This window comes from Bradyrhizobium sp. CER78 (assembly GCF_029846235.1).
Lineage (GTDB): Bacteria > Pseudomonadota > Alphaproteobacteria > Rhizobiales > Xanthobacteraceae > Bradyrhizobium.
The window spans coordinates 1-54,498 of sequence record NZ_JARVWP010000007.1; the positions used below are offsets into that span (position 1 = coordinate 1).

Annotated in this window: 58 protein-coding genes, 1 other RNA gene and 1 pseudogene (1 of these 60 only partly in view); 21 read left to right on the plus strand and 39 right to left on the minus strand. The window is 65.4% G+C overall.

All coding sequences use genetic code 11. The annotated features are described in order from the left end of the window. Positions 1-850: haloacid dehalogenase type II (locus QDT69_RS16470; protein WP_347952044.1), on the plus strand; the 850-nt coding region annotated here is incomplete at its 5' end. Between the two features lie 278 nt (positions 851-1,128). Here QDT69_RS16470 and QDT69_RS16475 read toward each other — a convergent pair. From QDT69_RS16475 to QDT69_RS16520, 10 genes are all read right to left on the minus strand, one after another. After that, positions 1,129-1,896 (minus strand): serine acetyltransferase, encoded by a 768-nt coding sequence (locus QDT69_RS16475; protein ID WP_279707540.1) that lies wholly within the window; start codon positions 1,894-1,896, stop codon positions 1,129-1,131. Positions 1,897-2,046: 150 nt separating this feature from the next. After that, a complete protein-coding gene (locus QDT69_RS16480; RefSeq protein WP_279707541.1) occupies positions 2,047-2,538 on the minus strand; it encodes a DUF2852 domain-containing protein in 492 nt (163 codons plus the stop codon). 130 nt (positions 2,539-2,668) lie between these two features. Continuing rightward, positions 2,669-3,382, minus strand: coding sequence for a TetR/AcrR family transcriptional regulator (locus QDT69_RS16485; protein ID WP_074131438.1), 714 nt, complete (start codon positions 3,380-3,382; stop codon positions 2,669-2,671). A 91-nt stretch (positions 3,383-3,473) separates the two neighbouring features. Further along, positions 3,474-4,007 carry a dihydrofolate reductase family protein gene (locus QDT69_RS16490; RefSeq protein WP_279707542.1) on the minus strand — a complete coding sequence of 178 codons (534 nt, stop codon included), beginning with the start codon at positions 4,005-4,007 and terminating at the stop codon, positions 3,474-3,476. Positions 4,008-4,240: 233 nt separating this feature from the next. Continuing rightward, entirely contained in the window at positions 4,241-4,603 is a 363-nt protein-coding gene (locus QDT69_RS16495) for a hypothetical protein (protein ID WP_279707543.1), read from the minus strand. 144 nt (positions 4,604-4,747) lie between these two features. After that, on the minus strand, positions 4,748-5,173 hold the full coding sequence (locus QDT69_RS16500) for a YciI family protein (protein WP_050629712.1): 426 nt from the start codon (positions 5,171-5,173) through the stop codon (positions 4,748-4,750). A gap of 155 nt (positions 5,174-5,328) precedes the next feature. Further along, entirely contained in the window at positions 5,329-5,745 is a 417-nt protein-coding gene (locus tag QDT69_RS16505) for a YciI family protein (protein WP_279707544.1), read from the minus strand. 118 nt (positions 5,746-5,863) lie between these two features. After that, positions 5,864-7,069 (minus strand): serine hydrolase, encoded by a 1,206-nt coding sequence (locus QDT69_RS16510; protein ID WP_279707545.1) that lies wholly within the window; start codon positions 7,067-7,069, stop codon positions 5,864-5,866. 77 nt (positions 7,070-7,146) lie between these two features. Next, positions 7,147-7,518 (minus strand): nuclear transport factor 2 family protein, encoded by a 372-nt coding sequence (locus QDT69_RS16515; RefSeq protein ID WP_279707546.1) that lies wholly within the window; start codon positions 7,516-7,518, stop codon positions 7,147-7,149. A 142-nt stretch (positions 7,519-7,660) separates the two neighbouring features. Next, positions 7,661-8,314, minus strand: coding sequence for a glutathione S-transferase family protein (locus tag QDT69_RS16520; RefSeq protein WP_279707547.1), 654 nt, complete (start codon positions 8,312-8,314; stop codon positions 7,661-7,663). A gap of 12 nt (positions 8,315-8,326) precedes the next feature. On the opposite strand from QDT69_RS16520, the gene QDT69_RS16525 reads away from it, so the two are divergent. From QDT69_RS16525 to QDT69_RS16535, 3 genes and pseudogenes are all read left to right on the plus strand, one after another. After that, positions 8,327-8,566, plus strand: coding sequence for a hypothetical protein (locus tag QDT69_RS16525; RefSeq protein WP_279707914.1), 240 nt, complete (start codon positions 8,327-8,329; stop codon positions 8,564-8,566). A gap of 168 nt (positions 8,567-8,734) precedes the next feature. Further along, a pseudogene (locus tag QDT69_RS16530) lies at positions 8,735-9,057 on the plus strand (GIY-YIG nuclease family protein). A 176-nt stretch (positions 9,058-9,233) separates the two neighbouring features. Then, complete coding sequence (locus tag QDT69_RS16535) at positions 9,234-10,022, plus strand: SDR family NAD(P)-dependent oxidoreductase (protein ID WP_279707548.1); 789 nt, start codon at positions 9,234-9,236, stop codon at positions 10,020-10,022. Between the two features lie 177 nt (positions 10,023-10,199). Here the strand turns inward: QDT69_RS16535 and QDT69_RS16540 are convergent, their stop codons facing one another. Together QDT69_RS16540 and cobS are read right to left on the minus strand one after the other, a co-directional pair. Next, on the minus strand, positions 10,200-10,769 hold the full coding sequence (locus QDT69_RS16540) for a histidine phosphatase family protein (protein WP_279707549.1): 570 nt from the start codon (positions 10,767-10,769) through the stop codon (positions 10,200-10,202). A gap of 7 nt (positions 10,770-10,776) precedes the next feature. Further along, positions 10,777-11,529 carry an adenosylcobinamide-GDP ribazoletransferase gene (gene cobS / locus QDT69_RS16545; protein WP_279707550.1) on the minus strand — a complete coding sequence of 251 codons (753 nt, stop codon included), beginning with the start codon at positions 11,527-11,529 and terminating at the stop codon, positions 10,777-10,779. A gap of 179 nt (positions 11,530-11,708) precedes the next feature. On the opposite strand from cobS, the gene cobT reads away from it, so the two are divergent. Together cobT and QDT69_RS16555 are read left to right on the plus strand one after the other, a co-directional pair. Continuing rightward, a complete protein-coding gene (gene cobT / locus QDT69_RS16550; RefSeq protein ID WP_279707551.1) occupies positions 11,709-12,722 on the plus strand; it encodes a nicotinate-nucleotide--dimethylbenzimidazole phosphoribosyltransferase in 1,014 nt (337 codons plus the stop codon). Between the two features lie 132 nt (positions 12,723-12,854). After that, the gene (locus tag QDT69_RS16555) at positions 12,855-13,298 is read left to right on the plus strand and encodes a hypothetical protein (protein ID WP_279707552.1); all 444 of its coding nucleotides are present in this window, start codon (positions 12,855-12,857) and stop codon (positions 13,296-13,298) included. A 133-nt stretch (positions 13,299-13,431) separates the two neighbouring features. On the opposite strand, the gene QDT69_RS16560 is transcribed toward QDT69_RS16555, so the two are convergent. From QDT69_RS16560 to QDT69_RS16585, 6 genes are all read right to left on the minus strand, one after another. Next, positions 13,432-13,842 carry a VOC family protein gene (locus tag QDT69_RS16560; RefSeq protein ID WP_279707553.1) on the minus strand — a complete coding sequence of 137 codons (411 nt, stop codon included), beginning with the start codon at positions 13,840-13,842 and terminating at the stop codon, positions 13,432-13,434. 79 nt (positions 13,843-13,921) lie between these two features. After that, entirely contained in the window at positions 13,922-14,458 is a 537-nt protein-coding gene (locus QDT69_RS16565) for an SRPBCC family protein (protein ID WP_279707554.1), read from the minus strand. 88 nt (positions 14,459-14,546) lie between these two features. Next, positions 14,547-14,957: a DoxX family protein gene (locus QDT69_RS16570; RefSeq protein ID WP_279707555.1), complete on the minus strand. Its 411-nt coding sequence runs from the start codon at positions 14,955-14,957 to the stop codon at positions 14,547-14,549. Between the two features lie 438 nt (positions 14,958-15,395). Beyond that, entirely contained in the window at positions 15,396-16,673 is a 1,278-nt protein-coding gene (locus QDT69_RS16575; RefSeq protein ID WP_279707556.1) for an RNA polymerase sigma factor, read from the minus strand. Beyond that, positions 16,670-17,038, minus strand: coding sequence for a YciI family protein (locus tag QDT69_RS16580; protein WP_050419610.1), 369 nt, complete (start codon positions 17,036-17,038; stop codon positions 16,670-16,672). Before QDT69_RS16580 ends, QDT69_RS16575 begins: the two co-directional genes overlap by 4 nt. Positions 17,039-17,228: 190 nt before the next feature. Then, a complete protein-coding gene (locus QDT69_RS16585; RefSeq protein WP_279707557.1) occupies positions 17,229-17,516 on the minus strand; it encodes a hypothetical protein in 288 nt (95 codons plus the stop codon). Positions 17,517-17,605: 89 nt separating this feature from the next. Here QDT69_RS16585 and QDT69_RS16590 point away from each other — a divergent pair, with 89 nt between their 5' ends. Beyond that, entirely contained in the window at positions 17,606-18,571 is a 966-nt protein-coding gene (locus QDT69_RS16590; RefSeq protein ID WP_279707558.1) for a glyoxylate/hydroxypyruvate reductase A, read from the plus strand. A gap of 113 nt (positions 18,572-18,684) precedes the next feature. On the opposite strand, the gene QDT69_RS16595 is transcribed toward QDT69_RS16590, so the two are convergent. From QDT69_RS16595 to QDT69_RS16610, 4 genes are all read right to left on the minus strand, one after another. Further along, entirely contained in the window at positions 18,685-19,164 is a 480-nt protein-coding gene (locus tag QDT69_RS16595) for an SRPBCC domain-containing protein (RefSeq protein ID WP_279707559.1), read from the minus strand. Then, a complete protein-coding gene (locus tag QDT69_RS16600; RefSeq protein ID WP_279707892.1) occupies positions 19,157-19,555 on the minus strand; it encodes a metalloregulator ArsR/SmtB family transcription factor in 399 nt (132 codons plus the stop codon). Before QDT69_RS16600 ends, QDT69_RS16595 begins: the two co-directional genes overlap by 8 nt. A gap of 276 nt (positions 19,556-19,831) precedes the next feature. Next, complete coding sequence (locus QDT69_RS16605; RefSeq protein ID WP_279707560.1) at positions 19,832-20,479, minus strand: dihydrofolate reductase family protein; 648 nt, start codon at positions 20,477-20,479, stop codon at positions 19,832-19,834. Between the two features lie 90 nt (positions 20,480-20,569). After that, on the minus strand, positions 20,570-21,229 hold the full coding sequence (locus tag QDT69_RS16610; protein WP_279707561.1) for a TetR/AcrR family transcriptional regulator: 660 nt from the start codon (positions 21,227-21,229) through the stop codon (positions 20,570-20,572). Between the two features lie 92 nt (positions 21,230-21,321). Here QDT69_RS16610 and QDT69_RS16615 point away from each other — a divergent pair, with 92 nt between their 5' ends. Then, complete coding sequence (locus QDT69_RS16615) at positions 21,322-21,966, plus strand: glutathione binding-like protein (protein WP_279707562.1); 645 nt, start codon at positions 21,322-21,324, stop codon at positions 21,964-21,966. An 87-nt stretch (positions 21,967-22,053) separates the two neighbouring features. Here QDT69_RS16615 and QDT69_RS16620 read toward each other — a convergent pair whose 3' ends face one another. The 8 genes from QDT69_RS16620 to QDT69_RS16655 all read right to left on the minus strand — a co-directional run bounded on the left by QDT69_RS16620 (position 22,054) and on the right by QDT69_RS16655 (position 28,500). Then, positions 22,054-22,536, minus strand: coding sequence for a hypothetical protein (locus QDT69_RS16620; protein WP_279707563.1), 483 nt, complete (start codon positions 22,534-22,536; stop codon positions 22,054-22,056). 198 nt (positions 22,537-22,734) lie between these two features. Beyond that, on the minus strand, positions 22,735-23,202 hold the full coding sequence (locus QDT69_RS16625; protein WP_279707564.1) for a nuclear transport factor 2 family protein: 468 nt from the start codon (positions 23,200-23,202) through the stop codon (positions 22,735-22,737). A 170-nt stretch (positions 23,203-23,372) separates the two neighbouring features. After that, entirely contained in the window at positions 23,373-23,822 is a 450-nt protein-coding gene (ybgC, locus tag QDT69_RS16630; RefSeq protein ID WP_021076499.1) for a tol-pal system-associated acyl-CoA thioesterase, read from the minus strand. 167 nt (positions 23,823-23,989) lie between these two features. Beyond that, positions 23,990-24,907: a metallophosphoesterase gene (locus QDT69_RS16635; protein WP_279707565.1), complete on the minus strand. Its 918-nt coding sequence runs from the start codon at positions 24,905-24,907 to the stop codon at positions 23,990-23,992. 169 nt (positions 24,908-25,076) lie between these two features. Then, positions 25,077-26,126, minus strand: a complete 1,050-nt coding sequence (ruvB, locus tag QDT69_RS16640) for a Holliday junction branch migration DNA helicase RuvB (RefSeq protein WP_279707566.1) — start codon at positions 26,124-26,126, stop codon at positions 25,077-25,079. Continuing rightward, the gene (gene ruvA, locus QDT69_RS16645) at positions 26,123-26,740 is read right to left on the minus strand and encodes a Holliday junction branch migration protein RuvA (RefSeq protein WP_279707567.1); all 618 of its coding nucleotides are present in this window, start codon (positions 26,738-26,740) and stop codon (positions 26,123-26,125) included. Before ruvA ends, ruvB begins: the two co-directional genes overlap by 4 nt. Before the next feature lie 271 nt (positions 26,741-27,011). Next, entirely contained in the window at positions 27,012-27,539 is a 528-nt protein-coding gene (ruvC, locus tag QDT69_RS16650) for a crossover junction endodeoxyribonuclease RuvC (RefSeq protein WP_279707568.1), read from the minus strand. 214 nt (positions 27,540-27,753) lie between these two features. Continuing rightward, positions 27,754-28,500, minus strand: coding sequence for a YebC/PmpR family DNA-binding transcriptional regulator (locus QDT69_RS16655; RefSeq protein WP_146989384.1), 747 nt, complete (start codon positions 28,498-28,500; stop codon positions 27,754-27,756). Between the two features lie 202 nt (positions 28,501-28,702). Here QDT69_RS16655 and QDT69_RS16660 point away from each other — a divergent pair, with 202 nt between their 5' ends. Together QDT69_RS16660 and QDT69_RS16665 are read left to right on the plus strand one after the other, a co-directional pair. Continuing rightward, entirely contained in the window at positions 28,703-30,481 is a 1,779-nt protein-coding gene (locus QDT69_RS16660; protein WP_279707569.1) for a methyl-accepting chemotaxis protein, read from the plus strand. A 145-nt stretch (positions 30,482-30,626) separates the two neighbouring features. Further along, positions 30,627-32,051: a methyl-accepting chemotaxis protein gene (locus QDT69_RS16665; protein ID WP_279707570.1), complete on the plus strand. Its 1,425-nt coding sequence runs from the start codon at positions 30,627-30,629 to the stop codon at positions 32,049-32,051. Between the two features lie 308 nt (positions 32,052-32,359). Here QDT69_RS16665 and QDT69_RS16670 read toward each other — a convergent pair whose 3' ends face one another. The 5 genes from QDT69_RS16670 to QDT69_RS16690 all read right to left on the minus strand — a co-directional run bounded on the left by QDT69_RS16670 (position 32,360) and on the right by QDT69_RS16690 (position 35,046). Beyond that, positions 32,360-33,184, minus strand: coding sequence for a TIGR00282 family metallophosphoesterase (locus QDT69_RS16670; RefSeq protein WP_279707571.1), 825 nt, complete (start codon positions 33,182-33,184; stop codon positions 32,360-32,362). A 2-nt stretch (positions 33,185-33,186) separates the two neighbouring features. Beyond that, entirely contained in the window at positions 33,187-33,765 is a 579-nt protein-coding gene (locus tag QDT69_RS16675; RefSeq protein ID WP_146989375.1) for a 5-formyltetrahydrofolate cyclo-ligase, read from the minus strand. A 169-nt stretch (positions 33,766-33,934) separates the two neighbouring features. Next, a non-coding RNA gene (gene ssrS / locus QDT69_RS16680) (6S RNA) lies at positions 33,935-34,095 on the minus strand. 250 nt (positions 34,096-34,345) lie between these two features. Then, a complete protein-coding gene (locus QDT69_RS16685) occupies positions 34,346-34,729 on the minus strand; it encodes a cell division protein ZapA (protein ID WP_021076488.1) in 384 nt (127 codons plus the stop codon). Further along, positions 34,726-35,046 carry a DUF4164 domain-containing protein gene (locus QDT69_RS16690; protein WP_050419552.1) on the minus strand — a complete coding sequence of 107 codons (321 nt, stop codon included), beginning with the start codon at positions 35,044-35,046 and terminating at the stop codon, positions 34,726-34,728. Before QDT69_RS16690 ends, QDT69_RS16685 begins: the two co-directional genes overlap by 4 nt. 319 nt (positions 35,047-35,365) lie before the next feature. Here QDT69_RS16690 and tkt point away from each other — a divergent pair, with 319 nt between their 5' ends. The 8 genes from tkt (at position 35,366) to QDT69_RS16730 (ending at position 45,098) form a co-directional block, all read left to right on the plus strand. Then, positions 35,366-37,348, plus strand: a complete 1,983-nt coding sequence (gene tkt, locus QDT69_RS16695) for a transketolase (protein ID WP_279707572.1) — start codon at positions 35,366-35,368, stop codon at positions 37,346-37,348. Between the two features lie 160 nt (positions 37,349-37,508). Continuing rightward, complete coding sequence (gap, locus tag QDT69_RS16700) at positions 37,509-38,516, plus strand: type I glyceraldehyde-3-phosphate dehydrogenase (protein ID WP_050419550.1); 1,008 nt, start codon at positions 37,509-37,511, stop codon at positions 38,514-38,516. 159 nt (positions 38,517-38,675) lie between these two features. Further along, positions 38,676-39,872: a phosphoglycerate kinase gene (locus QDT69_RS16705; RefSeq protein ID WP_279707574.1), complete on the plus strand. Its 1,197-nt coding sequence runs from the start codon at positions 38,676-38,678 to the stop codon at positions 39,870-39,872. Between the two features lie 141 nt (positions 39,873-40,013). Next, positions 40,014-41,081, plus strand: coding sequence for a class II fructose-bisphosphate aldolase (gene fba, locus QDT69_RS16710; RefSeq protein ID WP_279707575.1), 1,068 nt, complete (start codon positions 40,014-40,016; stop codon positions 41,079-41,081). 202 nt (positions 41,082-41,283) lie between these two features. Further along, positions 41,284-42,309, plus strand: a complete 1,026-nt coding sequence (locus QDT69_RS16715) for a class I fructose-bisphosphate aldolase (RefSeq protein WP_074129454.1) — start codon at positions 41,284-41,286, stop codon at positions 42,307-42,309. Continuing rightward, positions 42,310-42,999 (plus strand): thiamine phosphate synthase, encoded by a 690-nt coding sequence (locus QDT69_RS16720; RefSeq protein WP_279707576.1) that lies wholly within the window; start codon positions 42,310-42,312, stop codon positions 42,997-42,999. A gap of 7 nt (positions 43,000-43,006) precedes the next feature. Then, on the plus strand, positions 43,007-44,080 hold the full coding sequence (locus QDT69_RS16725; protein WP_279707577.1) for a tetratricopeptide repeat protein: 1,074 nt from the start codon (positions 43,007-43,009) through the stop codon (positions 44,078-44,080). A 223-nt stretch (positions 44,081-44,303) separates the two neighbouring features. Next, positions 44,304-45,098, plus strand: coding sequence for an inositol monophosphatase family protein (locus tag QDT69_RS16730; RefSeq protein ID WP_146989364.1), 795 nt, complete (start codon positions 44,304-44,306; stop codon positions 45,096-45,098). A 14-nt stretch (positions 45,099-45,112) separates the two neighbouring features. Here QDT69_RS16730 and QDT69_RS16735 read toward each other — a convergent pair whose 3' ends face one another. The 3 genes from QDT69_RS16735 to QDT69_RS16745 all read right to left on the minus strand — a co-directional run bounded on the left by QDT69_RS16735 (position 45,113) and on the right by QDT69_RS16745 (position 50,724). Next, entirely contained in the window at positions 45,113-46,246 is a 1,134-nt protein-coding gene (locus QDT69_RS16735; RefSeq protein WP_279707578.1) for an AAA family ATPase, read from the minus strand. Positions 46,247-46,362: 116 nt separating this feature from the next. Further along, complete coding sequence (locus tag QDT69_RS16740) at positions 46,363-49,515, minus strand: multidrug efflux RND transporter permease subunit (RefSeq protein WP_279707580.1); 3,153 nt, start codon at positions 49,513-49,515, stop codon at positions 46,363-46,365. Between the two features lie 6 nt (positions 49,516-49,521). After that, complete coding sequence (locus QDT69_RS16745) at positions 49,522-50,724, minus strand: efflux RND transporter periplasmic adaptor subunit (protein WP_128970427.1); 1,203 nt, start codon at positions 50,722-50,724, stop codon at positions 49,522-49,524. A 519-nt stretch (positions 50,725-51,243) separates the two neighbouring features. On the opposite strand from QDT69_RS16745, the gene QDT69_RS16750 reads away from it, so the two are divergent. Genes QDT69_RS16750 through QDT69_RS16760 form a run of 3 tightly spaced genes read left to right on the plus strand, consistent with a single transcriptional unit; the run spans position 51,244 to position 53,679 of the window. Then, on the plus strand, positions 51,244-52,242 hold the full coding sequence (locus QDT69_RS16750) for a flagellar motor protein MotA (protein WP_146989357.1): 999 nt from the start codon (positions 51,244-51,246) through the stop codon (positions 52,240-52,242). A gap of 15 nt (positions 52,243-52,257) precedes the next feature. Next, on the plus strand, positions 52,258-52,626 hold the full coding sequence (locus QDT69_RS16755; RefSeq protein WP_279707581.1) for a VOC family protein: 369 nt from the start codon (positions 52,258-52,260) through the stop codon (positions 52,624-52,626). A gap of 21 nt (positions 52,627-52,647) precedes the next feature. Next, complete coding sequence (locus tag QDT69_RS16760; protein ID WP_279707582.1) at positions 52,648-53,679, plus strand: peptidoglycan -binding protein; 1,032 nt, start codon at positions 52,648-52,650, stop codon at positions 53,677-53,679. A 244-nt stretch (positions 53,680-53,923) separates the two neighbouring features. Here QDT69_RS16760 and QDT69_RS16765 read toward each other — a convergent pair whose 3' ends face one another. Further along, positions 53,924-54,498, minus strand: the 3' portion of a protein-coding gene (locus QDT69_RS16765) for an aldo/keto reductase (protein WP_279707583.1). It continues 418 nt past the right edge of the window; only the last 575 of its 993 coding nucleotides appear in the window; its start codon lies beyond the right edge, outside the window — the gene reads right to left on this strand; the stop codon is at positions 53,924-53,926.

Genomic DNA, 54,498 nt, shown 5'->3' on the forward strand with positions numbered 1-54,498 from the left:
TGCGCCCGCTTCCAATACCGCAACCGGGGACAGAACCGTGCTACCCGATCTGACCAGACGACACTTCATGACCGCAGGAGGACTTTCGATCATGGCCGCGATGACGGGGATGCAGCCGGCAGGGGCCGCGACGTGGCGCGATGAGATTCGCGCGATCGCGTTCGACGTCCAGGGGACGTGCGTCGACTTCTATCAGCCGATCCTGCGCGCGGGAGAAGCCATCAACACGGCGAAGGGGCTCGCGCTCGACTGGGCCAAGCTCTCGAGCGAATGGCGCGATCTCTATCGTGCCGCGCTCGACGACGTGATCGCCGGCAAACGGCCGTGGATCCGGGTCGACCGCATCTATCGCGAGGCGCTGGATGTGCTGCTCGATCGGCACGGCCTGTCGAAGGCCTTCTCCAAAGACGAGCGCGACGAACTGAATACGGTGTGGAGCAAGCTCGACGCCTGGCCCGACAGCGTCGAAGGGCTTGCGCGCCTGCGCAGCCGTTTCGTGACCTCGACATTGTCGAATGCCGGCATGGCCGCCGTGGTGGCGGTGGTCAAGCATGCCAAGCTGCCGTTCGATGCCGTGCTGACTGCGGAGCTTGCGCGCAGCTACAAGCCGTCACCGGCGGTGTATCAGCTCGCCGTCGACTATCTCGGATATCCTGCCGACAAGATCCTGATGGTCGCCTGCCACAAATACGATCTGAAGGCCGCCCGCGCCTTCGGCATGCGCACCGCGTTCGTTGCCCGTCCGCTGGAGTTCGGTCCGGCGGCAAAGGTCGACGTCGCGCCGGAGCCCTGGTTCGACCTTCACGTGGACAGCTTTACGCAGCTGGCCGACGCGCTTGTGCCGGTGTGACGATGCGCGGGCCCGATCCATGGGTCGAATGTGTCAGATGAACAACTGCGATCGCCGGAAGCGGTGAGGTAAGCACGCTGGTAGGGCTCCCTCCCCCCTTGCGGGGGAGGGTTGGGGAGAGGGGTGCTGCTTGCTCCGCTCTCTGTAAGAACCAGCTCGCGACGCGCATTGACAGACGATCATCCTTTCGCGCGCATTGCGCCCAGGGCCACCCCTCACCCCACCCTCCCCCACAAGGGGAGAGGGAGCCTGAGAGGCGTGCTCACCCGACGATCTCGCTAGAGCACCGGCGCGCCCGCTTCCGTGCAATTGGTCAGCCGCGCCGGCACGCCGACGGCGGTGCAGCCGGCGGGCACGTCCGACGTCACCAGTGCGCCAGCGCCGATCTTAGCGAAATCTCCAATGCTGAGATTGCCGATGACAGTGGCGCCGGCGCTGAGCAGCACGCCGTGACCGATCTTTGGCGCGTGGCGCGGGTCATCCTGATGCCGCGCGATGGTGACGTTCTGCAGGATCGTGACCTCGTCGCCGACCGACGCCAGCGCGCCGATGATGATGCCGGTGCCGTGATCGAGGAACACAGCGGTTCCGATTTGGGCCGAGGGATGAATGCTGATCTGCAACTGGACCGCCGCCGCGCTCTGCATCAGCAGCGCAAGGTCGGGATGATCCTGGCGCCACAGCCAGTTCGTGACACGCCAGGCTTGCAATGCGACGTAGCCTTTGAAGTTGCGGAACGGCGGCAGCAACCCTTTGATCGCCGGATCGCGGCGCACGATGGCGGTGAGATCAACGGCTGCGGCGTCGACCAGCGCGGGCTCGGCCGCGAACGCCTCGCGGGCCGCTCGCATGAACTGCGCGCGATCGGCATCGGTGCGGCAGATGGCCCGGCCAATCAGGAAGGCGAGCGCGCCAGCGAGGTCGCCCTGATCGAGGATGAAGGCGGCTGAGGCTTCGAGAAAGGGATCGGCCGCGATTGCAGTTTCAGCCTCGCGCCGGATCGCAAGCCAGAGATCATCAGAACTCACCGTCGCAGATCCCGCCATCGTCTTCGCCTCGTCACGCGTGCTCACACGATAGTGGGCGTGACTACCCCAAAATGCAAACCGCCCGCTTGCTTGTCGCAAACGGGCGGCTCAGGGCCATCAGGTTCTATGGGGGCACATCGCCTGAAGGCTAGCTACTGCCTCGCGTCATCAGCTCTGCGGCGGCTGGTCGTTCGGCGGGGTCGGACGGGTCTTGTGCTGCGCCATGAAGGCATCGAACTCTTCCTTGTCCTTGGCGTGACGCAGGCGATCGAGGAAGTTCTTGAACTCGACCTGCTCTTCCTCGAGCCGGCGCAGCGTATCCTGGCGGTACTCGTCGAAGGCGCGGTTGCCGCTCGAGGGCGGGCCGAAGCCGCCGAACGGGAAGCCGCGGCGCTCCATGCGGCTCTTCATCCGCTCCATCTTGTCCTGCATGCGCTCCATCTTGTTCTGCCAGCGATCCATGTCGTTGTGACTCCAACAGGCCATTTTTCTGCTCCCGAGTGTGAAAAAGAGAAGGGCGAGGCCGATCGGCCACCAGATCATGAAGCCGAGGATGATCCCGGCGATCTTCAGGGGATGCCACGGCGTCGCGTAGAAGTAGGGACGGTAGGGCTCTTCAGCGGGGCCGCGCCAGCGATTGACATCAGCGGTGTAGGCCATTTCCTTCTCCATCACGGCATCACGCCGTTGTGAATGTAAATAACATTTACATAGGTAGCCCATCCCCCGGGAAAGTCAAGCAGCGCGGATGACGCACCCCTCGGATTATTTTTGGCCTGGCCGTTGAACCTTATTTCGGCTTGCCCCACGGACCAGCCTTCTCGCCGGCCGGCTTGTCGTCGGCTGCCGCGGTTCCAGGCCGCTGGTCGGTCCGGAAGCCGAGACCGCGCAGGTAGATCAGCACTTCGGCCTCGAGCAGATCCTCCGGCGACATCGGCAGCTTGCGCCGCGCGGCATCGCCACGGCCGAACAGCGACGCGACGCCATGCGACATCGACCAGATGTGCAGCGCCATCATCATCGCCGGCGGCCGCGGCATACCCGGCGGCGCCAGCGCCGCGAGCCGTTCGGCAGCGGCACGGATGATCGCGAACGCCCGCTCGCTTGCAGCCATCAGCGTTGGATTCGCGTCGGGCGGCAGGCCGGATTCGAACATCGCGGAATAGAATGCGGGCTCCTCACGCGCGAAGGCGAGATAGGCCTTGCCGACCCGCTCGAACGCCGTGACGGTATCCGGGCGGCCGTCGTCCCAGGCTTGCGTCAGCAAAGACTCGAACTGCTCGAAGCCGCGCTGCGCGATGCTGGCGATCAGCTCGTCGCGGTCGCGAAAGTGCCGGTACGGTGCGGCGGGGCTGACGCCGGCCATGCGCGCGGCATCGGCGAAGGTGAAGCCGGCCGGCCCCTTCTTCGAGATCAGGTCGAGGGCGGCCTGCAGCAACGCCTCTTTGAGATTGCCGTGATGATAGCCGCGCTCGGCGCGGCCTTGGTCCTTGCGCCAGCTCATGTGAACGGCTTTTACATGAGCCGGCGGTAAAGGTCACTAGCGGCGGGACCGCGCGTCAATCAAGATTAACGGACTAGCCCAAGCCGTATGACTAGGCGGGGACGTAGGTCAACCGGATCGTGTTGTCGCCCAGCCGGTCGCTAGCCACGAGGCGGAGCGGCGCGCGCGGGCCGGTGAAGAATGGCTTGCCGCGACCGAGCACGACGGGCCGGAGGTAGATTTGATACTCATCGATCAGGCCGAGCTCGGTCAGGCATCCCGCGAGCTCCGGTCCGGCGACTTCGATCTCACCGTCGAGCCGGGCCTTCAACTCGCGCACCGCCACCGCGAGATCGCCCGCGACCAGGATCGCGTTGGGCCCGACCGACGTCAGCGAACGCGACACGACCCATTTTGGCCGGCTCCGCCACGCGGCCGCGTACTCGCGCTCCTCCGCGCCCCAATCGGGGAGGTCGTCGTCCCAGTAGCGCATCACCTCGTACATGCGGCGGCCGTACAACATACCGGTCACGCCACGCACCTGCTCGATGAAATGACGAAACAGCCCAGGTTCTGGCGGCATCGGCTGGTCGTGATCGACATAGCCGTCGAGCGGCTGGTTCAATCCAAAGACGAGCTTCGCCATCGCGCAAATCTCCACCTAGAGTTCAGATTGGATTGAGCCGGCGTGACGTGAGAACGACGTCGCTCCCGGGGGATGGGGCTGTCTCCGCATGTCGCATCGTGGAGAAAGCCCCCACCCGCATCGCATCGATGATGCGATGCGACCTAAGAGCGAGCTTCGCTCGTCTCGACCCCGCAAGCGGGAGAGGTTCAGGGAACTGGTGGCCTAACGCCCCGGGGCCTAACGCCCGGGGACTAGCGTCCCGGGATCGGCAGCACCGGCATGATCTCCACGGCTTCGCCCGGGAAGATCGAAAAGTGCGGGTGGTTCTCGAACAGCTTTGCCGCCGCCTCATGCGAGGGCGCGCGCACCACGGTGAAGCCGGTCAGATGATTGGTGATGTCGGCGGTGCCGCCCTCGCCGACCTTCTTGGTCTTGCCCAGCGGACCGCCCATCTCGACGATCACGTCGTGGTGCTTCTCGACCCAGGCGCCCCACGCGGCCATGCCCTGCTGCTCCTTGGCGCGCCGCTCGGCCTCCGGCATCGCGTTCCAGGCCGCCATCCGCGCGCCGGTCTTGCTGCCGAGATAGACGGCGAGGAAGGTGTTGCTGCTCATCGTGCTTCTCCGTTGTGGTGGTTGGTGGTGTGACGATCGGTTGGTGGCGCGGTGACGCCGTGCGGCGGCATCGCTTCTTGTTCGACTCCTTCGTTTTGCGCATGGTCTTCCGGAAAACCGCTGCGCACTTTTCCGGATCATGCGCTAACGCAGCGCCTTGCCCCAGCCGCCCTGCGGATGCTCGAAGGTGGCGGCCGCCTGCTGCACCTCCTCGGAGAAATCGGCCATCTCCTGCACCTGGCGGATCTCGATCATCTCGTTCGCGGTGGCCGGACACTGCTTTGCCCATTCGATCGCTTCCGCGCGCGAGGCGACCTCGATCATCCAGAAGCCGCCGATCACTTCCTTGGCCTCGGTGAACGGACCGTCGATCACGACGGGCTCGCCGGCGTCGAACTTGACGCGCGCGCCGGCGGCCGGCGGATGCAACCCCTCCAGCGTGATCAGCACGCCGGCGTCCTTCAGCGCCTGATTGTACCGCATCATCGCGGCGACGCGTTCGGGGTCGAGCTCGAGCTTGGCGGGGGCGGATTCGTAGCCGAGCGGGATCATCAGCATCATGAAGCGCATTGGTCGGGTTTCCCTATCTGTTGAATCTCTCGCAATCTTCACTTTCGTCATTCCGGGAAGCCCGACGCGACGGCGGCCCGGAATCCACGACCTGCGATCGTGATCATGTATTCCAGGCGCATCGCCTGCGCGATATCGCGGAACGACGACGGGCGTCATTTCTTTCCAGCCTGCGCGCGCAGGCGCTCGCCGCGTTCACGCAGCTCGGGCGTCAGCGCCTCGCCGAAATCGTCTGCCGAGAACACCTGGCGGATTTCGATCTCGGAGCCGCCGTCGAACGGTGCGCGCTTCATCCAGCCGATCGCTTCATCGAGCGATTTGGTCTCGATCAGCCAGAAGCCGCAGACCAGATCGCCGCTCAGGCTGAACGGGCCGTGCGACACCGTGCTCTGTCCGCCGGCATATTTGACCCGCGCGCCCTTGTTGGTCGGATGCAGGCCCTCGCCGGCCTGCATCACGCCGGCCTTGACCATCTCCTCGTTGAACTTGCCCATTGCCGCGAGCAGCTCGGTGCTCGGCATCACCCCGGCCTCGGTATCCTTGTTCGCCTTCACGATCACCCTGAACTTCATCGTCGTGCTCCGTTGTCTCCGAGCCGATCTCAGCACCGGCGCTCGGTTGAAAGACGATGGAGGATTTGCGCGGCCGACACGGTCATTGAAATTATTTCCGAGGTCATTGACACGCGCGCTAGTCGTCGATGGCCTGATAGGCGAGCGTCCAGAAATCCGAATACACCGGCAGCGGCTGCGGCGAATCCATCATGCGCTGGGTCAGCAGGATTCCGGTCATCGCCTCGCGCGGGTCGGAATACCAGGAAGTGCCGTAACCGCCGTCCCAGCCATAGCGGCCTGGCACATCACAGAGATCGTCCCGCGTGGTCACGACCGACAGCCCGAAACCCCAGCCCCGCGCGCCGAGCAAAAACTCGGAGCCAAGTTTCTGCTCCGGCGTAATTTGGTTCGAGGTCATAAGCTCGACCGAGGGACGCGACAGGATCCGCTCGGTGCCGAGCCGCCCGCCATTCAGCATCATCTGGGCGAAGGCGTTGAAATCGTCCGCGGTCGACACCAGCCCGGCGCCGCCATTCTCGAATGCCGGCGGCGCGGCATATTTGCCGGTCGCGGGTTCGTCGAACACTTTCAGCGTGCCGGTCGCGTGATCGCTGGCATAGCAGGTCGCAAACCGCGTCAGCTTGTGTTGCGGCACGTGGAAAGCCGTATCCTTCATGCCGAGCGGTTCAAAGATCCGTTGCTGCAGGAAGCCCGCGAACGAGGTTCCGGCAACGCGCGCGATCAGGACGCCGAGGATCAGGCTTCCGGTGTTGTAGAGCCAGCGCTCGCCGGGCTGATAGGCCAGCGGCAGCGTGCCGTAGCGGCGCAGCAACTCGTCCGGCGGAAACGACGGAAATACCGGCCCGGGTGCGAAGCCGGCATCCGCGATCGCCATCTGGATCGGATAGCGCGCCGGATACATCGGGATCATGCCGAGCCCGAGGCGGAAGGTGAGCAGATCGCGCAGCGTGATCGCGCGCCTTGCCGGCACCGTGTCATCGACCTCGGATTCGATGGTGCGCAACACACGGCGATCGGCGAGCTCGGGCAGCCAGCGATCGAGGGGATCATCGAGCCTGAGCCGGCATTCCTCGACCAGGATCATCGCGGCGACCGCCGTCACCGGCTTGGTCATCGAGGAAATGCGGAAGATGGTGTCGCGCTGCATCGGCGGCCCGCCCACCGCCATGCGTCCGAGCACATCGGCATGGATCTCGCCGCGACGGCTGACCAGCGCCACGAGGCCGGGTACGTCGCCATCATCGATATGCCGCGCCAGCCCCTCGCGCATGCGTCCGAGCCGTGCCTGCGACAGACCACTGCCCTCACTTGCTATCGACATTGTCCGGTTTCCTTTGCAGAGTTCACGCTCGCCGACGACGACGCCCGGGCGAGCGCGCGATTGATCACGAGGCTGCCCTATCGCTCCTGCCTGACGAGTTCGCCGTCCTGATGCGACGGGCCGAAATAGACGTCGATCCGCGACACCTTGTCGCCGTCGAACACGAAGAACTCGGTGTTGCGGAAGCTCTTGCCGTCCTTGGCCACGCATCGATAGGTGACGAAGGCCTCGATGCCGTCGACCATGATGCGCTCGATCTCGTGACGGCCGATCCAGCCACTGTCGCGCCAGCACTCGGCGAAATAGCGTGGCTTGTCGATGTTCTCGCCATAGGGCGTCGAGAAGCGGAAATCCTCCGAAAACGCCGCCTCGACGCTTGCGCGGTCATTGGCGAGATAGGCGGCGAAGAGGGAGCGGATGATCTCCGCCCTGTTGCCAGCTGCAGCCATGTCGTCTCCACACAGATCGCCCGGGCCTCCGGAGCGCCAAGCGCTCCAGAACCCGGGCCTCAGGTACAAGACGAATGGAACGGCGCGAAAGCGACATCGCGCCGTCATTTATTTTCGGGACGGGACCGGACCAGGGTTCCCGTCAGGACTCCTGCGGGAACATGCCGAAATAAGGCTCGGCCTCGTCGAGGACGCGCGCGAAGGACGGCCGCGCCTTCAGCCGCTCGAGATAGGCAGCGAGATGCCGGTGGCCCTCTCCGATCGGCTCGACCTTGTTGCCATAGAACAGCGCCGGGGCGGCGGAGCAATCGGCCAGCGAGAAGCGTTCGCCCATCATCCAGCCGCCATGCGCGAGGTATTTATCCAGGATCGCATAGGAGGTACGGAGCTGCGCCCGCGCCTCGGCGACGCCATGCGGGTCCTTCTTGTCCGCCGGCCGCAGCCGGTCGCCGATGACCTTCTGCATCGGCAGATGGACATAGAGATCGAGGAAACGATCGCGCAGCCGGGTCTGCAGCGCGAGGTCCGGGTCGTCCGATATCAGCTTGGCGGTGCCGGGATAATGCCGGTCTAGATATTCGATGACGATGCTCGATTCAGGCACCGTCTCGTCCCTCGTCTCGTCGCGCAGCACGGGGAAGCGACCGATCGGCCACAGCGCGAGCAGCGCCGCGCGCTCGGCGGGATCGCCGAGATTGACCATGTGCGGCGTGAACGGCGCACCGTTCTCGTACAGTGCGACCAGCGCCTTCCAGCAGAACGAGGACAGCGGGTGGTAATGCAGGGTGAGCGACATCAAAACTCCATCATGGAACCAGAGGTCCGAGGACGAACCACAGGCCACCCTGCCGACATCTCGTGCCGCGATTTATTTTGCTCTCGCCGGAGCGCGGTAGCCAGCTCGCTGTCCGAGATCAAGGCTGCGATCGCCGGCGTCAACGAATACATCACCTCCACCTCCACCGCCGCCGCGGTCGAGGAGCAGAGCATCGTGACGCAGGACATGTCCACAAACATGCAGCGCGCTTCCGCCGAACTCGCGGCGTAAGCAGCGGTGCGATCCTCGAAGGATGAGCGTCCCGGGCTGGGGGCCGCGCATCCTTCGAGACGCGCCTTAGATTGCGCAGAGCCGGCTAGTACAGATTGCTCCATCTAGCCATTGACCACCGCGAATGTTGCGTCATTCTGATGACGCGACAACGCGTGAGCAATTGCGATGGGCATCTACGTCTACATGCTTCGCTGCGCCGATGGGTCCTTCTATCGGCAGTGCCACCGGCGACGATCTCGCGCCGCGAATTGAACAGCACAACATGGGAGCCTACCCCGGCTACACTTTCAACCGGCGACCGGTTGTCCTCGTATGGTCGCAGCACTTCGATCGCATCACTGACGGCATCGCGGCAGGTCAAAGGCTGGGGTCGGGCTAAGAAGGAAGCGTTAACGCGGTCGGATTGGGGCGCAGTCAGCCGGCTGGCACGTCGTAGAGGTGGTGCTCCACCTTCCGAACCGAACATCGATCCTTCCCCTTCATCCTGAGGTGCGAGCGGAGCGAGCCTCGAAGGATGGATCGGCCACAGACGGGCCGTGCATCCTTCGAGACGCGCTTCGCGCTCCTCAGGATGACGGAGAAATATCATATCGTCGGTTGTTGACACCTCTGCATAAAGGTCGCAGACGGTCGGGACTTCCTGCCCGAACCGATGGACCTCCCGATGAACGCCTCCGCACACAAAGTCGCACTCGTGACCGGCGCCGCGCGCGGCATCGGGCTTGCCGCGGCGAAGCGCTTTCTTGCCGACGGCTGGCGCGTCGCGCTGCTCGACATCGAAGGGGAATTGCTGCGCACCGCGGTCGCGGCCTTGAAGCAGCCCGACGACACGCTGGCGCTGACCTGCGACGTCTCCGATGCCGACGGCGTCGCCAAAGCGATCACGGCGATCACGGACCGATTCGGCCGGCTCGACGCGCTGGTCAACAACGCCGGCACGGCGGTGTTCGCGCCGGTGCTGGAGACCTCCGACGCCGACTGGAACCGGATCATGGCGGTTAACCTCACCGGCCCGTTCCTGTGCACCAAGGCGGCCGCACCAGTGATGCGCGAGCATGGCGGCGGTGCGATCGTCAACATCACCTCGATCTCGGCGGTACGCGCCTCGACGCTGCGCTCAGCCTACGGCACCAGCAAGGCCGGGCTCGCACACCTCACCAAGCAGCTCGCGGTCGAGCTCGCCTCGCTCGGCATCCGCGTCAACGGCGTGGCGCCCGGCCCGGTCGAGACCGCGATGGCGAAAGCCGTGCACACGCCGGAGATCCGCGCCGACTATCACGACGCCATCCCGCTCAACCGCTATGGGCTGGAGGAGGAGCTGGCGGAAGCGATCTTCTTCCTGTGCTCGGACCGTGCCAGCTACATCACCGGCCAGATCCTCGCCGTCGACGGCGGCTTCGACGCCGCCGGCATCGGCCTGCCGACCCTGCGCGGCCAGCGACGAAATGGGTGACGTCGACCGCGCATTCAATGCTGCTCCGTCACCCTGAGGTGGCCGCTCCGTCAGCGGCCCTCGAAGGGTCGACGGCCCGGCTGGTGGCCGATTCATCCTTCGAGGCTCGCCCAGCGGCGCAAGTGCGCCGCAAGGCTCGCACCTCAGGATGACGGAATTTCTAGTGCCGGAGAGTGATTAACACCCGTTCACTGCAACAACGCGCCACGCATTCTCCAACCGATCGATCCGCGTCAGCGACAGCGGATCGATCACGAAGCGCAGCGCAAGCTCCGGCGCGAGATCGAGCGCGATCGCGAGGATCGCGCGGATGGTGCCGGAATGCACCACCAGCACGACGTCGCCGGACGGCAGGTGCCTAAGCCCTGCCCGCGCGCGCGCGATCTGGTCGGCAAAGCTCTCACCGCCCGGCGGACGGTTGGTCCCCGGCGAATTCCAGAACCCGCGATAGGCCGCGGCACCGAGCTCTTGCTCGATCTCGCTGTGGCGACGGCCGGTCCAGTTGCCGAAATCCTGTTCGCGAAAGGCGTCGTCTTCCGTTGCCGTGAGACCGAGCCGTGCTGCGGTCTCGCGCGTCCGGCGCGCCGGGCTGCAGACCGCGACCGCGTCAACTGGAAGCCTCGCCTGCAACGCGGCGAATGCAGTGGCATCGCCGAGGTCCGCCGGCGCATCCGGCGCATGGATCACGCCGCGCGGTCCGTCGACCGGCGCGTGACGGATCAGCCAGAGATGCGTTTCTCTGTCCATCTCCCGCCTACCCCAACCGCGCCGCGAGCAGCACCAGGATCGCAGTCTCCGCGACCTGTTCGGCGCCGCCAAGCACGTCACCGGTCTGGCCGCCGATCTGCCGCTTTGCCAGCAGCGCCATGATCAGCGCGCCCGCGCCGGCCGCGATCGCTGCCAGCAGTGCGCTGCCGAGGGGCAGAGCGAGGATTGCGATCAAAAGCGCGATGCCGGCCGCGACCGCGGCGATCGCACCATCGGGCCGGCCTGCATTGGCCGCGAGCCCATCCTTGCGCGCATAAGGCAGGCTGATCGCGATCCACGGCAGCACGCCGCGGCCGAGCGCATGGGCCGCGATCAGGCCCTGCACCACCATGCCATCGGGAAGCGCGGCCAGTGCCGCAAGCTTGGTGGCAAAGCTCACCACCAGCGCCAGCGCGCCATAGGTGCCGAGCCGGCTGTCGCGCATGATCTCGAGCTTGGCCGCTGTATCGCGGCCGCCGCCGAACCCGTCGGCGACGTCGGCAAGCCCGTCTTCATGCAGAGCGCCGGTCAACAGCGCAGCCCCACCGAGCGCAAGCGCCGCCGCGGCGAGATCCGGCACGCCGATCGCCCGCAGCAGCAGGCAGAGCAGGCCGACGGCCGCCCCGATGCCGGCCCCGACCAGCGGAAACAGCCGCTGCGCTCGCGCAAAGCTCTCCGGCCGCGCCCCGTCCGGGTGCGGCATCGGCAGCCGGGTCAGGAAAGCGGTGGCGGTCCTGAGATCGTCGAGCCATTGATTCATGGTGAAGGCCTGGAAATTGGGCTAAAGCGCGACGGGATCGGGCTCAATCTCCATCGCGCTTGAGCTTCTTGTTAGGGCATGATCGCCGCGCAAACGCCAGGCGTTTGTCAGGAGGGAAAACCGCTTCACGCTTTTCCGGATCATGCTTTAGCTTGCGGCCCGTTCGACGAGGGAATCGCATGCAGTTCAGTACTCTAGACGACATCCGCAGCTTTTGTCGCGACCTGCCCCAGGGCGACGAAGCCAGCGCTGCGGCCGCTACGGTTCGCCAGCAGAACCTGACCAAGCCGCCGGGCAGCCTCGGCCGGCTGGAGGAGGCTGCGATCTGGCTGGCGCGCTGGCAGGGGCGCGAGATCCCCCGGCTCGACAAGGTCACGATCGCAGTGTTTGCCGGCAATCACGGCATCGCCGAGCGCGGCGTCTCCGCCTATCCGTCCGAGGTTACCGTGCAGATGGTGGCGAATTTTGCCGCTGGCGGTGCCGCGATCAACCAGATCGCAAAGCTTGCCGGCGCCGAGCTGCGTGTCGAGGCGCTCGAGCTCGCGCGGCCGACCCGCGATTTCACGATGGCGCCGGCGATGGACGGCGCCGATTTCCTGGTCGCACTCGACACCGGCTGGCGCACGGTGCCGGAGCAATGCGATTTGCTCGTGGTCGGCGAGATGGGGATTGCCAACACCACGGTGGCCGCGACGCTGTGCGCGGCATTGATGGGCGGGCGCGGCGCGCGCTGGGCCGGCCGCGGCACCGGCGTCGACGATGCCGGCCTGCTGCGCAAGCGCACCACGATCGATACCGCGCTCAAAATGCACCGCAACCTGCTCGATGATCCGCTCGCCGTCGCAGTCGCGCTCGGCGGGCGCGAGCTCGCGGCAATCTTCGGCGCCGTGCTGGCGGCGCGTGCAAGATCGATCCCGGTGCTGCTCGACGGCTTCGTCGCGACATCGGCGGTGCTGCCGCTGGCGCGGCTTGTACCCAACGGCCTCGCGCATTGCCGCGCCGGGCACGTCTCGGCCGAACTCGGCCATCGCGAATTGCTGCGCGAACTTCAGCTCGCCCCCTTGCTCGATCTCGAGATGCGGCTCGGCGAAGCCTCCGGCGCGGGGATCGCGATCCTGCTGTTGCGCGCGGCGCTCGCCTGCCACGGCGGCATGGCGACCTTCGCCGAGGCCGGCGTCTCCAGCGCAGACTGACAAACTGTCGCCGCATGAGCTAGCCTATGCTCTCAGCCTGAGCATGCCCTTGGGAAAACCGCTTCACACTTTCCGGATCATGCCCCAGGGCTCGGCGCGAGCCAGAGCGACGTCAACGGAAGGAACCGCCACATGCGTATCGGGGCGATCTGGACGATCATGATCTTGGGGATGGCGGCGCTGCTTGCCGATGTTTCAAGCGCTGAAGCCGACGTTCGTATCCTTGCCAGCCCCGGCGGACAGGTCGGTCCGTTCATCGATCTGTTCGACAAGGTGCGCGAGTCCGGCGAGCGCGTGGTGATCGACGGGCCGTGCCTGTCGGCCTGCACGCTGGTGCTCTCGATGGTGCCGGGCGACCGCATCTGTGTGACGCGGCGCGCCGTGCTCGGCTTCCACGCCGCACGCTCGATCGACCAGCGCGGCCGGACCTATGCGGAGCCGGAAGCATCCGTCGCCGTGCTGCAAGCCTATCCGGCGCCGGTGCGCAGCTGGATCGTGCGCCGCGGCGGCCTGACCTCACGCCTGCTGCTGCTGCGCGGCCGCGAGCTCGCTACGATCTATCCGCGGTGCAGGTGACGCGCGATCTCGTAGGGTGGGTTAGCCGAAGGCGTAACCCACCGTTGTCGTCACACAGCCACTTGCGCGGATGAGAGACCGGCGGCGGGTTACGCTTCGCTAACCCGCCCTACGATTCTGGCGTGTCTGCGACCTACATCTGCTGCGGACAGTTCACCATCCAGGGGATGCCGAACTGATCCACGCACATGCCGAAGCCGTTGGAGAAGAAGGTCTTGCCGAAAGGCATGGTGACCGTGCCGCCCTCGGACAGCGCCTTGAAGCGGCGTTCGGCCTCAGCGGGATCCTCGACCTGCAGCGCGACGTGGAATCCCTGCGCCTTCTGGAAATGGCCGGGCGGGGCGTCGGAGGCCATGATGATCTCGCCGTCGATCGTGAGGCGGGCATGCATGATCTTGTCCTTCCAGCCGGGCGGCGTCTGCATCTCCGCATTGCCCTCGCCGTAGGGATAGGTTTCCTCGATCCGCGCACCGAGAACCTTCTGGTAGAAGTTCAGCGCGGCGCCGCAATTGCCGTCATAGGAGAGATAGGGGTTGACCTGCATCGCATGCTCCCTTGGGTAGATTCTGGTTCTGGCGCATTTTCTTCACGCGAACCGGTAAACCACTTCGCTCGAAAACGCGCTATTTTTCCGTCAGCTTCTTCAGATTGGCGAGACCGACCTCGAAATCCTTGCCGATCATGTGGTCCAGGTTCATGAACACCTGCATCACCTTCGACATGAAGACGGCCGGACCATACATGGTCCATGTGACGCTGGTCGCATCTCCCTGCGGCAGCATTGTGAACTCGGCGGTGTTGTGGCCCTCGAACGGCTTGAGGAAGTCGAGCTTGATGACGACCTTCGTCGGCGCGGACGACTGCAGGATCTCCATGCGGCCGGTGCCGACATTCTTGTTGCCGTCCCAGGCATAGACCGCCCCCTGCCCGCGCCCGGCGCCGTCATAGGTGCGCTTCATGTCCGGATCCCGGTTCTCGTAGGGCGACCAGGCCGTCCACTGCCGGAAATCGTCGATCAGCGGAAATATCCGTTCGGCCGGCGCCTTGATGCTGGTGGCGCGCGTGACGCGGAACGTGCTCGGCTTGGTCGCCGCAAGGATGAGAACGACGGCAATCGCGACCGCAAGGACAATCGCGATGATGGCAAGGGTCTCGAACATGATGGTCTCCAAATGCATGAATCGAAGAATTAGAGCGTTTCGAACGAAGTGAGTAGCGGTTCGCATCAAGCAAACGCGTCAAACCAACTCAGCGGCGGAACGGCAGCAGCGCACGCAGATTGCCGTCGCGCAGATAGAGCCCGCCCCACACCATCAGGCCGAGATAGAGCCCGAACAGCGTATGGGTGAACAGCGGGCTGCCGATCCGCACATGCGATGCGATCGCGCCGCCGAGATAGCCGGTGAGCAGGATGGCGCCGAGGATCGAGGTCGGCGGCACCGAGTACAACAGCGTGCAGACGATGGTGATGATGCCGAGGCTGCGCGCCAGCGTATCGCTCGCGCCCCAGCCCATCTTGTCCATGGTCTCGGTGACGACCGACAATGGCACCAGCTTGATGGCGCCATCGAACAGCAGGAAGAGAACGACCACGCCGCTCATGACGCGGCCGGTGATGCGGGCGGGCTTTGAGACTTCGGTCTCGACGATCGTCGACATGACGGGCTCCGTAACGCTTGGTGATGCTCTGTCATCTAGACGAACGGTGGGATACGGGGCCGACACTGCGCGGGAAGATTTTTTGGAGGGCGCGACGAGAGCTGTGACCGCGCAACCAGACAGCGAAGACGATGTCGATCATCTCACCCGGGGCTTACCCCTCTCCCCACCCTCCCCCGCAAGGGGGGAGGGAGCCTGACCTGCGTGCTCACCTCACGTAATTTCCGCACGCTCACCTCACGTAATTGTTGGCGTGGCCGCGAACGAGTTTGCTCGCCGCACGCTGATCCGCGGTTTGACGCGTAGGTTCTGCGTTTGTGTAAGGGACACACCGGCGGTAGGGTTCCCTCCCCCCTTGCGGGGGAGGGTTAGGGAGAGGGGTACCGCACGGGAAGTCTCCCAACTCGGACACGAACAACGCGCGACCAGGCGCGCGCCCTACTTCGCCTTCACATTGCGCGGCTGGCTGTCGCGCATCAGGCGGTCGATGTGCATGCGGATGTGGGCCGCCTCGGCCGTGGTGTTGGCGAGCGCGATGGCGCGGTCGAAGGCGACACGCGCCTCCTCGTTGCGGCCGAGCTGCATCAGGAAGGCGCCGCGCACGCCGAAATAATGGAAGTAATTCGACAGCCGCGGCGCCAGCGGCTCGATCATCTCGAGCGCGGCTTCCGCCCCCTTCACCTTGGAGACCGCAACCGCGCGATTGAGCGTGATCACCGGCGACGGCTGCATGACCTCGAGCGCGCCGTAGAGCAGGTCGATCTGGGTCCAGTCGGTATCCTCGGGCTTTTCCGCGCGGGCGTGCAGCGCGGCGATCGCCGCCTGCACCTGATAGGGCCCGCTGCGGCGATGGCGCATCGCCTTGTCGATCAGCGCTGCGCCCTCGGCGATCAGCTTCTGGTTCCACAGAGTGCGGTCCTGGTCGTCGAGCAGGATCACCTGGCCGTCGGCATCGAAACGTGCCTCGGCGCGGGCGTGCTGCAGCAACAGCAGCGCGGTCAGCCCCATGATCTCCGGCTCGCTTTGGAACAGCCGCAGCAGCAGGCGGGCGAGGCGGATCGCCTCCTCGCACAGCGGCGAGCGGATCTCGGCAGTGTCGCCGCTCGCCGAATAGCCCTCGTTGAAGATCAAATAGATCATCGCCGCGACCGACGCGAGCCGCTCGCTGCGCTCGACCGCGCCCGGCGTCTCGAACGGCACGTTGGCGTCGGCGACGCGCGCCTTGGCCCGCGTGATGCGCTGCTCCATCGCGGCCTCCGAGACCAGGAAGGCGCGCGCGATCTGCTTCACCGTGAGGCCGGAGACGATGCGCAGCGCCAGCGCGATCTGCTGGGTCGGCGGCAGGTCCTTGTGACAGCAGATGAACAGCAGCCGCAGGATGTCGTCGCGATAATGCGAGCCGTCGAGCCGCTCGGCGATCTCGTCCTCGGCGTCGTCGAGGTCGGAGATCGCCCGGTCGTCGTCGGGCAGCGCCTCCTGCTTCTTGCTGCGCCTGATGTCGTCGATCGCGACATTGCGGCCGACCATGATCAGCCACGACGCCGGGTCGCGCGGCGGGCCGTTCTGCGGCCAGCTCTTCAGCGCCCGCAGGCAGGCGTTCTGGAAGGCTTCCTCGGCGGTGTCGAGATTGCGGAAGTAGCGCAGCAATGCGCCAACCGCCTGGGGACGCGCCGACGTCAGCGCGGCATCGATCCAGGCGGTGTCGGTCACGCTCACGTCTTTGCGCTCCCCGGAGTGAAGTATCCGACCGGGCGGATCTCATAGGTGCCGCCGGGATTGGCCTCGCCGAGGTCGCGCGCGATGTCGAGCACCTCGTCGAGATTCTTGCCCTCGACCAGATAGAAGCCGAGCAGCTGCTCCTTGGTCTCGGCGAACGGGCCGTCCAGCACCAGCGGCGGGTTTTCCTTGCGCAGCGTGGTCGCAGCCGTGGTCGGCAACAGCCGCGCCACCGGGCCGAGCTTGCCCTGCTTGGCGAGCTTGTCCTGCACGACGGACAATTTCTGCATGACCGAGGCGTCGTGCTCCTTGCTCCAGGAACCGACCATGTCTTCGTCATGATAGCAGAGGATGGCGTACAGCATCGAAAAGGCGTCTCCGTTCATTGCAAGAACGAACGATTATGCCCGCTGCCGACAGCGTGAGCGAAAGAAATTTCGGTTCCGGATGCCGGCGATGGATTTTGGCCGAAACGTCATGGCGCGCCGCGACAGACCGAAGGCCGTGGTCGCGGCGATGGCACGTCAGGTCATCGCCATGACGACGCCGCTGCGATCACCAGTAGACACCGTAGCGGGCGGCGATGCGGCGCGCCTTGGCTTCATCGCTCTCCCGGCGGCTGGTCTGGCTCCGCTTCACCGGGCGCGATGCCTGCGCCCTCAAGGCCTCGGCCGGCTGGGCCTGCGACGGCGCCGGCTGGGCCTCGGCCTGATCAGGAGCAACGGCCGGTTGCGCCTGAGCCGGTGTATCGGCGTCTGCGAGCACGAGACCACGGCTCTGGCCCGCGTGCGCCGTGGCGGCGGTGGCTGCGATGAAAGCCGCGATCAGGATCAGCTTGCGCATGGAAGTTCTCCCCTGATGATGGCAGGAGACTAGGGAGCGGGCCGGACCCGCTCTGTGACATTCGTCACATTGATTTTGGAGGTATCTGGATGGGTAAGGGCGCACTGGCGCTGCTGATCAATGGCGGCTCGGAAAACTGGTCGTCGGCGCGCTGGAAGGCGCGGTTCGACACGGTCTGCCCGGATCGCCCGGTGGTGCTGCTGCCGGACGGCGCGCTCGATCCCGCGGAGGTGCATTACGCCGCGGTGTGGAAACCGAAGCCGGGCGAGCTCGCTTCGTTCAAGAACCTGCGCGTGATCTTCAATCTCGGCGCCGGCGTCGATGCGCTGATGGCCGACCACTCGCTGCCCGACGTGCCGCTGGTGCGGGTCTCGGTCTCCGATCTCACCGACCGCATGACCGAATATGTCGTGCTGCACGTGCTGATGCATCACCGTCAGGAGCTGTATCTGCGCGAGTCGCAACGACAGAAGCGCTGGGCGCCGGACTATCAATGGGCGGCGAACGCCATCACGGTCGGCGTGATGGGGCTCGGCACGCTCGGCGCAGCCGCAGCGCAGGCGCTGCGCGCGCTCGGCTTCCGTGTCGTCGGCTGGAGCCGCAGCGAGAAGCGGATCGACGGCATCGCCTGCCATCACGGCAACGACGGGCTCGACACGTTCCTGCGCGCGACCAACATCCTGGTCTGCCTGCTGCCGCTGACGCCGGATACGCGGCATGTGCTGAACCGCGATGCGTTCGCCAAGCTGAACCGCACCAGCCCGCTCGGCGCACCCGTCATCATCAATGCCGGCCGCGGCGGCCTGCAGAACGAAGCAGATATTTTGCGCGCGCTCGACGACGGCACGCTGGGCGCCGCCTCGCTCGACGTCTTCGAGACCGAGCCGCTGCCCGAGGCGAGCCCGTTCTGGAGCCATCCGAGGGTGGTGCTGACGCCGCACAACGCCGCCGACACCGACGCCGACGAGATCTCGAAATACGTCGCGCAGCAGATCGCGCGCTTCGAGCAAGGCGGCGAGCTGGAGAACGTGGTCGATCGCAAGCGGGGGTACTAGCGCGAAGCCGTCATTGCGAGGAGCGAAGCGACGAAGCAATCCATGCCACCGCAAACGCGGACAGATGGATTGCTTCGCTCGCTCGCAATGACGGATGAGAGATAACGGCCGTCTCAACCCATCTCGGCAACGACCTCGGCGAGCCGATCGTAGGCGGGCGCGACGCCCTTATCGATGCCGGAGTTGAGATGGCCGTCACGGGCCTCCTTGGTCGGATGCTTGATGGTGGTGGTCAGCGTCGTCGTGCCGGCTTCCTCGACGAAGGTCGAGATGACGAGATATTCCTCGCTGGTGAAGCCCGGCATCGAGAACGTTTCGCCGAATGCCAACCGCTCCGGACGCACCACTTCGCGATAGGTGCCGGTGAGTTCATGCTCGATGCCCTCGGACGAGCGGAACACGAACCGATAGGCGCCGCCGACCCGCAGGTCGACTTCACACACCGGCATCGTGAGCTGCTCGCAGCCAAGCCAGCGCATCAGATATTCCGGCTTTGTCATCGCATCGAACACAAAGCGCCGCGGCGCGTCGAACTGGCGCGTCATGGCGAATTCGAAATCCGACGGGGTCGTGATCCTCAGCGTCTTATCCACGCGTGCGTCCACGTTGCTTCTCCTTGGTTACTCTGACTTTACGTTGACTACGCGGCGGGGCCTTTGCGGCCTCCTCCACCTTCATCTCCTCGAGCAGACCGTCGAGGCGGTTGAAGCTCTCGTCCCAGAAGCGGCGGAAATTGCCGAGCCAGCCATCGACCTGCTTGAACGAGGCGGGCGCGATCCGGCATGGCCGCCACTGCGCCTCGCGCCCGCGCGAGATCAGACCTGCATGCTCCAGCACCTTCAGGTGCTTGGAAATCGCCGGCAGGCTCATGTCGAACGGCTTTGCCAGCTCCATCACCGAGGTCTCGCCGAGCGCAAGCCGCGCCAGGATCGCGCGCCGGGTCGGGTCGGCCAGCGCCGCGAAGGTTGAACTGAGGGGGTCCAGCGGCATGTACTTAGCTCATCGGTTAAATAACCTTTGGGCTAAATACACATGAACGGCGCCCACGTCAACGGCCGTTTTTGGCCGCTGGCGCAGGTAACGGCCCTTCCCTCCCTCTCCCCGTTCTTACGGGGAGAGGGTTGGGGTGAGGGGCTGCTTTCCGCATATCCGGCGGTCACCGCATTCGCTGAGACTCCCCTCACCCGGATCGCATCTCGCGATGCGATCCGACCTCTCCCCGCAAGCAGGGCGAGGTGAAGCCGAGCCCATTTCGCAATTCTACGATTTGCGCGCGAAAGTGACGTGCGTGGCGTTCGGGCTCGCGACGTTTGAGACAACGGCGTAACCGAGCGCGGGCAGATCGATGCCGGCGAACAGATTCTCGCCTGCGCCAAGCAGCACCGGCGACAGCGCCAGCTGCACCTCGTCGAGCAGCCGCGCCTCAAGGAATTGGCGCACCAGCGACACGCCTCCGCCGACCCGGATGTCCTTGTCCCCAGCAACAGCACGCGCGCGCTCTAGCGCTGCGTGAATGCCATCGGTCACGAAATGGAAAGTGGTGCCGCCTTCCATTTCGATGTCAGGCCGCGCGTGATGGGTCAGCACATAGGTCGGCGTGTGATACGGCGGATTGGGGCCCCACCAGCCCTTCCAGGACTCGTCGGGCCACGGCCCACGGATCGGGCCGAACATGTTCCGCCCGAGGATCCAGGCGCCGATATTCTCCATCGACTTGCGCGCGATCTCGTCATCGAGCCCGGTGCTTCCGCCGTCCTGGCCGAATGTCTGGCGAAACGTCCGTGTCTGGAGGAACCAGCCGGGCAACACCATGCCGCCTTCGCCGAATGGATTTTCAAGGCTCTGGCGCGGCGCCGCGCCAAATCCGTCGATCGAGACCGAGAATGCTGAAGTTCTGACTTTTCCCATGAGATTCCGCTTCCATAAGTGGGGAGACCTTACGGAAGACGGGCAGGAAAACCAGCGCCCGACATTTGCTGCTAAAGAAATTTGCCGCTTCTATTTGGCCTTGCACATCAGGTCGATAGCGCCCTGCACGATCGCCTCGAGCTCCCGGCGCGGCACCCGGGCGCGGGCACGGATCGCGATGGTGTGGATGGTGGCGGAGGCTAGGTGCGCCAGCGCCGCCGGATCGGCACCCTCGGGCAACTCGCCGCGCTCCTTGGCGTGGCGGAAGCAGATGCCGAACGCCTTGTCGAGCTCGGTCAGCCCCTCCACCACCATGTTGCGGATGTCAGGATCGGACACCGCCTCCGACGCAGCGGTCATCACCGTGAAGCAGCCGCGCGGGCCGGACTCCCCGGAAAGATAGATGTCGAGCGCGATGCGATAGATGCGCTCCAGCCGCTCGCGCAGCGGCGCATCGGCGCGGAAGATGTCGGCCATCGCGACGCGCGCGTCATCGCGATAGCGCTGGTAGCTCTTGATGTAGAGCTCGCGCTTGTCGCCGAACGCGCCATAGAGGCTCGGCCGGTTCATCCCGGTCGCCGCGCTCAGATCATCGAGCGAGGTCGCGGCAAAGCCATCGCGCCGGAACAGATCGAGCGCCTTGCCGAGCGCGACATCGGGCTCATAGGCGCGCGGCCGCCCCCGCCGCTTCGGCGCAACGGGCGCAGCCATTTTGGCAGCAGATGGCGGCTTCTTACTTTTTTGTACCATTTCGCATAAATTCCTTGACGCAGCTAATATTATCCAAGACAGTACAAAAATCAACAACGGCCGGACACCCGCGCCAGACACTGGAGGCACCCATGGATCTTTATTTCTCGCCGCTCGCCTGCTCGATGGCGACCCGCGTCGCGCTCTATGAAGCGGGCCAGCCGGCCAACTATCTCGAGGTCGACCCGAAGACCAAGCAGGTGCGTAACGACGGCACCGACTTCAACAAGGTCAACCCGCTTGGGCTGGTGCCGACGCTGCGCACCGATGATGGTGTGGTGCTGACCGAGAACGCCGCGATCCTGCAATATGTCGCCGACCAGTTCCCCCGGGCCGGGATCGGCACCGCGTCGAACGCCGAGCGCTCGAAGCTGCATCAATGGCTGTGCTTCATCGGCACCGAGTTGCACAAGGGCCTGTTCCTGCCGCTGCTCGACAAGAAGGCGCCGCCGGAGGCCAAAACCTACGCGCTGGAAAAATACGTTTCGCGGCTCGACTATGTCGAAGACCACCTGAAGGGCCGCGACTACCTGCTCGATCATTTCAGCGTCGCCGACGCCTATCTCGTCACCGTGATCAACTGGACCATGGCGACACCGCCGATCGAGCTCGCAAAATGGCCGGCGCTGAAGGCCTATTACGAGCGCCTGCGCGCACGGCCTTCGGTCGCGAAGGCAGTCGCGGAAGAATTCGAGCTCTACAAGGCCGAGATCGCGCGGCACAAGGCGGCGGCATAAGGCTCTCTCCGCTCCCTCTCCCCGTTCTTCACGGGGAGAGGGTTGGGGTGAGGGGCCGCTTCCGCAAAAGCGCTGCTTGTTGTTACGTCAGCATCCCCGGCAAATCGAAAGCTTGCGAGTATTAGAGAGTTCGTCCGCAGACTCTCCCTTTCCTGCAGGAGGTGTCGGCAGTTCCATAAAGACCGGCTGGAATTTCTTCCATTGATCGTAGTATTCCGCCGGCAAAGTGTACGGCTGGCATTCAATGATCGCTCGCAGCGCACTTTTTTGATACGCCTGAGCATAGTCTGACGTGGCCGGCTTGCTCCCTGGCAGCACCAAAGGTTGCCCATCCAGCTTGCCCTCTGGCGTCAGGTCGACCGTGATCTCAACCCTCACATTTGCCGCATCGCTCCCGGCGCGTGCAGGCTTCTTCCAACACCTCTCGACTTGATATCGAAACATCGGCCCCCACGTATCCGGCCCGCGCATTTTATCCTTCGCCGCGCTTGGCTGGATAGGAACGGCGCTAAGCGCGGCCGTGAGGAGGAAGCCTGCGAGCGCAAAGGCTCTAGAACGTTCAAGCGTCATGTAATGGTCCGGCAGAAGCGGTGAGGTTGCAACGCCGACCAGCATAGACCAGCCCACATCGAGACTCGTAAACGTTTTCGATAGGCCAGTACGGTTGACCGTAGCCCGGATGGAGCGCAGCGCAATCCGGGATCGGCTGTGCCACAGAAGAGACCGCCCTGGATTTCGCTTCGCTTCATCCGGGCTACGAAGAGCCGATCAGAACGGCTCCTGCCCCAACCCCGGCACATCAGCCGGGCGCGGGCCCGGCGCGGGCCAATGGAAGCGGCGATCCTTCTCCGCAATCGCGATGTCGTTGATCGAGGCTTCGCGGCGGCGCATCAGGCCGTGCTCGTCGAACTCCCACTGCTCGTTGCCATAGGAGCGAAACCAGTTGCCGGCGGCGTCATGCCATTCGTACTGGAAGCGCACCGCGATGCGGTTGCCGTCGAACGCCCAGAGATCCTTGATCAGACGATACTCCTGCTCCTTCTCCCATTTGCGGGTCAGGAAGGCGACGATCGCCTCGCGGCCCTGGAACACCTCGGAGCGATTGCGCCAGCGGCTGTCCTCGGTATAGGCGCCGGCAACCCGGACGGGGTCGCGCGAATTCCAGGCATCCTCCGCCATGCGCGCTTTCTGCGCGGCGGTCTCGCGGGTGAAAGGCGGCAGCGGCGGGCGTGACATCGGCGATCCCTCGCGGTTGAGGCATGATCCGGAAAAGTGTGAAGCGGTTTTCCGAAAAGATCATGCTGGAAATGGAAGACAAAGCACGATCAATCTGATCGCGCTATGTCGCGCGCAAATCTAGCGCCACTCCACGCAGAGTCGATGGGGCGTTTCCTATCGCCCCATAGCTAGGCCAGATCGGCCTTCATCAGCGCACGGATGGACTTCGGAATCGGCTGTGCCCTGCCCTGGCTGACGAAGGCAACGCGCACCTGTGCCTTCACAAGCACGTCATCGCCGCGCCTGACCTCCTGCGCCAGCATGATGGAGGCGCCCTTCACCGCGATCGGCCAGGTCACGACGTCGAGCATGTCGTCCATCCGCGCAGGCTTGAGGAAGTCCAGCGTCATCGAGCGCACGACAAAGGCGAAGCCGCCGGTCTCCTCCTGCGCCTCCTCGAACAGCGCGTTCTGTTCGGCGCCCATCAGACGCAGATGATTGGTGCGCCCGCGCTCCATGAACCGCAGATAATTGGCGTGGTAGACGATGCCGGAAAAGTCGGTGTCTTCGTAATAGACGCGCACCTGCATATGGTGCCGGCCATCGCGGATCGCGCCGTCGATATGGGGTAAGGTCAATTGCGGCCCCTCGATTGCGTTGGAGCGCGGTGGATTCAGACTGAATCATCCCCGCGCTCCAGCTTGTTGTTTGCGCATGATCTTTCGGAAAACCGCTTCGCACTTTTCCGGATCATGCTTTGGAACGACAATCGTGTTGCGCAAATTCCTGCATCACGCAAGCGCGATCAGGACACCGCCGGTCCCTTGGCGCCGAGCGTCACCTGCACGATCTCGGGCGGCACGCCGAGGCGGAACGGCATGATGCTGCAGCCGAGGCCGCCGGAGACGACGACGTCGCATTTCAGCTTGATGTGGCCATATGCGAGCCGCATGCCGTGCTTCACCGGTACCGCCGGCGACCAGCCGAGCAGCCGGATCTGGCCGCCATGGGTGTGGCCGGACAGTTGCAGCGCGACGCGCGAGGGCACGCGGAGCGCAACGTCAGGCTCATGCGCGAGCAGGATCACCGGCGCATCGTCGGTGACCTTCGCGAGCGTCCCGTTGAGATCGTCGACGCCGATCCGCCGAACTTCGCGGTAGCGCCGTGCCGCCATGAAGGCGAGCTGGTCGCCGAGACCGGCAAGCCAGAACGGGCGGTTATCCTTGACGAGCCGCACCGCGTCGTTCTCGTAGACCGGGATGCCGGCGCGCTCCAGCGCGCGGCGCGCGACCGGTGTGCCCTGGCCCAGGCGCTGCACCGTCTTGTCTTCCCAGTAATCGTGGTTGCCAAGCACGGCGTGCACGCCGAGCGGCGCCTTGAGATCCTTCAGCACCGCGGCCCATTCCGAGGCCGGAATGAAACGTGTCACGTGGCGCAGCCCCGCGACATAATCGCCGAGCAGCACGATGATGTCGGGGTTGAGTGCGTTGGTCCGCTCGACGATGTCTGCGATGCGATCGAGCGACATCCAGGGATCGCAGGCGTGAATGTCGGCGAGCGCGACGATCTTGAGCGGAAAGTCCGCCGGCCATTGCCGCGGCGACAGGTCGTAGCGCGTCAGCGTGAGGCGGACGACCGGCTCGCTCAGGCCATAGGCCGCGGTCGAGGCCGTGGCGGCGGTCAGTCCGCCGGCGGTGCGTAGAAAATTTCGGCGTGAAATCATGGACGCGTGATCGGTGATGCCTGAGCGACCATACGCTCTCTGATTGGGCGAAATTGGGCCGTGTTTGTGCAGACGCCTTGCAGAGCCGTCGCAATGGTTAGCAGGTAAGGCTACCGGTACGCGCGATGCACTGCATCAACACGTCTTCTCACGTCTTCGCGAGCAGGAATCAATCCTCGTCGCCATTGCCGCCGAACAGGCCGAACTGCGAGGGATCACGGTTCGGCTCGGCGAGGCCGAGATGGCGGAAGGCGTGCGAGGTCAGCAGCCTTCCGCGCGGGGTGCGCTGCAGATAGCCGCACTGGATCAGATAGGGCTCGATGATGTCCTCGATCGCATCGCGCGGCTCCGACAGCGCCGCCGCCATGGTCTCGACGCCGACCGGCCCACCGCCATAGTTCAGGGCGATGGTGGTGAGATAGCGCCGGTCCATCGCATCGAGCCCGGCACTGTCGACCTCGAGCGCGCTGAGCGCCCGGTCAGCGATGCCGCGATCGACGGAATCAGCATCGGCCGCGGAAGCAAAGTCGCGCACCCGGCGCAGCAGGCGGCCGGCGATCCGCGGCGTGCCGCGGGCGCGACGCGCGATCTCGTTGGCGCCATCCGCGCTCATGCCGATGTTCAGCACGCGGGCGCCGCGGGTGACGATCTTCTCCAGCTCTTCCACGGTGTAGAAATTCAGCCGGATCGGAATGCCGAAGCGGTCGCGCAGCGGATTGGTCAGCAGGCCCGCGCGCGTCGTCGCACCGACCAGGGTGAACTTCGACAGCTCGATCTTCACCGAGCGCGCTGCGGGGCCTTCACCGATGATGAGGTCGAGCTGGAAATCCTCCATCGCGGGATAGAGCACTTCTTCCACCGCCGGGCTGAGACGATGGATCTCGTCGATGAACAGCACGTCGCGCTCTTCGAGATTGGTGAGCAGCGCCGCGAGATCGCCGGCCTTCGCAATGACAGGGCCGGAGGTGGCACGAAAGCCGACGCCGAGCTCACGCGCAACGATCTGCGCCAGCGTGGTCTTGCCGAGGCCAGGCGGACCGACGAACAGCACGTGATCCAGCGCCTCGCCGCGCTTCTTGGCGGCCTCGATGAAGATCGAGAGATTCTTGCGGGCCTGGGCCTGGCCGACGAACTCCGTCAGCGACTGCGGACGCAGCGCGGTGTCGCCGACATCGTCGGAGCGGCGTTCGGGCGAGACCATGCGCGAGGGCGTGTTCACTTCGACAATTCCTTAAGCCCCAGCCGGATCAGCTGCGCGGTCTCGGCGCTCTCACCGGCGCTGCGCGAGGCGGCGGCGATGGCGGCGGCGGCCTGCGGCTGGCCGTAGCCGAGATTGACCAGCGCCGAGATCGCATCCGTCACCGGGCGCGGCGCGCGGTTGTTGTCGATCGCACCCGAGAGCTGCACCACCGCGGGATCGACATCGGCAAAGCTAGGCGCTTTGTCCTTCAATTCGCTGACGATGCGCTCGGCGACCTTCGGCCCGACCCCCGGCGTGCGGGCGACCGCGGCCTTGTCGCGCAGCGCGATCGCGTTCGCCAAATCCGTTGGTGGCAAAGTGCCGAGCACTGCGAGCGCGACCTTGGCGCCGACGCCCTGCACGGTCTGCAACAGGCGAAACCACTCGCGCTCGTGATCACTGCGGAAACCGAACAGCTTGATCGCGTCCTCACGGACATAGGTCTCGATCGAGAGCACGGCCGCTCCGCCCGGCGACGGCAACGCCTGCAGCGTACGACCAGCGCAATGCACCTGGTAACCGACACCGCCGACATCGAGGATCACATAGTCCTCGCCGTAGGAATCGATCAGGCCCTTCAGCTTGCCGATCATCGTGCCACCTCGCACTCGGTACTCACACTGCGTTCGAATGCTTCAGTGAAGGACGTACCGGCGGAAGGGTTCCCTCCCCCCTTGCGGGGGAGGGTTAGGGAGAGGGGTACCACACGACGTGCTCTCTCAATTTCCGTTCCGACGACAGGTAGCCGACTTTGCGAGGGCAATGCGCTCATCAATCGTCTCGCCCGGGGCTTACCCCTCTCCCCAACCCTCCCCCGCAAGGGGGGAGGGAGCCTGTAGAGCGTGCTCTCCTCACTTGCGCCGATCATAGGTTCGCCACCCTGAGCCGCAGCGCGGTGCTCTGGCGGTGATGCGCGTGGGTGATCGCAATCGCGAGCGCGTCGGCGGCATCGGCGGTTGGCGGTTCGGCCTTCGGCAGCAGGATCTTCAGCATCACCTGGATCTGGTTCTTCTCGGCATGGCCGGCGCCGACCACGGTCTTCTTGACCTGGTTCGGCGCGTATTCGGCGACCGAGATACCGAACATTGCAGGCGCCAGCATGGCGACGCCGCGGGCCTGGCCGAGCTTCAGCGTGGCCACGCCATCCTTGTTGACGAAGGTCTGCTCGACCGCGGCCTCGGCCGGCCTGAAGTCACCGAGCACGGCGGCAAGGCCCTCATGGATCGCGAGCAGCCGGCTCGCCAGCGGCAGATCGTCCGGCGGCTCGACCGAACCGCAGCCGATATAGACCAGGCGGTTGCCTTCGGTCTCGATCACGCCCCAGCCGGTGCGGCGGAGACCCGGATCGATACCGATGATGCGGACGGGAGAGCGAATCGGCTGGGCTGTCATGGGGTAGTGATACCGCCTAGCCTGCGAGAACGAAACACAAACGGAGGCTCATCCCCGCCTGTGTCGCGGTCGGCCCCGCTGATCATCCCGCCTTTGCTCGTCATCCCCCGCGAAAGCGGGGGATCCAGTACGCCGCGGCTTCTCGGATCAAAACACCGGCCTCTGGAATACTGGATCGCCCGGTCGAGCCGGGCGATGACAGCAGTGCACGGCCTCAGCCGCCCATCTTCGCGAGCAGCGCGTCGGAGACCTCGAAATTGGCGAACACGTTCTGCACGTCGTCGTGCTCGTTGAGCAGGTCCATCAGCTTCAACAGCTTTTCGCCGGTTTCGTCGTCGACCGAGACGGTGTTCTGCGGCTTCCAGGTCAGCGCCGCCTTGCGCGGCTCGCCGAACTTCGCTTCCAGCGCCTTTGCCACTTCGCGGAAGGTATCCTGCGAGGCGTAGACCTCGTGACCGGATTCGCTTGACACCACGTCGTCGGCGCCGGCCTCGATCGCGGCATCCAGCATCGCGTCGTCGGAGGCGACCTTGGCGTCGTATTCGATGATGCCGGTGCGATCGAACATGAAGGCGACCGAGCCGGTTTCGCCGAGATTGCCTCCCGACTTGGTGAAGAACGAGCGGATATCGGAGGCGGCGCGATTGCGGTTGTCGGTCAGCGCCTCGACAATGACGGCGACGCCGCCGGGGCCATAACCCTCGTAGCGGATCTCGTCATAGTTCTCGCCCTCATTGCCGGCGGCCTTCTTGATGGCGCGGTCGATATTGTCCTTCGGCATGTTCTCGGCGCGGGCCGCGACCACGGCAGCGCGCAGCCGCGGGTTCATCGCCGGGTCCGGGGTGCCGAGCTTGGCCGCCACGGTGATTTCGCGGGCCAGCTTGCCGAAAAGCTTCGACTTCTGGGCATCCTGCCGGCCCTTGCGGTGCATGATGTTCTTGAATTGGGAATGGCCGGCCATGCGACGTCTCTTCGGAGCTTAGGGTCTGAACAGGGATGGAAAACGCGGCCTTATAGGCCCCTGGCGGTCAAAATCAAAGGATCGGCGGGGCCCTTCGGCCCGGGAATACTACCGCAACCCCGAATATGAGGCACTTGTTAACCATGACTTCATGCCCGGATGCGAGGATCGCCCCGTCTCGCCGCAACTTCCAAGAGCTCCCATGGCATTCGGTTTGTTTCGAAAGCAAGTGCCGGAGACGGCTGCGCCGGCCGTCGCGACGCAGGTTCCAGCCGCGACCGCTGCGCCAGACGCCTCGACCGAGACTGATTCGGCCCAGGATTCTGCCAAAGGCTCGGCCAAGGAAATCCTGGAACTGCTGGAACTCGAGCTTGGCGCGATGATCCGCCAGCTCGAACGCGCCGCAAGCTCGGTCGCCGACGGCGCCGAGGCGACGGCAGCGAGGCTCGCGACCATCCGTGCCCGCACCGACGCGCTGGCCGGCCGCAGCAGCGATGCGCAGAGCACCGCGACGACATTCTCCGAAGCCGCCGACCGCTTCACCCATTCCGCCGAGGGCATCGGCGCGCAGGTGCGCAGCGCGAGCCAGCTCGCCGACGACGCCGCAGCCGCGGCGCGCGAGGCCACCGCCAATGTCGACCGCTTGCGGGAGTCCTCGGCCGCGATCGGCAATGTCGTCAACCTGATCGCGCAGATCGCGCGGCAGACCACGCTGCTGGCGCTCAACTCGACCATCGAGGCGGCGCGCGCCGGCGCCGCCGGCAAGGGCTTTGCGGTGGTCGCAACCGAGGTCAAGGCGCTCGCGGTGCAGACCCAGAGCGCGACCGAGGAGATCACGCGCAAGATCGAGGCGCTGCAGAAGGACGCCACCGGATCGGCCGACGCCGTGCACCGCATCTCGCAGGCGATCGACAAGATCCGCCCGGTGTTCGAGAACGTCAACGGCGCGGTCGCCGAGCAGAACCAGATCACTGGCGAGATGGGCCAGAACGCGGCCTCCGCCTCCAACTTCATCGTCTCGGTCGGCACCAGCGCCGGCGAGATCGACAGTGCGACCCGCGAAGCCGCCGCGCATGGCGACAATGTCGCGAAGGCCGGCAAGGCAGTCACTGCGTTTGCCCAGAAGCTGAAGGCGCGCTGCGCGGTGCTGCTGCGCCAGGACGAGCGCGGCGATCCGCGCAAGAACGAGCGCCTGCCCTGCAGCCTCACCATCGAGATCACGACGGCGCGCGGCAACGTCACCGCGCCGGTCTACGAGCTCGCGATGGACGGCATCCTGATCGGCGGGCCCGATGCCGAGAAGCTGCCGGCCCATGAGACGCTAAGCGCGAGCTTGCAGGATATCGGCGCGTGCCGGATCCGGATCGGCGACCGCTCCAAGGCAGGCAGCCAGGCCCGCTTCGAGGCGCCGACTGCCGAGTTGCGCGAAAAGATCGAAGACCGGATGTGGGCAATCCACGAGGAGAACGCCGAACTCATCACCCGCGCGATGGAAGCAGGCGCCGAGCTGAGCAAGATATTCGAGAACGGACTGGCGAGCGGCGCCCTCACGATCGCGGACATGTTCGACACCGACTATGTCGAGATCACAGGCACCAATCCGGTGCAGTACCGCACCAGGATGCTGGATTGGGCGGATCGCGCGCTGCCCGCTCTGCTCGAGACGTTCCTTGCCAGGGACAAGCGCCTGGCGTTCTGCGCGACGGTCGACCGCAACGGCTATCTGCCGGTCCACAACAAGATCTACTCGCATCCGCAGCGGCCGGGGGATGTGGCATACAACATCGCCAATTGCCGCAATCGCCGCATCTTCAACGATCCCGCGGGCCTCGCCGCCGCGCACAATGAGCGCGCCTACCTGGTGCAGAGCTACGCCCGCGACATGGGCAACGGCACCACCGTGATGATGCGCGAGATCGACGTACCAATCCGCGTGCGCGGCCGGCACTGGGGCGCTTTCCGCACCGCCTACAAGCTTTGACGACTTCGTAGCCCGGATGCAGCGAAGCGCAATCCGGGACACCCCGTGCACGCTCAGGCAAGACGACCTGCGCGAATCACGCTCTAGATGGGAATGGGGAATGCTGCGGCGGCTCGACGGGCCGCTGTAACGGAGGAAACGCGACATGTCGGCTGCGCAGCTTGCAGTGCTGGATACGTCATCGAACCGGACGCTCGCCGAACGGCTGGTCGACCAGCTCGCCGACCGCATCGGCGGCCTCGGGGTGGAGCTTGCCGACATCGCCGGCAATGTCCAGGAGGTTGCCAACCGCGTCACCAACCAGTCCGAGCGGTTCCATCACTTGCAGGAGACCGCCGAGATCATGGTCTCGGCCAATCACGACATCGCCAATGCCTCGCAGGCGGTGCAATCGACCGCATCCGCCGCGGCCGGCCAGATTGCGGAATCGCGCACCGTGGTCGAGACGGCGGTCAGCCACATCGCGGAACTCGTCGCCGCCGTCGGACGGATCGAGGCGCGGCTTGCCGCGGTCGGCTCGGCGCTGAGCCAGGTTGCCAAGGTCTCCGGCTCGATCGAGGCGATCGCCAAGCAGACCAACCTTTTGGCGCTCAACGCCACCATCGAAGCAGCACGCGCCGGCAATGCCGGCCGCGGCTTCGCAGTGGTCGCGAGCGAGGTGAAGAACCTTGCCGAGGCGACCCGCCAGGCGACACATCAGATTTCCGACACCGTGCGCGATCTCGACGGCCAGATCGGCAGCCTGATCGGCGAGAGCAGCGATGCCTCGCTGCGCGCCAAGAGCGCCGGCGAAGGCGCCCGGCAGATCTCGGGCATCATCAGCCGCGTGCAGGAAGGCTTTTCATCGGTCGGCGCCGAGATCGGCAGCGTGGCGCGCGCCGCGACCTCCAATCTCGGTCATTGCGACACCGTGATCGCGGAGCTGAACGAGCTTGCCAAGGGCGTCGACCTGTCCTCGCGCGACCTCAAGCATGCCGACGGCCGCGTGGCGAAGCTGCTCGAGCTGTCCGAGAGCCTGATCGTGATGATCGCCGACAGCGGCGTGGAAACCAGTGATGCGCCGCTGATCCGCGTCGTGATCGATACCGCGAAGCAGATCTCCGACCTGTTCGAGAATGCCGTCGCACGCGGCGAGATCACGCTGGCGCAATTGATGGACGAGAAGTATCGCGAGATCGCCGGCACCAACCCGAAGCAATACCTGACCGACTATGTCAGCTTCACCGACCGCGTGCTGCCCGCGATCCAGGATCCGATCCAGAAGACCGATCCGCGCATCGTGTTCTGCGTCGCCTGGGCGCGCGGCGGCTATCTGCCGACCCACAATCCGAACTACCGGCAGCCGCAGGGGCCGGACCCGGTGTGGAACAACGCCAATTGCCGCAACCGCCGGCTGTTCAACGACCGCGCGGTGAGCAAGGTCGCGGCCAATACCAAGCCGTTCCTGCTGCAGACCTACCGCCGCGACATGGGCGGCGGCAATTTCGTGCTGATGAAGGACCTGTCATCGCCGATCTTCGTCGGCGGCCGCCACTGGGGCGCGTTCCGGATGGGCTTCCGGCAGTCGTGAATCCGCGGCCTCATAGCCCATGTGAAGCCAACGGTCGTCCGGGTGCGCTTGGCTGAGCGCGCTACCAAAATATCGAAAACAACCCCATGCAAAGCAGCCGGCGTCCGACACGGCAACTTGACACGACGGGCAACTCACCGGTACTCTTCTATTATTCCGAAATCGTGTGTAGCCCGTAACCTGGATGGAGCGAAGCGCAATCCGGGGCTCTCGCAGGCTGAAAGACTGGTCCCGGATTTCGCGGAGCCTGTCATCGGGCGCGCGTTCGCGCGACCCGTTGGCTCCATCCGGGCTACAGCACTATCGCGCTACGTCCAAAACCCCGGCACCACGGGCTCGAGTCGGCCGCCGGCGCGCACCGGCGCGACCTTGACCGCAAGCCCGGTTGCATCGTCGGTCTCGACCGCGATACCGCTGAGCGTCGCAACGCCGCCGGCCGGCTCGAAACGGCCGGAGGGAATGCCGGTGAGGAAGCGCTGCAGCGGCTCCTCCTTCTGCATGCCGATCACCGAATCATAATCGCCGGTCATGCCGGCATCGCTCATATAGGCGGTGCCGCCGGGCAGCACCTGGTGATCGGCGGTCGGCACATGGGTATGGGTCCCGACCACGAGACTGACGCGGCCGTCGCAGAAGAAGCCGACGCCCTGCTTCTCGGAGGTCGCTTCGGCATGGAAATCGAGCACGATGGCATCGGCGCCTTCGCGTAGCGGGCAGGCCTCGAGCTCGCGATCGATCGCGCTGAACGGATCGTTCGACGACGGCTCCATGAACACGCGGCCGATCGCATTGAGCACGAGCGCGCGCTTGCCGTTCTTGGTGTCGACCAGCGTGGCGCCGCGGCCGGGCGAATGGCGCGGAAAATTCAAGGGACGGATCAGGCGCGGCGCGCGTTCGATGAAGACCAGCGCCTCTTTCTGATTCCACGCATGATTGCCGAGCGTGATGGCGTCCGCGCCGGCATCCAGCAGCTCCTGGTAGATCGCCTCGGTGATCCCAAAGCCGCCGGCGGAATTCTCGCCATTGACGACGACGAGGTCGAGCGACCAGTCCCTTATCATGCCGGGAAGATGGTCTGAGATGGCGGTGCGGCCGGTCCTGCCGACGACGTCACCAACGAAGAGGATACGCAAGGCTAGCTACTCCGGAAATCGAACGTCTTGCGCTCCGTTAGCACATAATCGAGCGGGACGTCGTGCGATAGCGCCGGAATGGCCTTGGTTTCCTGTGCGGCAAAGGCAACACCCACCCCGATCACGTGCTTGGCCTTGCGCAGATGCGCAAAGGTATAGTCGTAATAGCCGGCGCCGTAACCGATGCGGTGGCCGAGCTTGTCGAATGCGGCAAGCGGCACCAGCATCACGTCGGGATGCACCTCGGCCGCGGCCGGCGACGGCTCCGGAATGCCGAGCGGACCGAGCATCAGCCGGTCCTGCGGCGACCAGCTGCGGAAGGTCAGCGACTGGCCGCGCGCATTGATACAGGGCAGCGCGAGCCGCGCACCCTTTTCCGCAAGCTTCTTCATCAACGGCGCCGGATCGATCTCGCTGCGGATCGGCGCATAGCCGGAGATGATCATGCCTTGCGTGATCTCGAACGGCGCGCCGCGCTTGGCGAGGGCTTCGGCAGCGGTCGCGCGCTGCTCGTCGCTCAGCGCGTCGCGCTTGGCGAGGGCAAGCGCCCGAAGCTCGGCCTTCGATGGAGATGCGTGCATGATCCATCTTCCGCTGTCGTCGTCCGCGACAACGGACGATCCATCATTCAGAGACGCTAGCTTCGCAAGGCCAGGCCGCGGCGCGCTGGACGCCCCGCATCGCGGGGCACAACACTGCTTCGCAATCGAACCGCCGCAGCACGACGACAAGGCAACAGCAAAAATTCAGTGCGAAGCCGCAGAGGCCGTTGGAGCGCTCGATCCCGGAGTTCCCTACGAAAGTAGGTGGGCACCATATGTCCGGGTCCACGGACCCGGCCAGGGACAGTTCCCTAAAGGATCGATAAGGCCCCGGGGATATATGGCTCCTGACGCACGACGCAGCTTCGCGGGGGCTAATCTAGCTATCGTTGTCGCAATCCGCCAGCGGTAAGGAAGACGCCGCGCAAGCTCCCACGATCTTCTTCACCCTCCCCTGGAGGGGGAGGGTCGTATCGCATCGCGCGAAGCAAGATGCGATGCGGGGTGGGGTGAAAGTCTCTCAACCGGTGCAGCGCCCGAGTGGAGGGATCACCCCACCCCGTCTCACATTCGCTTCGCTCATTGTGAGCCGACCCTCCCCCTCCAGGGGAGGATAAGATCACCCGATCGCGATGCCGCCGCCGATGGTGCGGTTCAGCACCTGCGTGGTGCGCTCGATCCGCTCGGCGGCGGCGTTGAGCGCGTTGGAGACCGCGGTCTGGGTGGCGCGGGCGCGGTCGGTGGCGGCTGTGCGGGCATTGCGCAGCTGCTCGACCTCTTCCTCGAGGCTGCGGATGCGTGCGCTCGCATCGACCAGCTCGTCGCAGGCGGTGAGCGCCGCCATCACCGTGAGCCTGGCATCGCCGATCTCGCCGAACTTGCCGCGCAGCGATTCGACGCGCTGCTGGAGATTTTCCGCAAGCTTCAACAGCCGCACCTCCTGGCCCTCCTCGCAGGCCATCCGGTATTGCCGGCCGTTGATGGTGACGTTGATGTGGCTCATCTGCTGTCTCCGCCCTCGAGCACGGCGCGTATGGTGCCGATCGCGGCGTCGAGCTTTTCCGCGATGTCGCGATTGGCACGCTCGAGCTTGCGCGTCTTCACCAGCGATCCGTCGAGTTCGTCGGCAAGCCGGGAGCGATCGGCGCCGAGCGCCTGGATCCGGCTCGCCAATTCATTCTCGTCGCGGTCGGCCTCGCGGCGCCGCTCCACGGAGCTTTCCAGCGCATCGAGCGCGGCCATCAGCCGCTTGGTCGCAGCGTCGATATCGGCAAGCGGTGCCTCGGTATTGCCAGACCCGTTGGCGAGACGATCACTCATGACACGCGGCGTTGACCCCTCAGGTAGGCCGTTAGAGATGGCTGCCGCACGGCAAAAGCGGCGGTTCGGCAAGCGTTTAGCGGACGAAATTTACGTGGCAAGCGAGGGAAGCGCAACGGCGGCGCAGAACTATGCACCGTTCAATGAAATTGGGCGATTTCCGGCAACTTTTCCCCGTTTTGGGGCGTTCCATCGCCTTGGACTTGCGGAATTGAGGTGCTAATCCACCCTCCAACCCGTAAGGCCCATCCACACACGTGTCGCGGCTGCCCGCCCGATGCGTTCAGAATCAGCTCTCATTCCAGGCGGACTTTTCATCATGACGCAGGTCGATCACACCCGTATGGCCAATGCGATCCGTGGCCTTGCCATGGACGCCGTCGAGAAGGCGAATTCCGGCCATCCCGGCCTGCCGATGGGCGCCGCCGACATCGCGACCGTGCTGTTCACGAAGTTTCTGAAATTCGATGCCGCCGACACCGCGTGGCCCGATCGCGATCGCTTCGTGCTGTCGGCCGGCCATGGCTCGATGCTGCTCTACGCGTTGCTGTACCTCACCGGCAACAAGGACATGACGCTCGACCAGATCAAGCGCTTCCGCCAGCTCGGATCGCTGACGCCGGGACATCCGGAGAATTTCCACACCAAGGGCATCGAGACCACCACCGGCCCGCTCGGCCAGGGCATTGCGACAGCGGTCGGCATGGCGCTCGCCGAGAAGATGCTCGCCGCGGAATTCGGCAAGAAGATCGTCAACCACCACACCTATGTGCTCGCCTCCGACGGCGACCTGATGGAAGGCATCTCGCAGGAAGCGATCGCGCTCGCCGGCGTGTGGCGGCTCAACAAGATGATCGTGCTGTACGACGACAACGGCATCTCGATCGACGGCCCGACCTCGATCTCCGATTCCGTCGACCAGGTGAAGCGCTTCAAGTCCGCGGGCTGGGCCGCCGAATTGATCGACGGCCATGATCCGCAGGCGATTGCCGCTGCGATCACCCGCGCGCAGAAATCCAGCAAGCCTTCGATGATCGCCTGCAAGACCACGATCGGTTACGGCGCGCCGCACAAGGCCGGCACGGCGAAAGCCCATGGTGAAGCGCTCGGCGCCGACGAGCTCAAGGCCGCCAAGGAGAAGCTCGGCATCTCGCTCGAGCCGTTCTCGGTGCCCGACGATGTGCTGAAGGCGTGGCGCGAGGCGGGTGCCCGCGGCGCCGCCGAGCACAAAGCATGGGACGAGCAGTTCGCGCAGCTCGGCAACCGCAAGCGCGCCGAGTTCGAGCGCCGCATCCGACACGAGCGGCCGCAGTCGCTCGCCAAGGGGCTGCGAGCCTTCAAGAAGGGCCTCTTGGAAAACCCGCTCAACGTCGCCTCCCGCAAATCATCGGAAGCTGCGATCGAGGTGATCGCGGCCGCGATGCCGATGGAATTCGTAGCCGGCTCCGCCGACCTCACCGGCTCCAACAACAACAAGGCAAAGTCGGCGACAGCGTTCGGCGCCAAGACGCCGAAGGGCCGCTTCATCCATTACGGCATCCGCGAGCACGGCATGGCGGCGTGCCTCAACGGCATCTTCCTGCATGGCGGTTTCGCGCCGAACGGCGCCACCTTCCTGGTGTTCACCGACTATGCGCGCCCCGCGATGCGGCTGTCGGCGCTGATGGGCACCGGCGTGGTCTATGTCATGACCCATGACTCGATCGGCCTCGGCGAGGACGGCCCGACGCACCAGCCGGTGGAGCATCTCTCGGCGCTGCGCGCGATCCCCAACATGCGCGTGTTCCGTCCCTGCGACGCGGTCGAGACCGCCGAGTGCTGGGAACTGGCGCTCAACCGCATCGACGGACCGACGGTGCTGGCGCTGACCCGCCAGAACCTGCCGCAGCTCCGCACCACGGCGCCGAACGACAACCCGTGCAGCCACGGCGCCTACGAGCTGGTCGCGGCACAGGGTGACGCAAAAGTGTCATTGTTCGCGTCCGGTTCCGAGGTCCAGATCGCGGTCGAGGCGCAGAAGCAGCTGGCCGGGCGCGGCATCGCGACGCGGGTCGTCTCGGTCCCGTCGCTGGAATTGCTGCTGGCGCAGCCCGCCGAGCGGCAAAATGCCATTATCGGCAACGCTCCGGTCAAGATTGCGATCGAGGCCGCGGTGCGCTGGGGCTGGGATGCCGTGATCGGCCATGATGGCGAATTCATCGGCATGCACGGTTTCGGCGCCAGCGCCCCGGCGAAGGACCTTTTCCCGCATTTCGGCATTACCGCTGAGGCCGTCGTTAACGCTGCCACGAAGCGCGTCTGACGCTGGCCTGACACCCGCGGGCCAAGGTTGAGCTTGTCGCGAAAAAGGATTACCTAAGCTCCATCTTTTCCGTACGCGCCCGGCCGAACCGGGCGTTCCGCCGTAAAAACCTCGTGGGAGCCCTCCCGCGGGGCTGACAACAGCATTAGAGGAGACGAGCATGGCAATCCGCGTCGCGATCAACGGGTTTGGGCGTATCGGCCGCAACATTCTGCGCGCCATCGCCGAGTCCGGCCGCAAGGACATCGAGGTGGTCGGCATCAACGACCTCGGTCCGGTCGAGACCAATGCGCATCTGCTGCGCTTCGATTCCGTGCACGGCCGCTTCCCGGGCACCGTGACCGTCGATGGCGACACGATCAGCCTCGGCGACAACAAGATCAAGGTTTCGGCCGAGCGCGATCCCTCCAAGCTGCCGTGGAAGGCCCTCGGCGTCGACGTCGCGCTGGAATGCACCGGCATCTTCACCTCAAAGGACAAGGCTTCGGCGCACCTCACCGCCGGCGCCAAGCGCGTGCTGGTCTCGGCGCCCGCCGACGGCGCTGACGCCACCATCGTCTACGGCGTCAACCACGACACGCTGAACAAGGATCAGCTGGTCGTCTCCAACGGCTCCTGCACCACCAACTGCCTCGCGCCGGTCGCCAAGGTGCTGAACGACACCGTCGGCATCGAGACCGGCTTCATGACCACGATCCACGCCTATACCGGCGACCAGCCGACGCTCGACACCCTGCACAAGGACCTCTATCGCGGCCGCGCCGCTGCGATGTCGATGATCCCGACCTCGACCGGTGCTGCGAAGGCGATCGGCCTGGTGCTGCCCGAGCTGAAGGGCAAGCTCGACGGCGTCTCGGTCCGCGTGCCGACCCCGAACGTTTCCGTCATCGACCTCAAGATCGTCGCCAAGCGCGCTACCGATGCCAAGGAGATCAACGAGGCGATGAAGCGCGCCTCCGAGCAGCAACTCAAGGGCATCCTCGGCTACACCAACGCGCCGAACGTCTCGATCGACTTCAACCACGATCCGCACTCGGCCACCTTCCACATGGACCAGACCAAGGTGCAGAACGGCACGCTGGTGCGCGTGATGGCCTGGTACGACAACGAGTGGGGCTTCTCGAACCGCATGGCGGACACCGCCGTCGCGATCGGCAAGCTGGCTTAAGTTCGACTGTTCGTGATGCCCGGCCCCGCGCCGGGCATCTGCGTCTTTGCCCCTCCGTCATTCCGGGATGGTCCGAAGGACCAGACCCGGAATCTCGAGATTCCGGGTTCGATGCTTCGCATCGCCCCGGAATGACCGCTCTTAGTGCGAGTTGACCCCATGACAAAATCGTTCCGCACCCTCGACGACGTCAATGTGAAGGGCAAGCGCGTGCTGCTGCGCGTCGACCTCAACGTCCCCATGGAAGGCGGCCGCGTCACCGACGCCACCCGGCTCGAGCGCGTCGCCCCCACCATCACCGAAATCTCCGACAAGGGCGGCAAGGTGATCCTGCTCGCCCATTTCGGCCGGCCCAAGGGACGCGATCCCAAGGAGTCGCTCAAGCCGGTAGCCGAAGCGCTGTCGAAGGTGATCAAGCGCCCGGTCGCCTTCGCCGAGGATTGCATCGGCGAAGCCGCAGCCACGGCGGTTGCAGCACTCAAGGATGGCGACATCCTCTGTCTGGAAAACACCCGCTTCCACAAGGAAGAGGAAAAGAACGACGCCGGCTTCGTCGCAGAACTCGCCAAGCTCGGCGACATCTGGGTCAACGACGCCTTCTCCGCCGCGCATCGCGCCCACGCCTCGACCGAAGGCCTCGGCCACAAGCTGCCCGCCTATGCCGGCCGCACCATGCAGGCCGAGCTCGACGCGCTCGGCAAGGCGCTGGAAGCACCGACCAAGCCTGTCATCGCGATCATCGGCGGCGCCAAGGTCTCGACCAAGATCGATCTCCTGGAAAACCTCGTGAACAAGGTCGACGCGCTGGTGATCGGCGGCGGCATGGCCAACACCTTCCTGCACGCGCAGGGCGTCGCGGTCGGCAAGTCGCTCGCCGAGAAGGACCTCGCCGCGACCGCGCTGCGGATCATGGAGAAGGCCAACGCCGCCAACTGCGCGATCATCCTCCCGGTTGACGCTGTCGTCGCCAACCAGTTTGCCGCCAACGCGCCGTCGCACGCCTACGGCCTCGACGCGATCCCGGCCGACGGCATGATCCTCGACGTCGGCCCGCAATCGATCGCGCGGATCCACGCCGCGATCGACGATGCGGCGACGCTGGTCTGGAACGGGCCGCTCGGCGCCTTCGAGCTGACGCCGTTCGACCGCGGCACCGTGGTATCGGCCAAGCATGCCGCCGAGCGGACCAGGGCCAAAAAGCTCATCTCGGTCGCCGGCGGCGGCGATACCGTCGCGGCGCTGAACCAGGCGGGCGTGGCCGGCGATTTTTCCTACGTCTCGACCGCGGGCGGCGCGTTTCTTGAATGGATGGAAGGCAAGCCGCTGCCGGGCGTCGAAGTTTTGAAAAAGGGTTGATCGAGAGCATGATCCGGAAAAGTGTGAAGCGGTTTTCCGAAAAGATCATGCTCAAACAAAGAGATGAGATCATGATGCGTTTCCCTGGAAACGCATCATGATCTGGTTCGAATCCGAACACGCACTACAGGGAGAAATAGAATGGCTCGCATAACGTTGCGGCAACTGCTCGATCACGCGGCCGAGCATGATTACGGCGTACCTGCCTTCAACATCAACAACATGGAGCAGGCGCTGTCGATCATGGCGGCGGCCTCCGAGGTCGACGCGCCGGTCATCATCCAGGCTTCGCGCGGCGCACGGTCCTACGCCAACGACGTCATGCTCAAGCACATGATGGACGCCGTCACCGAGATCTACCCGCAGATCCCGGTTTGCGTGCATCTCGACCACGGCAACGAGCCCGCGACCTGCATGACCGCGATCCAGGCCGGCTTCACCTCGGTCATGATGGACGGCTCGCTGAAGGCCGACGGCAAGACCCCCGGCGACTGGGACTACAATGTCGGCGTCACCCGGACGGTGACCGGCATGGCCCATCTCGGCGGCATCTCGGTGGAAGGCGAGCTCGGCGTGCTCGGCTCGCTGGAGACCGGCATGGGCGACAAGGAAGACGGCCACGGCGCCGAGGGCAAGCTGTCGCATGACCAGCTGCTGACCAATCCCGACGAGGCCGTGAAGTTCGTCAGGGAGACCAAGGTCGACGCGCTGGCGATCGCGATGGGCACCTCGCACGGTGCCTACAAGTTCACCCGCAAGCCCGACGGCGACATCCTCGCCATGAACGTGATCGAGGAAATCCATCGCAAGCTGCCGAACACGCATCTCGTCATGCACGGCTCCTCGTCGGTGCCGCAGGAGTTGCAGGAGATCATCAACGCCAATGGCGGCAAGATGAAGCCGACCTGGGGCGTGCCGGTCGCCGAGATCCAGCGCGGCATCAAGAACGGCGTGCGCAAGATCAACATCGACACCGACAACCGGATGGCGATGACCGGCCAGATCCGGAAAGTTCTGAAGGACAATCCGGAAGAGTTCGATCCGCGCAAGTACCTGAAGCCGGCGATGGAGGCGATGACCAAGCTGTGCAAGCAGCGCCTGCAGGAGTTCAACACCGCGGGCCAGGCCAGCAAGATCAAGAAGGTGCTGACCACCGCGGAAATGGCCAAGCGCTACGCCGCCGGCCAGCTCGACCCCAAGATCGCCTGACAGCGGTTCGCACAAGATCCGCCTGACAACTTATCGCCTGAATCATTAAGGCGGGACACCGGCTCCGACGCAGTCGGAAACGGTGTCCCGGGGCTTGATCGCCGGCTGCGACAAACACCAGCCGCGACGAACGTTTTCTAGGCATTTGCCCGAGAACCGCCTATTTTGGTTTGCAAAGGCAATGCTCTGGAGGACACTCCCCATGAACCTCTCCGACCTCAACAAGATTGCGCTTGCCATGGTCACCCCGGGCAAGGGCATCCTCGCCGCCGACGAATCCTCCGGCACCATCAAGAAGCGTTTCGACGCCATCAAGGTCGATTCGACCGAAGACAATCGACGCGACTATCGCGAGATGCTGTTCCGCTCGCAGGAGGCGATGAGCAAATACATCTCCGGCGTCATCCTCTACGACGAGACGATCTGGCAGAACGCCAAGGACGGCACGCCGCTGGTCAAGCTGATCGAGCAGGCGGGCGCGATCCCCGGCATCAAGGTCGATGAAGGCACCCAAGCGCTGCCGAACTGCCCCGGCGAACTCGTCACCGTCGGCCTCGACAAGCTCGCCGAGCGGCTGAAGAAATATTACGAGCGCGGTGCGCGCTTTGCGAAGTGGCGCGCGGTGATCGATATCGGACCGCGAATCCCGACCCAGACCGCGATCCGCGTCAACGCCCACGCGTTGGCGCGCTATGCCGCGCTGTGCCAGGCCGCGCAGATCGTGCCGATCGTCGAGCCCGAGGTGCTGATGGACGGCGATCACGACATCGACCGCTGCTACGAGGTGACACAGCGCGTGCTGAACCGCACCTTCCAGGAATTGCGGGTGCAGCGCGTCGCGCTCGAAGGCATGATCCTGAAGCCGAACATGGCGATCTCCGGCAAGAAGTGCCCGAAACAGGCCTCGGTGCAGGAAGTCGCCGAAAAGACCATCCGCCTGCTCAAGAGCTGCGTGCCGGCCGCGGTGCCCGGCATCGCCTTCCTCTCCGGCGGACAGAGCGACGAGGAAGCGACTGCGCATCTCGACGCCATGAACAAGATCGGCCACCTGCCCTGGCGGCTGACCTTCTCCTACGGCCGTGCGCTGCAGGCGGCGCCGCAGAAGGCGTGGTCCGGCAAGCCCGACAATGTGCCCGCCGGCCAGCGCGCCTTCTCGCATCGCGCCCGGATGAACGGGCTCGCGAGCACCGGCAATTGGGAAGCCGGCCTCGAAAAACAGGCGGCATAGTTGGCCACCAAGCCCGTTCCGCCGCGGCCGGCGCCGCGCCTCTATCTGGCCACCCCGCCGGTCGACGAGCCTGCGCGGCTCGCAACCGAGCTTGCCGACCTGCTCACCGCGGCCGACGTCGCGGCCGTTCTGGTGCGGCTGCATGAGAGCGATCCGCGCAGCATGATCTCCACCGTCAAGGCGCTGGCGCCGGCGATCCAGAGCGCCGGTGCGGCGCTCTTGATCGACGGCCACCCCGACATCGTCGCCCGCGCCGGTGCCGATGGCGCGCATTTGACCGGCATCGCCGCGATGGAAGAGGCGATGCCCGCGCTGAGGCCCGACCGCATCGTCGGCGTCGGCAGGCTCGCGACGCGCCACGATTCGATGGCCGCGGGTGAAGCCGGGGCCGACTACGTGCTGTTCGGCGAGCCCGACGCCAAGGGCCAGCGGCCGTCGAGCGAGGCGATCGCCGAGCGGCTGCAATGGTGGGACGAGTTGTTCGAGCCCCCCTGTGTCGGCTTTGCGGCCTCGCGCGAGGAGGCCGAGGCGTTCGCGGCGGCCGGCGCGGATTTCGTGCTGGTCGGAGACTTCATCTGGTCCGATCCGCGCGGCGCGAAGGCGGCCCTCGTCGAGATCGGCGAGGCCATTGCGCGGGCGCATGCCGGCACATTCGGCAAGGCCAAGGTCGAGGGGAAGGCCGAGGGATGACGGCGGAATGAAATGCCTGCGTCCGATAGGTGTTGCGCTCGGCTGCACGATGCTGGCGAGCGGCGCGATGGCGCAGCTCTCGATCACGCCGCCGGCCCAGACGCCGCCGCCTGCGAAGAAGGAGGCTCCGAAGGAAAAGCCGAAGGTGCATGCGCCGGTTGCAAAGAAGCCCGCGCCGAAGCCTGCGGCCGCGCCCACCCCGACGCCGACACCCTCGCCGACCGCGACGCCGGACGATCCCAATGTCGACCTCGTCTACGGTGCCTATCAGCGCGGCATGTACAAGACGGCGTTCGATCTCGCGACGGTGCGCGCGCAGAACAACAACGATGCCAAGGCCATGACGATGCTGGGCGAGCTCTATGCCAATGGGCTCGGCGTCAAGCGCGACTACGTCAAGGCCGACGACTGGTACAAGCGCGCGTCGGATGCCGGCGACCGCGAGGCGATGTTCGCGCTGGCCATGATGCGGATCGCCGGCCGCGGCGGCACGGTGGACAAGGATTCCGCGGTCAAGCTGCTGGCGTCGGCGGCCAAGCTCGGTGAACCGAAGGCGGCCTATAATCTCGCGCTGCTCTATCTCGACGGCCAGACCCTGCCGCAGGACCTCAAGCGCTCCGCCGAGCTGCTGCGGATGGCTGCGGACGCCGGCAGCCCCGAGGCGCAATACGCGCTCGCGACCTTCTACAAGGAAGGCACCGGCGTGCCGAAAGACCTCGAAAAGGCCGCGCGGCTGCTGCAGGCTGCCTCGCTGGCCGACAATGTCGACGCCGAAGTCGAATATGCCATCGCGCTCTACAACGGCGCCGGCACGCCGCGGAACGTGCCTGCCGCCGTGGCGCTGCTGCGCAAGGCGGCCCGGCAGAACAGCCCTATCGCGCAGAACCGCCTCGCCCATGTGCTGGCGACCGGCGCCGGCGCCCCGGTCGACAAGGTCGAGGCGCTAAAATGGCACACGGTCGCCAAGACCGCCGGCAAGGGCGACCCCGATCTCGACGACATCCTCGCCGATATGAGCCCGGAAGACCGCGCCAAGGGCGAGGCGGCTGCCCGAAAATGGATCGGAAACAACGTCAAATGACGCCTTGACGGCGCCACTTCCAGAGGGCACCCAGTCCGGAAATCCGGTGCGGCCACGCCGTTCCCGCTTGACCCGTCATCCTGAGGAGCGCGAAGCGCGTCTCGAAGGATGAACGGCCCGGTCCGGGGCCGTGCACCCTTCGAGGCTCGCTGCGCTCGCACCTCAGGATGACGGGATTGGATTTGAACCCGTGGCCGGCACAATCACATAAGAAATCATCCTCATGCTCTACTCCGCCCTCATCAATGTCATGGTCAAGGCCGCGCGCCGCGCCGGCCGCAGCCTCAAACGCGACCTCGGCGAGATCGAACATCTCCAGGTCTCGCTGAAGGGCCCGGCGAACTTCGTCTCGCTCGCCGACAAGCGCGCCGAGGAGATGCTCTACACCGACCTCGAAAAGGCCCGGCCCGGCTACGGGTTCCTCGGCGAGGAAGGCGGTAGGCGCGAAGGCTCGGACAAGAGCCACACCTGGATCGTCGATCCCCTGGACGGCACCACCAACTTCCTGCACGGCATCCCGCAATTCGCGATCTCGATCGGGCTGCTCCGCGAGGACACCGTGATCGCGGGCGTGATCTACAATCCGGCCAATGACGAGCTCTACATTGCGGAGCGCGGCAAGGGTGCGTTCCTCAACGACCAGCGGCTCCGCGTCGCCGGCCGCCGCCAGCTCAACGAATGCGTGGTCGCCTGCGGCCTGCCGCATATCGGCCGCGGCAATCACCAGCTGGCGCTGCAGGAGATGGCCGCGCTGCAGAGCAAGGTCGCGGGCTTCCGTCGCTTCGGCGCTGCCTCGCTCGACCTCGCTTTCGTCGCCGCCGGCCGCCTCGACGGCTATTGGGAACGCAATCTGCAGCCCTGGGACCTGGCGGCCGGTCTGCTGATGATCCGGGAAGCCGGCGGCACCGTCTCCGGCATCCAGGGCAATGACGACCCGCTGCAGACCGGCCACGTCGTCGGCGGCAACGAGTTCGTGCACGGCGAGCTGATCAAGATCCTGAAGCCGCTCGGGCAGTAGCGCGGCGGCTCGGTCTATTCGTCGTCATCATCGCCATCGTCTTCCCCGTCACGAAATTCACCGCCGGCGGTGAGGCCCTCGATGGCCGTGGCGCCCTTCGCCTTGATCACCCGGCGCAGCGGGACCGCGCTCTCGCTGCGCAACGCCTCCATCAGCTGTTCCGAATGGGTGACGATCCAGATGTCAGCGCGGCGCGACGCCTTGGCGATCAGCCTCGCCAACGGCGCCAGCAGCGACGGATGCAGGCTGGTCTCGGGCTCGTTCAGCGCAATGAACGGCGGCAGCCGATAGCCCATGAAGACCGCGAGCAGGCAGATATATTTCAGCGTCCCGTCGGAGAGTTCGTGGGCCTTGAACGGCCGCGGCATGTCCGCCTGCCGCAGCTCGAATTCGCACCGCCCGTTTTCTTCCCATGCCCGGAGCGCGGCGCCCGGGAACGCATCCTCGATCGCATCCTGGAGGTCGGCCGCATCTTGTCTGATCGCGCTGAGCGTTGCCAAAGCGGCTGCCAGATCGCTGCCATCGGCGCTCAGCGACGGCGTCGTGATCGCGAGACAGGGCTTGCGGATCGGCGATGCCGGATCGGTGCGGAAATCGTGATAGAATCGCCAGCTCTGCAAGGCATTCCTGATCAGGCCGACTTCGGGGCATGTCTGGCCGTCGAGGAAATCGGCGAGCGCGGTTTCCGACGGCAGCACGGCATCCTTGTGCTCGCTCCAGGCGCCGCTCTCGCCGCGAACGCTGACGTGCGAATTGGTCCGCTCCATCATCAGGACCTTTCGCTTGCCGTGGATCGTCTCGATCCGTTCGGACTTGATCATCGGCTCGCCGGGAAACGCGGCCTCGACCGGACCGGGATGTCCGAGCTCGATCGAGTAATTGACGTGCTCGAATCTGGCCGCCAGCCGCAGCCTCCCATCCTCGCCCCGCTTGCGAAGCCCGGACCAGCAGACCGAGTTCAACCCGCCTTCATCGGCGATCGTGCGCGTGATCCGGCCGGTTGCCGCATCGCGCAACAGCGACAGCGACTTGTAGAGATTGGACTTGCCGACGCCGTTCTCGCCGATGAAGACGGACAGCGGTTGAATGGGCATGAAGAGCCGACGAATCGAGCGATAATTCGAGATCGCAATGTCGGTCGGCCGCATCACATGCTCTCAGTCCTCGGGTTGCCTGTTCGCTCCCCGTTCAATCCAGAGCTGCAATCTGGATTGACGATGTTGGGAAAGCAAGCCGCCGGCTTGATCGCCACCGATTTCGGACATCAGTGGCCGCCCGTTACCGGCGCTGGCGGGCCGTAGACTTCCGGCTTCTCGACCTTGTCCCGGTCACCGGCGAGCACGCGCTGCACGCTGACGAAGAACACCGGCACCAAGAGCAGCGCGAGGATCACGACGGCGATCATGCCGCCCATCACGGACGTGCCGAGCGCCTGCTGGCTGGCGCCGCCGGCGCCGGTCGCGATCGCCATCGGCAGCACGCCGCAGACGAAGGCGAGACCGGTCATCAGGATCGGGCGGAATCTGAGGCTGCACGCCTCGATGGTCGCCTCGACCAGCGGCTTGCCCTGCGCGCGCAGGTCCTTGGCAAACTCGATGATCAGGATCGCGTCCTTCGCGGCAAGACCGATGATGGTGATCAGGCCGACGGTGAAATAGACGTCGTTCGACAGCCCGCGCAGCGTCGCCGCCACCACGGCGCCGAGAATGCCGAGCGGGATGGTGAGCAGCACCGCGAGCGGAATGGTCCAGCTCTCGTAGAGCGCTGCAAGCAGCAGGAATACCACCAGCACCGAGAGCGCGAGCAGGAACGGCGCCTGCGAGCCCGACAGCTTCTCCTGCAGCGACTGGCCGGTCCACTCATAGCCGAAGCCGCGCGGCAGCTTGTCGGCGAGCCGCTCCATCTCCGCGATCGCATCGCCCGAGGTGAAGCCCGGCTTCGCCTCACCGGAGATGCGCACCGCCGGATAGTAGTTGAAGCCCGCGATCTGCGTCGGGCCCTTCGTCCATTCGATGGTGGCGAAGGCCGAGAACGGCACCAGCTGGCCACGACTGTTCTTGACGTTGTAGTTCAGGATGTCGTCCGCGTTCATGCGGCTGGTCTTGTCGGCCTGCACGATGACGCGCTGCATGCGCCCGCGGTTCGGGAAGTCGTTGATGTAGTTCGAGCCGAGATTGGTCGAGATCGTATTGTTGATGTCCTCGAAGGTAAGGCCGAACGCGCCGGCCTTCTCGCGGTCGATCATCAGATTGACCTGCGGCGCCGGCGGCAGGCCTTCGACATAGACCTTCTGCAGGATCGGGCTGGCATTGGCTTCCGCGATCAGGCGGTCGGACGCTGCGATCAGTGCCGCATAGCCCTTCTGGCCGCGGTCCTGCAGGCGGAACGAGAAGCCCGAGGAGTTGCCGAGGTTGTCGATCGGCGGCGGCTGCAGCGCCGAGATCCTGGCGTCGCGGATCGACGACAGGTCGCGGTTGATGTCGGCGACGATGGCGGCGGCCGAATCCTTCGGGCCGCGCTCCGACCAGTCCTTCAGCGTGACGAAGGCCTGCGCCGTGTTCATGCCCTGGCCGAGGAAGCTGAAGCCGGTGAGGAACGTGACGTTCTCGATGCCGGCGCGATCCTTCAGGTACTTCTCGACCTGCTCGACCGCACCTTCCGTGCGCGCATAGGACGATTCCGACGGCGTCTGCACGTCGGTCGTGATGAAGCCCTGATCGTCGACCGGGAGGAAGCCGCCGGGCAGCCGCACGAAGCCGTAGGCGACGCCTGCGAACAGCACGAGATAGATCAGCATCAGGCGGCCGGTGCGCTTCAGCGAGCCCTGCACCGTGCGCGTATAGCCGGCGCGGCTGTTGTCGAGCACGCGGTTGAACCAGCCGAATACGCCCCTGCGGGCATGGCCGTGGCCCTTCTCGACCGGCTTGAGCAAGGTCGCGCACAGCGCCGGCGTCAGCGACAGCGCGAGCAGCGCCGAGAACGCAATCGCCGCCACCATGGTGACCGAGAACTGGCGGTAGATGATGCCGACCGAGCCGGGGAAGAACGCCATCGGCACGAACACCGCCATCAGCACCAGCGTGATGCCGATGATGGCGCCGGTGATCTGCGACATCGCCTTCCTGGTCGCTTCCTTCGGCGGCAGGCCCTCTTCGGCCATGATGCGCTCGACGTTCTCGACCACGACGATGGCGTCGTCGACCAGGATGCCGACCGCCAGCACCATGCCGAACATGGTCAGCATGTTGATGGAGTAGCCCACAGCCATCAGGGTCGCGCAGGTACCGAGCAGCGCCACCGGCACCACGATGGTCGGAATGATGGTGTAGCGGATGTTCTGCAGGAACAGGAACATCACGATGAACACCAGCACCACCGCCTCGACCAGGGTCATCAGGACCTTCTCGATCGAGGCCTTCACCACAGGCGTGATGTTGTAGGGGATTTCGTAGGAGATATTGGCCGGGAAGAAGCGCGACAGCTCCTTCATCTTGGCTTCGACCGCGCTTGCGGTCGCCAGCGCGTTGCCCTTCGGAGACAGCAGCACCGAGAGGCCGGCGGTCGGCTTGCCGTCGAGACGGGTGTTGAACTGATAGCTGAGGCCGCCGATCTCGATCCGCGCGACGTCGCGCAGGCGGACCGCCGAGCCGTCGGCATTGGCGCGCAGGATGATCGCGCCGAACTCGTCGGGCGAGGAAAGCTGGCCCTTCACCAGCACCTGCGCGGAGATCTTCTGCGTGTCGGTGCTGGGCTCGGCGCCGATGCTGCCGGAGGCGACCTGGGCGTTCTGCGCCGTGATCGCCTTGTTGACGTCATCGGCCGAGAGGCCGTAGCCGACCAGCTTGGCCGGATCGATCCAGATGCGCAGCGAGCGTTCGGTCGAATACAGCGTGGCGCGGCCGACGCCGGGGATGCGGCGCACCTCGCCCAGCACGTTGCGGATCATGAAGTCGCCGAGGCCGACTTCATCCAGCGAGCCGTCGGTCGAGTTCAGCGTGATGATCTGCAGCACGGCAGACGAGGCCTCCTCGACCAGGATGCCCTGCTGGATCACGGCGCGCGGCAGCCGCGCCTCGACGCGCTTGAGGCGGTTCTGCACCTCGACCGAGGCTTGGCTGGTGTCGGTGCCCGGCTTGAAGTTGGCGATGATCTCGACCTGGCCGAGCGAGTCGGAGGTCGATTCGAAGTTCAGGATGTTGGCGGCGCCGTTGAGCTCCTCCTCGATCAGCCGCGTCACGCTGTTGTACAGGTTCTCCGGCGACGCGCCGGGATAGCTGGTCGAGATCGAGATCGAGGGCGGCGCGATGATCGGGTACTGCGCGACCGCAAGCAGCTGAATCGAGATCGCGCCGATCAGACAGATGAACAGCGCAACGACCCAGGCGAAGATCGGCCTGTCGATGAAGAAGCTGGGCATGTCGGATCACCGCACCGCGTGCGCGGTCTGATGCGAATCCGGTGCCGACGCAGCGTCGATCTCACGCCAGGCCAGCGGCCGCACCTTGTCGCCGGCGGCGAATTTCTGGAACCCCTCGACGACGACCTTGTCGCCGGCCTTGAGGCCTTCGCTCACGAACCAGGAGCCGCCCTGCAGCGAGCCGGTGCGCACCGGCTGCACCGCGACGTGATTATCGTCCTTGACGACGAACACCTCGCTGCCGCCGCCGCCGTTGCGCTGGATCGCCTGCTGCGGCACCGCGATCGCATCGCTATCGATGCCCTGCTCGATCAGCACGCGGACATACATGCCCGGCAGCAGGATGCGATGCGGGTTCGGGAATTCACCGCGGAGGGTCACCTGCCCGGTATAGGCGTCGACCTTGGCGTCGGAGAACAACAGCTTGCCCGGCACCGGATAGATCGAGCCGTCGTCGAGCACGAGGCGGACCTTCATCGCGTCCGGCGCGATGCGCTCGAGGTCGCCGCTCTCGAAGGCGCGGCGGAGCTGGTTCATCTCGGTCACCGACTGCTGGAAGTCGGCGTAGATCGGATCGAGCTGCTGGATGGTCGCAAGGCTCGCGGCGTCGTTCTGGACGACGAGCGCGCCTTCGCTGATGACCGCAGCACCGATGGTGCCGTCGATCGGCGCACGGATCGTCGCATAGTCCAGGTTGAGCTTCGCACGTGCGACGTCGGCCTCACGGCCCTGCACGTCGGCTTCCGCCTGCTTCAGGTTGGCGATCGCCTTCTCGTTTTCGGCCTCCGAGGTCGCGCGCTGTTGGGTAAGCGTCGCGATGCGGCGGGCCTGCAGCGCGGTCTGCTCGAGCACGGCCTTGGCCCGCGCCAGCGCCGCCTCGGTCGACTGCAATTCGACTTCGAACGGGCGCGGATCGATCTGATACAGGGGATCGCCGACCTTCACCTCGCTGCCCTGGTGGAACATGCGGTTGACGACGATGCCCGAGACGCGCGGGCGCACCTCGGAAACGCGGGTCGGGGCGATGCGGCCCGGGAGCTCGCGCACCATCGCGCGCGCCTGCGGCTTCACGGTGACCACGCTGACGTCCGGCTCGGGTGCTTGCACGGCGGCGGTTGCGGAATTCGGTTCGTCGCAGCCAGCAAGCAGTGGCGCCGTCACGGCCAGCATCAGAGCAATGCATGCCGATTGCGCGCGAAGTCCAGACATTGAGATGATCGCCCCCGAAAGGTTTGGGCAAACGAACGGCGGTGTCACGGCGACAGCGCTCGCGTTGCTGCGGTGAAAATAAAATCTGCTTGCTGCGACGCAACGCGTTTCTCGGGCGGCTCATTGTCACAGAACGCTATCACCCTGATTTCGCGCCATGTTTTATCTTGTCACCGCATTGTGAGCGGGTTCCATCGCAGGCTGTGGGAATGCGTTAAGGACTGCGTGCGCGGGAACACGCCATTTTGCCTGCGCAGGAATGCCGCACCTTGCGACATCGTGCACTCCGGCCGAATCAGCGCGCGTCGCACCCGCTTCCCCGACGAGGCGTGCAATCCGGCCAGATCTCGCGATCTGCGCGTGGTGGCCGGGACCTGTGCACACGGCCGCCCCGAAAGCTGCGCAAAGCGGCAACAGCTCGCCCCGTCTCCACCATCCGCCTTTGGATTCGGCTTTCCTCACTCCGCCGCTGTGCCATATTGCTGACAGATGCGGCCTTCGCGAACGGATGATCCGGCAATGCCCCCTTCCCGCTCCGAGATGGAGATCGAACTGAGCAAGCTGTCCTCGCCCAGGATCTTCCTGGTGCGGATGCTGGTATTCCTGGTGCTCTGCGGCCTGGTCGGGGTGGTGCTGTACAAGCAGATCGTCACCGCCTTCTTCGCCAATCCCGGGCTGAACGCCCTGATCGGCGCGGTGCTGCTGATCGGCGTCATCCTGGCGTTCCGGCAGGTGATCCGGCTCTATCCCGAGGTTGCCTGGGTCAATAATTTCCGCATCGCCGATCCCGGCCTTGCGATCGAGCGCCGCCCGACGCTGCTTGCGCCGATGGCCGCCATCCTCGGCGGCGAGCGCACGGGCCGGATGTCGATCTCGCAGCAGACCATGCGGCATCTGCTCGATTCGATCGCAACCCGCCTCGATGAAGCCCGCGACATCTCGCGCTACATGACCGGCCTCTTGGTGTTCCTCGGCCTGCTCGGCACCTTCTGGGGCCTGATCGAGACGGTCGGCTCGGTCGGCAAGGTGATCGACGGGCTCAAGGTCGGCGGCGACGCCGGCGCGCTGTTCGACACGCTGAAGGAGGGCCTCGCCGCCCCGCTCGGCGGCATGGGCATCTCGTTCTCGTCCTCGCTGTTCGGTCTTGCCGGGTCGCTGATCCTCGGCTTCCTCGATCTGCAATCGAGCCAGGCCCAGAACCGCTTCTACACCGACCTCGAGGACTGGCTCGCCACCACCGTGCGCGGCATTTCCGGCGACGGCGTCGGTGCCGGCGGCGCCGATTTGCAGGGCGCGATCGACCGGCTGCGTGCCACCTTCGAGGAAGGCGGCGCCGGCGGCGGCGGCCGCAACACCACGGCGGCGATGGCCAATCTGGCCGAGGCGATCCAGGGGCTGGTTGCGCATATGCGCACCGAGCAGCAGATGATCCGCGAATGGGCCGATGGCCAGGGCGAGCAGAACCGCGAGATCAAGCGGCTGCTCGAACGCCTCGCCCGCCAGCCCGAGAAGAGCTGAACCACGGAGACCGATTTGCTGGACCACGTGACCATCGGCATCAGTGATATCGAGCGGTCCAAGGCCTTCTATGATGCGGCTTTGCGCTCGCTCGGCATCAGCCGCCTGTACGCGGAGGGTGCCGAATTTGCCGGCTATGGCATCCATCCGAAAGCCTTCTTCTGGATCGGCCGGCGCGGCACGCCGCAGACCGGCGCCCACATCGCCTTCACGGCAAACGATCGCGCCACCGTCGATCGCTTCTACGACGACGCGATCAAGGCTGGCGGCAAGGACAATGGGCGGCCCGGAATTCGGCCGCACTATCATGCAAACTACTACGGTGCTTTCGTGCTCGACCCCGACGGCCACAACATCGAAGCCGTCTGCCACGCGCCGCACTGACTGGAAATAAAGGGAAACCAGATGGCCCTCGCCCGCTCGCGCCGCAGCGAATCCGGCTTCAACTACTGGCCCGGCTTTGTCGACGCGCTGTCGACGCTGGTGCTGTCGATCGTGTTCTTGCTGTCGGTGTTCCTCGTCGTGCAGTTCTTCCTGTCGCAGGAAGTCACAGGCAAGGACAAGGCGCTGGAGCAGCTCACCGCCAAGATCGCTCAGCTCAACGAGCTGCTGTCGCTGGAGAAGCTCTCCAAGCTGACGCTCGACGACCAGGTGTCGCAGCTCCGCGCCGGCCTCGCCTCTGCCGAAGGCGAGCGCGACCGCATGAAGGGGCTGTATGAGGGACTCGCCAATTCCGGCAACGACGCGCAGGGCCGCGCCAACGAGCTCAACAAGGCGCTGGAGTCCGAGAAGAGCGTGTCGTCGCGCGCGCTGGCGCAGATCGAGGTGCTGAACCAGCAGATCAGCGCGCTGCGCCGCCAGCTCGCCGCGCTCGAGGAGGCGCTCGACGCCTCGGAGAAGCGCGACAAGGAATCGCAGAACCGGATCGCCGATCTCGGCCAGCGCCTCAACGTCGCGCTGGCGCAGCGGGTGCAGGAATTGTCGAAATACCGTTCGGAATTCTTCGGCCGGCTGCGCGCGATCCTCGGCAACCGCCCCGATATCCGCATCGTCGGCGACCGCTTCGTGTTCCAGTCCGAAGTGTTCTTCGACACCGGCCAGGCGACGCTGCTGCCGGAAGGCAAGACCGAGCTCGATACCGTGGCGAACGCGCTGATCGACCTCGACAAGCAGATTCCACCCGAGATCGCCTGGGTGCTGCGCGTCGACGGCCACACCGACTCGCGGCCGATCATCAACAGCCCGCTGTTCAAGTCGAACTGGGAATTGTCCTCGGCGCGCGCGATCTCGGTGGTGCAATATCTGATCTCGCTCGGCGTGCCCGCGCAGCGCCTGGTCGCCGCGGGCTTTGCCGAATTCCAGCCGCTCGACACCGCGCAGACCGAAGACGCCTACAAGCGCAACCGCCGCATCGAGCTGAAGCTGACGGAGAAGTAAGGCGGTGGTCAACCGCTCGCTCCACATACGGTGTCATCACCCGCGCGGGTGATCCAGTATTCCAGAGGCAGCGTTGTTGAGCCGAGAAGCCGCGGCGTACTGGATCGCCCGGTCCCGTCTTCGCCAAGGCTTCGACGAGGCCATGAGTCCCTGGCGCGCCGAAGCTTTTGCGGAGGCGACGAGCCGGGCGATGACAGGTGTGGCTGGGGACGCAGACGCGCGCGTCGCGTATTGACCGACTTCCTCAACGCCCGACCATCCCGAGCAATTGCTCCGGATAGCGCGCGCCCTGCACCTCGACCGCGGCGACCGCCTTGCCGATGTCAGCAAGATCGGCGGAGCTCAGCTCGATGCGCGCGGCGCCGATGTTTTCCTCAAGCCGATTGAGCTTCGTGGTGCCGGGGATCGGCACGATCCAAGGCTTTTGCGCGAGCAGCCAGGCCAGCGCGATCTGGGCCACGGTCGCGCCCTTGCCGGCGGCGATCCGGCCGAGCTGATCGACCAGCGCCTGATTGGCGCGTCGGGCCTCCGGCGTGAAGCGCGGCACCAGGTTGCGGAAGTCGTCGCTCGCGAACGTCGTGGACGCATTGATCGCACCGGTGAGGAAGCCCCGACCGAGCGGGCTGTACGCCACGAAGCCGATGCCGAGTTCTTCCAGCACCGGCAGGATCTCCGCTTCCACCCCGCGTTCCCACAACGAATATTCGCTCTGCAATACCGTGACCTTCTGCACCGCATGGGCGCGGCGGATGTTCCCGACGCCGGCCTCCGACAGACCGAAATGACGGACCTTGCCGGCGGCAATCAGCTCCTTCACGG

What these genes read in the sequence shown, in the direction of transcription:
- QDT69_RS16475 (WP_279707540.1), bottom strand. Translation starts at nt 1,896, where the DNA reads ATGGCGGGATCTGCGACGGTGAGTTCTGATGATCTCTGGCTTGCGATC.
- QDT69_RS16480 (WP_279707541.1), bottom strand. Translation starts at nt 2,538, where the DNA reads ATGGCCTACACCGCTGATGTCAATCGCTGGCGCGGCCCCGCTGAAGAG.
- QDT69_RS16485 (WP_074131438.1), bottom strand. Translation starts at nt 3,382, where the DNA reads ATGAGCTGGCGCAAGGACCAAGGCCGCGCCGAGCGCGGCTATCATCAC.
- QDT69_RS16490 (WP_279707542.1), bottom strand. Translation starts at nt 4,007, where the DNA reads ATGGCGAAGCTCGTCTTTGGATTGAACCAGCCGCTCGACGGCTATGTC.
- QDT69_RS16495 (WP_279707543.1), bottom strand. Translation starts at nt 4,603, where the DNA reads ATGAGCAGCAACACCTTCCTCGCCGTCTATCTCGGCAGCAAGACCGGC.
- QDT69_RS16500 (WP_050629712.1), bottom strand. Translation starts at nt 5,173, where the DNA reads ATGCGCTTCATGATGCTGATGATCCCGCTCGGCTACGAATCCGCCCCC.
- QDT69_RS16505 (WP_279707544.1), bottom strand. Translation starts at nt 5,745, where the DNA reads ATGAAGTTCAGGGTGATCGTGAAGGCGAACAAGGATACCGAGGCCGGG.
- QDT69_RS16510 (WP_279707545.1), bottom strand. Translation starts at nt 7,069, where the DNA reads ATGTCGATAGCAAGTGAGGGCAGTGGTCTGTCGCAGGCACGGCTCGGA.
- QDT69_RS16515 (WP_279707546.1), bottom strand. Translation starts at nt 7,518, where the DNA reads ATGGCTGCAGCTGGCAACAGGGCGGAGATCATCCGCTCCCTCTTCGCC.
- QDT69_RS16520 (WP_279707547.1), bottom strand. Translation starts at nt 8,314, where the DNA reads ATGTCGCTCACCCTGCATTACCACCCGCTGTCCTCGTTCTGCTGGAAG.
- QDT69_RS16525 (WP_279707914.1), top strand. Translation starts at nt 8,327, where the DNA reads ATGGAACCAGAGGTCCGAGGACGAACCACAGGCCACCCTGCCGACATC.
- QDT69_RS16535 (WP_279707548.1), top strand. Translation starts at nt 9,234, where the DNA reads ATGAACGCCTCCGCACACAAAGTCGCACTCGTGACCGGCGCCGCGCGC.
- QDT69_RS16540 (WP_279707549.1), bottom strand. Translation starts at nt 10,769, where the DNA reads ATGGACAGAGAAACGCATCTCTGGCTGATCCGTCACGCGCCGGTCGAC.
- cobS (WP_279707550.1), bottom strand. Translation starts at nt 11,529, where the DNA reads ATGAATCAATGGCTCGACGATCTCAGGACCGCCACCGCTTTCCTGACC.
- cobT (WP_279707551.1), top strand. Translation starts at nt 11,709, where the DNA reads ATGCAGTTCAGTACTCTAGACGACATCCGCAGCTTTTGTCGCGACCTG.
- QDT69_RS16555 (WP_279707552.1), top strand. Translation starts at nt 12,855, where the DNA reads ATGCGTATCGGGGCGATCTGGACGATCATGATCTTGGGGATGGCGGCG.
- QDT69_RS16560 (WP_279707553.1), bottom strand. Translation starts at nt 13,842, where the DNA reads ATGCAGGTCAACCCCTATCTCTCCTATGACGGCAATTGCGGCGCCGCG.
- QDT69_RS16565 (WP_279707554.1), bottom strand. Translation starts at nt 14,458, where the DNA reads ATGTTCGAGACCCTTGCCATCATCGCGATTGTCCTTGCGGTCGCGATT.
- QDT69_RS16570 (WP_279707555.1), bottom strand. Translation starts at nt 14,957, where the DNA reads ATGTCGACGATCGTCGAGACCGAAGTCTCAAAGCCCGCCCGCATCACC.
- QDT69_RS16580 (WP_050419610.1), bottom strand. Translation starts at nt 17,038, where the DNA reads ATGCTGTACGCCATCCTCTGCTATCATGACGAAGACATGGTCGGTTCC.
- QDT69_RS16585 (WP_279707557.1), bottom strand. Translation starts at nt 17,516, where the DNA reads ATGCGCAAGCTGATCCTGATCGCGGCTTTCATCGCAGCCACCGCCGCC.
- QDT69_RS16590 (WP_279707558.1), top strand. Translation starts at nt 17,606, where the DNA reads ATGGGTAAGGGCGCACTGGCGCTGCTGATCAATGGCGGCTCGGAAAAC.
- QDT69_RS16605 (WP_279707560.1), bottom strand. Translation starts at nt 20,479, where the DNA reads ATGGGAAAAGTCAGAACTTCAGCATTCTCGGTCTCGATCGACGGATTT.
- QDT69_RS16610 (WP_279707561.1), bottom strand. Translation starts at nt 21,229, where the DNA reads ATGGTACAAAAAAGTAAGAAGCCGCCATCTGCTGCCAAAATGGCTGCG.
- QDT69_RS16615 (WP_279707562.1), top strand. Translation starts at nt 21,322, where the DNA reads ATGGATCTTTATTTCTCGCCGCTCGCCTGCTCGATGGCGACCCGCGTC.
- QDT69_RS16620 (WP_279707563.1), bottom strand. Translation starts at nt 22,536, where the DNA reads ATGACGCTTGAACGTTCTAGAGCCTTTGCGCTCGCAGGCTTCCTCCTC.
- QDT69_RS16625 (WP_279707564.1), bottom strand. Translation starts at nt 23,202, where the DNA reads ATGTCACGCCCGCCGCTGCCGCCTTTCACCCGCGAGACCGCCGCGCAG.
- QDT69_RS16635 (WP_279707565.1), bottom strand. Translation starts at nt 24,907, where the DNA reads ATGATTTCACGCCGAAATTTTCTACGCACCGCCGGCGGACTGACCGCC.
- ruvA (WP_279707567.1), bottom strand. Translation starts at nt 26,740, where the DNA reads ATGATCGGCAAGCTGAAGGGCCTGATCGATTCCTACGGCGAGGACTAT.
- ruvC (WP_279707568.1), bottom strand. Translation starts at nt 27,539, where the DNA reads ATGACAGCCCAGCCGATTCGCTCTCCCGTCCGCATCATCGGTATCGAT.
- QDT69_RS16655 (WP_146989384.1), bottom strand. Translation starts at nt 28,500, where the DNA reads ATGGCCGGCCATTCCCAATTCAAGAACATCATGCACCGCAAGGGCCGG.
- QDT69_RS16660 (WP_279707569.1), top strand. Translation starts at nt 28,703, where the DNA reads ATGGCATTCGGTTTGTTTCGAAAGCAAGTGCCGGAGACGGCTGCGCCG.
- QDT69_RS16665 (WP_279707570.1), top strand. Translation starts at nt 30,627, where the DNA reads ATGTCGGCTGCGCAGCTTGCAGTGCTGGATACGTCATCGAACCGGACG.
- QDT69_RS16675 (WP_146989375.1), bottom strand. Translation starts at nt 33,765, where the DNA reads ATGCACGCATCTCCATCGAAGGCCGAGCTTCGGGCGCTTGCCCTCGCC.
- QDT69_RS16685 (WP_021076488.1), bottom strand. Translation starts at nt 34,729, where the DNA reads ATGAGCCACATCAACGTCACCATCAACGGCCGGCAATACCGGATGGCC.
- QDT69_RS16690 (WP_050419552.1), bottom strand. Translation starts at nt 35,046, where the DNA reads ATGAGTGATCGTCTCGCCAACGGGTCTGGCAATACCGAGGCACCGCTT.
- tkt (WP_279707572.1), top strand. Translation starts at nt 35,366, where the DNA reads ATGACGCAGGTCGATCACACCCGTATGGCCAATGCGATCCGTGGCCTT.
- gap (WP_050419550.1), top strand. Translation starts at nt 37,509, where the DNA reads ATGGCAATCCGCGTCGCGATCAACGGGTTTGGGCGTATCGGCCGCAAC.
- QDT69_RS16705 (WP_279707574.1), top strand. Translation starts at nt 38,676, where the DNA reads ATGACAAAATCGTTCCGCACCCTCGACGACGTCAATGTGAAGGGCAAG.
- fba (WP_279707575.1), top strand. Translation starts at nt 40,014, where the DNA reads ATGGCTCGCATAACGTTGCGGCAACTGCTCGATCACGCGGCCGAGCAT.
- QDT69_RS16715 (WP_074129454.1), top strand. Translation starts at nt 41,284, where the DNA reads ATGAACCTCTCCGACCTCAACAAGATTGCGCTTGCCATGGTCACCCCG.
- QDT69_RS16725 (WP_279707577.1), top strand. Translation starts at nt 43,007, where the DNA reads ATGAAATGCCTGCGTCCGATAGGTGTTGCGCTCGGCTGCACGATGCTG.
- QDT69_RS16730 (WP_146989364.1), top strand. Translation starts at nt 44,304, where the DNA reads ATGCTCTACTCCGCCCTCATCAATGTCATGGTCAAGGCCGCGCGCCGC.
- QDT69_RS16735 (WP_279707578.1), bottom strand. Translation starts at nt 46,246, where the DNA reads ATGCGGCCGACCGACATTGCGATCTCGAATTATCGCTCGATTCGTCGG.
- QDT69_RS16740 (WP_279707580.1), bottom strand. Translation starts at nt 49,515, where the DNA reads ATGCCCAGCTTCTTCATCGACAGGCCGATCTTCGCCTGGGTCGTTGCG.
- QDT69_RS16745 (WP_128970427.1), bottom strand. Translation starts at nt 50,724, where the DNA reads ATGTCTGGACTTCGCGCGCAATCGGCATGCATTGCTCTGATGCTGGCC.
- QDT69_RS16750 (WP_146989357.1), top strand. Translation starts at nt 51,244, where the DNA reads ATGCCCCCTTCCCGCTCCGAGATGGAGATCGAACTGAGCAAGCTGTCC.
- QDT69_RS16760 (WP_279707582.1), top strand. Translation starts at nt 52,648, where the DNA reads ATGGCCCTCGCCCGCTCGCGCCGCAGCGAATCCGGCTTCAACTACTGG.